Origin of the sequence: Streptomyces guryensis (assembly GCF_021261325.1) — a bacterium.
GTDB lineage: Bacteria > Actinomycetota > Actinomycetes > Streptomycetales > Streptomycetaceae > Streptomyces > Streptomyces guryensis.
The window spans coordinates 1-55,825 of the sequence record NZ_JAJSBI010000042.1; the positions used below are offsets into that span (position 1 = coordinate 1).

The 55,825-nt window shown below is 68.1% G+C and carries 53 protein-coding genes, 1 tRNA gene and 2 pseudogenes; 29 read left to right on the forward strand and 27 right to left on the reverse strand.

Annotation, left to right across the window (positions count from 1 at the left end):
- Positions 1-115 precede the first annotated feature (115 nt).
- Entirely contained in the window at positions 116-703 is a 588-nt protein-coding gene (locus tag LJ657_RS44815) for an ATP-binding protein (protein ID WP_232655488.1), read from the reverse strand.
- 154 nt (positions 704-857) lie between these two features.
- Here LJ657_RS44815 and LJ657_RS44820 point away from each other — a divergent pair, with 154 nt between their 5' ends.
- Both LJ657_RS44820 and LJ657_RS44825 read left to right on the forward strand, forming a co-directional pair.
- On the forward strand, positions 858-1,733 hold the full coding sequence (locus tag LJ657_RS44820; protein WP_232655489.1) for a helix-turn-helix domain-containing protein: 876 nt from the start codon (positions 858-860) through the stop codon (positions 1,731-1,733).
- Positions 1,730-2,002 carry a DUF397 domain-containing protein gene (locus tag LJ657_RS44825; RefSeq protein WP_232655490.1) on the forward strand — a complete coding sequence of 91 codons (273 nt, stop codon included), beginning with the start codon at positions 1,730-1,732 and terminating at the stop codon, positions 2,000-2,002. The genes LJ657_RS44820 and LJ657_RS44825 overlap by 4 nt, the downstream gene beginning before the upstream one ends.
- A 47-nt stretch (positions 2,003-2,049) precedes the next feature.
- On the opposite strand, the pseudogene LJ657_RS44830 reads toward LJ657_RS44825, so the two are convergent.
- The 3 genes and pseudogenes from LJ657_RS44830 to LJ657_RS44840 all read right to left on the reverse strand — a co-directional run.
- Positions 2,050-2,841 (reverse strand): annotated as a pseudogene (locus tag LJ657_RS44830) (MFS transporter); the annotation flags it as partial.
- Complete coding sequence (locus LJ657_RS44835) at positions 2,778-3,632, reverse strand: M48 family metallopeptidase (RefSeq protein ID WP_232655491.1); 855 nt, start codon at positions 3,630-3,632, stop codon at positions 2,778-2,780. The gene LJ657_RS44835 and the pseudogene LJ657_RS44830, both read right to left, overlap by 64 nt.
- A gap of 14 nt (positions 3,633-3,646) precedes the next feature.
- On the reverse strand, positions 3,647-7,330 hold the full coding sequence (locus tag LJ657_RS44840) for a type I restriction endonuclease subunit R (protein ID WP_232655538.1): 3,684 nt from the start codon (positions 7,328-7,330) through the stop codon (positions 3,647-3,649).
- Between the two features lie 695 nt (positions 7,331-8,025).
- Between LJ657_RS44840 and LJ657_RS44850 the strand changes: the two genes are divergently transcribed.
- On the forward strand, positions 8,026-10,023 hold the full coding sequence (locus LJ657_RS44850) for an AIPR family protein (protein ID WP_232655492.1): 1,998 nt from the start codon (positions 8,026-8,028) through the stop codon (positions 10,021-10,023).
- A gap of 76 nt (positions 10,024-10,099) precedes the next feature.
- On the opposite strand, the gene LJ657_RS44855 is transcribed toward LJ657_RS44850, so the two are convergent.
- The 5 genes from LJ657_RS44855 to LJ657_RS44875 form a co-directional block, all read right to left on the reverse strand.
- The gene (locus tag LJ657_RS44855; protein WP_232655493.1) at positions 10,100-11,314 is read right to left on the reverse strand and encodes a restriction endonuclease subunit S; all 1,215 of its coding nucleotides are present in this window, start codon (positions 11,312-11,314) and stop codon (positions 10,100-10,102) included.
- Positions 11,304-14,000, reverse strand: a complete 2,697-nt coding sequence (locus LJ657_RS44860; protein ID WP_232655494.1) for a type I restriction-modification system subunit M — start codon at positions 13,998-14,000, stop codon at positions 11,304-11,306. Before LJ657_RS44860 ends, LJ657_RS44855 begins: the two co-directional genes overlap by 11 nt.
- Positions 14,001-14,133: 133 nt before the next feature.
- On the reverse strand, positions 14,134-14,862 hold the full coding sequence (locus LJ657_RS44865; protein WP_232655495.1) for an RloB family protein: 729 nt from the start codon (positions 14,860-14,862) through the stop codon (positions 14,134-14,136).
- On the reverse strand, positions 14,862-16,109 hold the full coding sequence (locus tag LJ657_RS44870; RefSeq protein WP_232655496.1) for an AAA family ATPase: 1,248 nt from the start codon (positions 16,107-16,109) through the stop codon (positions 14,862-14,864). Before LJ657_RS44870 ends, LJ657_RS44865 begins: the two co-directional genes overlap by 1 nt.
- 67 nt (positions 16,110-16,176) lie before the next feature.
- Positions 16,177-17,448 carry an MDR family MFS transporter gene (locus LJ657_RS44875; protein ID WP_232655497.1) on the reverse strand — a complete coding sequence of 424 codons (1,272 nt, stop codon included), beginning with the start codon at positions 17,446-17,448 and terminating at the stop codon, positions 16,177-16,179.
- A gap of 151 nt (positions 17,449-17,599) precedes the next feature.
- Between LJ657_RS44875 and LJ657_RS44880 the strand changes: the two genes are divergently transcribed.
- From LJ657_RS44880 to LJ657_RS44890, 3 genes are all read left to right on the forward strand, one after another.
- Positions 17,600-18,361, forward strand: coding sequence for a phosphoglyceromutase (locus LJ657_RS44880; protein ID WP_030941433.1), 762 nt, complete (start codon positions 17,600-17,602; stop codon positions 18,359-18,361).
- Between the two features lie 489 nt (positions 18,362-18,850).
- On the forward strand, positions 18,851-19,942 hold the full coding sequence (locus tag LJ657_RS44885) for an SGNH/GDSL hydrolase family protein (RefSeq protein ID WP_232655498.1): 1,092 nt from the start codon (positions 18,851-18,853) through the stop codon (positions 19,940-19,942).
- A 395-nt stretch (positions 19,943-20,337) separates the two neighbouring features.
- A complete protein-coding gene (locus LJ657_RS44890; RefSeq protein ID WP_232655499.1) occupies positions 20,338-21,048 on the forward strand; it encodes a DUF4232 domain-containing protein in 711 nt (236 codons plus the stop codon).
- A gap of 32 nt (positions 21,049-21,080) precedes the next feature.
- Here LJ657_RS44890 and LJ657_RS44895 read toward each other — a convergent pair whose 3' ends face one another.
- Positions 21,081-21,305: a hypothetical protein gene (locus LJ657_RS44895; RefSeq protein ID WP_232655500.1), complete on the reverse strand. Its 225-nt coding sequence runs from the start codon at positions 21,303-21,305 to the stop codon at positions 21,081-21,083.
- Positions 21,306-21,349: 44 nt separating this feature from the next.
- A complete protein-coding gene (locus LJ657_RS44900) occupies positions 21,350-21,583 on the reverse strand; it encodes a DUF8825 domain-containing protein (protein WP_232655501.1) in 234 nt (77 codons plus the stop codon).
- A 179-nt stretch (positions 21,584-21,762) separates the two neighbouring features.
- On the opposite strand from LJ657_RS44900, the gene LJ657_RS44905 reads away from it, so the two are divergent.
- Positions 21,763-22,893: an FAD-dependent oxidoreductase gene (locus LJ657_RS44905; protein ID WP_232655502.1), complete on the forward strand. Its 1,131-nt coding sequence runs from the start codon at positions 21,763-21,765 to the stop codon at positions 22,891-22,893.
- Positions 22,894-23,049: 156 nt separating this feature from the next.
- Here LJ657_RS44905 and LJ657_RS44910 read toward each other — a convergent pair whose 3' ends face one another.
- From LJ657_RS44910 to phoU, 3 genes are all read right to left on the reverse strand, one after another.
- Complete coding sequence (locus LJ657_RS44910) at positions 23,050-23,298, reverse strand: SCO4226 family nickel-binding protein (protein ID WP_232655503.1); 249 nt, start codon at positions 23,296-23,298, stop codon at positions 23,050-23,052.
- A 152-nt stretch (positions 23,299-23,450) separates the two neighbouring features.
- A complete protein-coding gene (locus tag LJ657_RS44915; RefSeq protein WP_185124092.1) occupies positions 23,451-23,603 on the reverse strand; it encodes a hypothetical protein in 153 nt (50 codons plus the stop codon).
- 190 nt (positions 23,604-23,793) lie between these two features.
- Entirely contained in the window at positions 23,794-24,495 is a 702-nt protein-coding gene (gene phoU / locus LJ657_RS44920) for a phosphate signaling complex protein PhoU (RefSeq protein ID WP_232655504.1), read from the reverse strand.
- Between the two features lie 247 nt (positions 24,496-24,742).
- Here phoU and phoR point away from each other — a divergent pair, with 247 nt between their 5' ends.
- Complete coding sequence (phoR, locus tag LJ657_RS44925; RefSeq protein WP_232655505.1) at positions 24,743-26,011, forward strand: two-component system sensor histidine kinase PhoR; 1,269 nt, start codon at positions 24,743-24,745, stop codon at positions 26,009-26,011.
- 5 nt (positions 26,012-26,016) lie between these two features.
- Positions 26,017-26,688 (forward strand): two-component system response regulator PhoP, encoded by a 672-nt coding sequence (gene phoP / locus LJ657_RS44930; RefSeq protein ID WP_004000192.1) that lies wholly within the window; start codon positions 26,017-26,019, stop codon positions 26,686-26,688.
- A 71-nt stretch (positions 26,689-26,759) separates the two neighbouring features.
- On the opposite strand, the gene LJ657_RS44935 is transcribed toward phoP, so the two are convergent.
- On the reverse strand, positions 26,760-27,431 hold the full coding sequence (locus tag LJ657_RS44935; RefSeq protein WP_232655506.1) for a copper chaperone PCu(A)C domain-containing protein: 672 nt from the start codon (positions 27,429-27,431) through the stop codon (positions 26,760-26,762).
- A 602-nt stretch (positions 27,432-28,033) separates the two neighbouring features.
- On the opposite strand from LJ657_RS44935, the gene LJ657_RS44940 reads away from it, so the two are divergent.
- From LJ657_RS44940 to LJ657_RS44965, 6 genes are all read left to right on the forward strand, one after another.
- Positions 28,034-28,516, forward strand: a complete 483-nt coding sequence (locus tag LJ657_RS44940) for a CarD family transcriptional regulator (RefSeq protein WP_003953493.1) — start codon at positions 28,034-28,036, stop codon at positions 28,514-28,516.
- A gap of 278 nt (positions 28,517-28,794) precedes the next feature.
- Positions 28,795-29,547: a 2-C-methyl-D-erythritol 4-phosphate cytidylyltransferase gene (gene ispD, locus LJ657_RS44945; RefSeq protein WP_232655507.1), complete on the forward strand. Its 753-nt coding sequence runs from the start codon at positions 28,795-28,797 to the stop codon at positions 29,545-29,547.
- Positions 29,537-30,052, forward strand: a complete 516-nt coding sequence (ispF, locus tag LJ657_RS44950) for a 2-C-methyl-D-erythritol 2,4-cyclodiphosphate synthase (protein ID WP_232655508.1) — start codon at positions 29,537-29,539, stop codon at positions 30,050-30,052. The genes ispD and ispF overlap by 11 nt, the downstream gene beginning before the upstream one ends.
- 124 nt (positions 30,053-30,176) lie before the next feature.
- On the forward strand, positions 30,177-31,577 hold the full coding sequence (cysS, locus tag LJ657_RS44955; RefSeq protein ID WP_232655509.1) for a cysteine--tRNA ligase: 1,401 nt from the start codon (positions 30,177-30,179) through the stop codon (positions 31,575-31,577).
- 107 nt (positions 31,578-31,684) lie between these two features.
- The gene (rlmB, locus tag LJ657_RS44960) at positions 31,685-32,626 is read left to right on the forward strand and encodes a 23S rRNA (guanosine(2251)-2'-O)-methyltransferase RlmB (protein WP_232655510.1); all 942 of its coding nucleotides are present in this window, start codon (positions 31,685-31,687) and stop codon (positions 32,624-32,626) included.
- A 245-nt stretch (positions 32,627-32,871) separates the two neighbouring features.
- The gene (locus LJ657_RS44965; protein ID WP_232655511.1) at positions 32,872-34,527 is read left to right on the forward strand and encodes a DoxX family membrane protein; all 1,656 of its coding nucleotides are present in this window, start codon (positions 32,872-32,874) and stop codon (positions 34,525-34,527) included.
- Positions 34,528-34,689: 162 nt separating this feature from the next.
- Here LJ657_RS44965 and LJ657_RS44970 read toward each other — a convergent pair whose 3' ends face one another.
- From LJ657_RS44970 to LJ657_RS44980, 3 genes are all read right to left on the reverse strand, one after another.
- Positions 34,690-35,421 (reverse strand): nucleotidyltransferase family protein, encoded by a 732-nt coding sequence (locus LJ657_RS44970; protein WP_232655512.1) that lies wholly within the window; start codon positions 35,419-35,421, stop codon positions 34,690-34,692.
- A gap of 118 nt (positions 35,422-35,539) precedes the next feature.
- A complete protein-coding gene (locus LJ657_RS44975) occupies positions 35,540-35,995 on the reverse strand; it encodes a hypothetical protein (protein ID WP_232655513.1) in 456 nt (151 codons plus the stop codon).
- A gap of 236 nt (positions 35,996-36,231) precedes the next feature.
- Positions 36,232-37,368, reverse strand: coding sequence for an ABC transporter ATP-binding protein (locus LJ657_RS44980; RefSeq protein WP_232655514.1), 1,137 nt, complete (start codon positions 37,366-37,368; stop codon positions 36,232-36,234).
- A 216-nt stretch (positions 37,369-37,584) separates the two neighbouring features.
- Here LJ657_RS44980 and LJ657_RS44985 point away from each other — a divergent pair.
- Positions 37,585-37,658, forward strand: a tRNA-Thr gene (locus LJ657_RS44985).
- A 46-nt stretch (positions 37,659-37,704) separates the two neighbouring features.
- On the opposite strand, the gene LJ657_RS44990 is transcribed toward LJ657_RS44985, so the two are convergent.
- Positions 37,705-39,129 carry a condensation domain-containing protein gene (locus tag LJ657_RS44990; RefSeq protein ID WP_232655515.1) on the reverse strand — a complete coding sequence of 475 codons (1,425 nt, stop codon included), beginning with the start codon at positions 39,127-39,129 and terminating at the stop codon, positions 37,705-37,707.
- 421 nt (positions 39,130-39,550) lie between these two features.
- Between LJ657_RS44990 and LJ657_RS44995 the strand changes: the two genes are divergently transcribed.
- The 4 genes from LJ657_RS44995 (at position 39,551) to LJ657_RS45010 (ending at position 41,737) form a co-directional block, all read left to right on the forward strand.
- Positions 39,551-39,808 (forward strand): hypothetical protein, encoded by a 258-nt coding sequence (locus LJ657_RS44995; protein ID WP_232655516.1) that lies wholly within the window; start codon positions 39,551-39,553, stop codon positions 39,806-39,808.
- 215 nt (positions 39,809-40,023) lie between these two features.
- Positions 40,024-40,380, forward strand: coding sequence for a hypothetical protein (locus LJ657_RS45000; protein WP_232655517.1), 357 nt, complete (start codon positions 40,024-40,026; stop codon positions 40,378-40,380).
- 373 nt (positions 40,381-40,753) lie between these two features.
- Complete coding sequence (locus tag LJ657_RS45005; RefSeq protein ID WP_232655518.1) at positions 40,754-41,206, forward strand: hypothetical protein; 453 nt, start codon at positions 40,754-40,756, stop codon at positions 41,204-41,206.
- 123 nt (positions 41,207-41,329) lie between these two features.
- Positions 41,330-41,737 carry a hypothetical protein gene (locus tag LJ657_RS45010; protein WP_232655519.1) on the forward strand — a complete coding sequence of 136 codons (408 nt, stop codon included), beginning with the start codon at positions 41,330-41,332 and terminating at the stop codon, positions 41,735-41,737.
- Positions 41,738-41,874: 137 nt separating this feature from the next.
- On the opposite strand, the gene LJ657_RS45015 is transcribed toward LJ657_RS45010, so the two are convergent.
- The 3 genes from LJ657_RS45015 to LJ657_RS45025 form a co-directional block, all read right to left on the reverse strand.
- Entirely contained in the window at positions 41,875-42,180 is a 306-nt protein-coding gene (locus tag LJ657_RS45015; protein WP_232655520.1) for a hypothetical protein, read from the reverse strand.
- A gap of 244 nt (positions 42,181-42,424) precedes the next feature.
- Positions 42,425-42,718, reverse strand: a complete 294-nt coding sequence (locus LJ657_RS45020; protein ID WP_232655521.1) for a hypothetical protein — start codon at positions 42,716-42,718, stop codon at positions 42,425-42,427.
- A gap of 150 nt (positions 42,719-42,868) precedes the next feature.
- Positions 42,869-43,333 (reverse strand): hypothetical protein, encoded by a 465-nt coding sequence (locus LJ657_RS45025; RefSeq protein ID WP_232655522.1) that lies wholly within the window; start codon positions 43,331-43,333, stop codon positions 42,869-42,871.
- Between the two features lie 417 nt (positions 43,334-43,750).
- Here LJ657_RS45025 and LJ657_RS45030 point away from each other — a divergent pair, with 417 nt between their 5' ends.
- Complete coding sequence (locus LJ657_RS45030; protein ID WP_232655523.1) at positions 43,751-44,497, forward strand: hypothetical protein; 747 nt, start codon at positions 43,751-43,753, stop codon at positions 44,495-44,497.
- A gap of 74 nt (positions 44,498-44,571) precedes the next feature.
- Positions 44,572-44,850, forward strand: coding sequence for a hypothetical protein (locus LJ657_RS45035; protein WP_232655524.1), 279 nt, complete (start codon positions 44,572-44,574; stop codon positions 44,848-44,850).
- A gap of 142 nt (positions 44,851-44,992) precedes the next feature.
- Here the strand turns inward: LJ657_RS45035 and LJ657_RS45040 are convergent, their stop codons facing one another.
- Positions 44,993-45,922: an aminoglycoside phosphotransferase family protein gene (locus LJ657_RS45040; RefSeq protein WP_269787663.1), complete on the reverse strand. Its 930-nt coding sequence runs from the start codon at positions 45,920-45,922 to the stop codon at positions 44,993-44,995.
- Between LJ657_RS45040 and LJ657_RS45045 the strand changes: the two genes are divergently transcribed.
- Entirely contained in the window at positions 45,921-46,592 is a 672-nt protein-coding gene (locus tag LJ657_RS45045) for a rhomboid-like protein (RefSeq protein WP_232655526.1), read from the forward strand. The genes LJ657_RS45040 and LJ657_RS45045 overlap by 2 nt on opposite strands.
- 10 nt (positions 46,593-46,602) lie before the next feature.
- Complete coding sequence (locus LJ657_RS45050; RefSeq protein WP_232655527.1) at positions 46,603-48,009, forward strand: NAD(P)/FAD-dependent oxidoreductase; 1,407 nt, start codon at positions 46,603-46,605, stop codon at positions 48,007-48,009.
- Positions 48,010-48,086: 77 nt separating this feature from the next.
- Here the strand turns inward: LJ657_RS45050 and LJ657_RS45055 are convergent, their stop codons facing one another.
- Positions 48,087-49,589, reverse strand: coding sequence for an MFS transporter (locus LJ657_RS45055; RefSeq protein ID WP_232655528.1), 1,503 nt, complete (start codon positions 49,587-49,589; stop codon positions 48,087-48,089).
- 268 nt (positions 49,590-49,857) lie between these two features.
- On the opposite strand from LJ657_RS45055, the gene LJ657_RS45060 reads away from it, so the two are divergent.
- A complete protein-coding gene (locus LJ657_RS45060; RefSeq protein ID WP_372488065.1) occupies positions 49,858-50,589 on the forward strand; it encodes a pentapeptide repeat-containing protein in 732 nt (243 codons plus the stop codon).
- 187 nt (positions 50,590-50,776) lie between these two features.
- Here LJ657_RS45060 and LJ657_RS45065 read toward each other — a convergent pair whose 3' ends face one another.
- The gene (locus LJ657_RS45065) at positions 50,777-51,277 is read right to left on the reverse strand and encodes a hypothetical protein (protein ID WP_232655529.1); all 501 of its coding nucleotides are present in this window, start codon (positions 51,275-51,277) and stop codon (positions 50,777-50,779) included.
- Positions 51,278-51,317: 40 nt separating this feature from the next.
- Here LJ657_RS45065 and LJ657_RS45070 point away from each other — a divergent pair, with 40 nt between their 5' ends.
- Entirely contained in the window at positions 51,318-52,775 is a 1,458-nt protein-coding gene (locus tag LJ657_RS45070) for a M1 family metallopeptidase (protein WP_372488066.1), read from the forward strand.
- A gap of 56 nt (positions 52,776-52,831) precedes the next feature.
- Complete coding sequence (locus LJ657_RS45075) at positions 52,832-53,284, forward strand: hypothetical protein (protein WP_232655531.1); 453 nt, start codon at positions 52,832-52,834, stop codon at positions 53,282-53,284.
- A gap of 81 nt (positions 53,285-53,365) precedes the next feature.
- Here LJ657_RS45075 and LJ657_RS45080 read toward each other — a convergent pair whose 3' ends face one another.
- Positions 53,366-53,941, reverse strand: a complete 576-nt coding sequence (locus LJ657_RS45080) for a TerD family protein (RefSeq protein WP_030941300.1) — start codon at positions 53,939-53,941, stop codon at positions 53,366-53,368.
- Positions 53,942-54,114: 173 nt separating this feature from the next.
- Here LJ657_RS45080 and arfB point away from each other — a divergent pair, with 173 nt between their 5' ends.
- Positions 54,115-54,552, forward strand: coding sequence for an alternative ribosome rescue aminoacyl-tRNA hydrolase ArfB (gene arfB / locus LJ657_RS45085; RefSeq protein ID WP_232655532.1), 438 nt, complete (start codon positions 54,115-54,117; stop codon positions 54,550-54,552).
- 109 nt (positions 54,553-54,661) lie between these two features.
- Positions 54,662-55,561 carry a sigma-70 family RNA polymerase sigma factor gene (locus LJ657_RS45090; protein ID WP_232655533.1) on the forward strand — a complete coding sequence of 300 codons (900 nt, stop codon included), beginning with the start codon at positions 54,662-54,664 and terminating at the stop codon, positions 55,559-55,561.
- Here the strand turns inward: LJ657_RS45090 and LJ657_RS45095 are convergent.
- A pseudogene (locus tag LJ657_RS45095) lies at positions 55,558-55,787 on the reverse strand (N-acetyltransferase); the annotation flags it as partial. The gene LJ657_RS45090 and the pseudogene LJ657_RS45095 overlap by 4 nt on opposite strands.
- Positions 55,788-55,825: the final 38 nt, after the last annotated feature.

Sequence of the window (55,825 nt, forward strand, 5' to 3'; positions counted from 1 at the left end):
AGTGAGGTTGGAGGGACACATCGGGCTCCTGGGGAACGAGGGCGGGACGTTCCAACGAGCCTGACGCAACATCACGATCGTTAACTGCCGTCCTCAAGATTCCCGACAGAGTCGCTCATTGGGATTGCCGTCCCGGCGGGGGCCGTTGCATGTGTGCGGTTGTGTTGCGCCGACTGTAGGGCAGGCAACCAGCCCGAAATCCAGCTGAGTTGGCGATGTTCACTCGCGAGGGTGAGCCTTGGAAAAGACCGCCCGTCGCACCGCAGCACGGGCGGCCGGGTTCCGGTACCGATGCCGGTTCCGGGAGGGCGACTTCGGCCCAGACGGTCTTGCGCGGATACGGTCCCGGTGCGGCGCCCCAGCGGTCGGCCAGCGCGTCGACGAGGACGAGCCCCCGGCCGGACTCGGCGTCGGGAGCGGGGAGTTGGGCGCACGGCGGCCGGTCACCGCGCGTGTCGGTGACCTCGATACGAAGGGTGCCGCCGACCACGTAGAGAGTGAGCCGGAAGTCGCGTCCCGGTACGCGGCCGTGGGTCGCCGCATTTGCCGCCAACTCCGCCACGATGTGCGCCGCCGGGTCCAACGGGAGCCCCCAGGAGCGGAGTTGCTCGGTGGCCAGGAGGCGGGCGAGGCGGGCTCCGCGGGGCGTCGGGGAGAGGAGGACGCTGAAGTTGCGGATGGAGGCGGCGGTTTCTTGATTCACGTCACTCAGCGTGGCGGCGTCTGCCTACTGTGAACAGTGACGACGCGGTTGCGTAGAGCGACTGTCCAGGGCTTGTCCAGGCGTGTCCAAGCTGTCGGGACAGTGCGTACGGGTAGGGGCGTCGCGGCACGGTCGTGCGACGGAGGGGTGCGGGATGTCGGTGGATGGCGAGGCGGTACGGCTCAGGACCGAGGCGGATGAGCCGGGTTGGGAGGTGGACCCGGACGACGAGTGGGGTGTGGCCGTCATCGCCACCGTGGGGCGGCAGTTGAGGCTGCGGCGGGAGGCGGTGGGGATGCGGGTACCCGAGTTCGGGGCGGCGGTCGGGTACGGCGACGACATGGTCTACAAGATCGAGGCGGGGAAGCGGATTCCGCGCCAGCAGTATTTGGACACGGCGGACGAGGTGCTGGGGGCGGGCGGGCTCATCTCGGCTACGTGGGAGGACGTGAAGAAGGTCCGGTACCCGAAGAAGGTGCGGGAGCTGGGGAAGCTGGAGGAGAAGGCGGCCGAGATCGGCGTGTATGAGTGCAACAGCGTCCATGGGCTGTTGCAGACGCCAGACCATGCGAGGGCCCTGTTCGAGGCAGCGCAGCCGCCGTACTCCCAAGACGACGTGGAACGCATGGTGACTGCACGTCTGTCCCGGCAGTCGGTCTTCGAGCGTGACCCTGCCCCGTCCATCCACTTCGTGCTGGAAGAAGCAGTGGTACGCCGACAGGTCGGGGGCACAATGGTGTGGCGACAGCAGCTCGAACATCTGCTGGAGGTAGGGAGGTTGCGAAGCGTCACGCTTCAGGTCATGCCGACGAACAGCGATGCCCACCCGGGCCTGGATGGCAAGATCGAGTTGCTCAAGTTCCCGGACGGCACAGCGGTGGGGCGCTCGGACAGCGCCTTCAACGGCCGCCCCATCACCGATCCAAAACAGCTCCGCATCCTTGATCTGCGGTATGGCACCATCCGGGCTCAGGCTCTCCCGCCCCGAGAGTCGCTGGCCTTCATCGAGCAACTGCTGGGAGAAACATGATCCGCAAGACCGCTGCCGGGGACGCCTCCGAACTGGTGTGGTTCAAGAGCAGCTACAGCAGCGGCACCGATGGCAACTCCTGCGTCGAAGTCGCGCTGGGCTGGTCCAAGAGCAGCTACAGCAGTAGCAGCGAGGGTGACTCCTGCGTCGAGGTGGCCACCACCCCCGGCGCAATCCACGTCCGCGACTCCAAGCACACCGCAGGCCCCCAGCTCGCCCTGGCCCCCCAGGCATGGTCAGACTTCGTAACGTACGCCTCCGAAGCCTGACCACCCTGCCCAGGCGGCAGGCACCGCACCCTCACCCCGCCGCACCCTCACCCCGCCGCGACCTCCGCCCCGGCGGCGACCGGCACCGTAGCCGCCCCCGCCGTCGTCGGAATCCGCCGCATAAGAGCGCCGTACCCCACGGCGGCAACCGTGCCGACGACCGCGCACACCCCCCACAACCACTCCGCCCCGAACCGGTCGATCACCACCCCGGACATCAGCGGAGCGACAAGCGCGGCGAGGGACCAGGACAAGGTGTACACGCCCTGGTAGCGCCCCCGCCCGTGCACGGGCGACAGCCGAACGACCAGTCCCGTCTGCGTGGGCGCGTTGACCATCTCGCCCAGAGTCCACACGCACACGGTGAGAGCGAAGACGCCGACCGACCCGGCGAAGGCGGTGAGTCCGAGGCCGTACCCGGCCAGCAGGGACGAGACGACGAGCAGCCGCCGGGGATCCCGACGCTCGATGAACCGGGTGACGGGGATCTGCAGCGCGACGATCAGAACGCCGTTGACGGCGATGGCCATGCCGTAGTCGGCGGGCGTGAATCCGGCCTGGCCCATGGCGACGGGCAATCCGACGGACCCCTGCTGAAAGACGAGGGCGACCAGGAACGACAGCCCGACGACCCCCATGTACCGCTTGTCGCGGAGGACGGCACCGAGACCGACGACGTCCTCCCGCGCCCCCTGGGAGACGGCGACAGCCGGCCGTGACTCGGGCAGCTTCAGAAAGACGACGACCGCACAGACGGCGGTCATCCCGGCCTCGATCAGAAACCCGGCGCGATAGCTGAACTCGGCGATGAACCCGGCGACCATGGAGGAGACGGCGAACCGTCGCCGAGCCAGACTCGGCGCCCCATCTCATCCAGCTCGACCTTGAGACGCTGGCACTCTGGGATGGCTCTGCGTAGCAGTCGCCAGTAGTCGGCACCATGGCCCGGGATCCGGATGTGCGCCAGTTCATGGGCGATCACATAGTCCACGAGGCGTATCGGAAGCTGGAAGACCGCCCAGTGCAGCGCCATGCGCCCAGTAGAGACTCCTCTGCCGCTGTCAGGGATGTACGCCCCCCATCGGAGACCCAAGTCCCGTACCTCCACTCGCGGCTCAGTCACGTCCATGCGGGCTGCCCACGGCTGAAGCCTGCCTAGGGACCAGGCCGCTCCGGTCTGCTGGTACCAATCGACTAGAGCCTTGCGCCCAGCAGCCTGATCTGAGGCGAAGGCTCGATCCAACCGTAGACGTCCGGCCTGCAGTCGAACTGGTTCGGCGTCCGCGTCCACCAACAGCAGGCGACAATCGCGCCCCAGGTAGCGGAACACGGTGCCGTCGATCAGGTCGACCGAGGCGTGGGCTGGCCGGAAGCGGTCGCGCAGCCGGGCTTTGTCCGCGATCCAGTCCTCGTGGGCCCGCACGAACGCTCGTGCACGCTCTTCGTCGCAGTCCGGCGGCGTGCGTAGGATGACGGACCCGTCCCGCTCGACAGTCAGGCCGAGCCGAGTGCGGCGGCCACTGACGCGGATGTGCAGTTGCAGCTCTCCGACGTGCAAGAGCTGGCCGTCGGAGAGGTTTCCGGCGACCGGATCCCCTGGCGACGGGAGCGGCGAGGATGAGGGTGGCACGTTAACAATTGTGCCTACCGCTCTTCCCGAAACTCCTGAACGTGCTCCTGTACGTGGTTCACGATGTGTCGGGCTACTGCACGCACCTCATCGGTGCCGCCCGACTCGGCCTCCAGGCCATCGGCACGCAGCCGCTCGGTCACGTGGGCGGTCAGCCGGGTCACATGCTTGCCCTGGGCCCGGTAACCGACACTGCGGACCTGTTCACGTACCACTTCGTACACACTAGCCGACAGAGCGCGCAGCTTGGCAGGTTCCGGCGGCCTGATGGCCGTACGGCTGTCGATACCGCTTTTCAGCCAGCCGTGCAGACGGCGTTCCATCAGAGTCGCCCCGGACAGGAGCGGGTCGTCGTCCTGTTCCTGGCGCACCTGGGTGATCAGACCAGCCAGCTGGTCGATCTGCCATCGGGCGTCCATGTTCTCCAGCACTTCCTTGAGTGCCTTGGACAGCTGTTTGTACTTCGCCTCGTCCTCCCTGCGAACGCGCTCCTCCAGGTGGTAGCGCAGGGCGTGTTCCATCTCCGCGGCGGCTTCCCGGGGATCTTCGATGGACTGGACGGCATCGTCGAAGGCCTCGGAGAGGATCGACACAGGCGGGATGACCTGGATGATCTCGGGCGCCTCCAGATGCTCGGCGATCAGCGCCCGCACCTTGCGGCCGTATCCGCGCAGGCTGAAGAGCCCGCCCGGCGCGTCCCGGTAGTGGCGGCGCACGCGCTGCTGGAGCAGGGCCCAGCGCTTCGCGTCGCGAAGGAAGCCCAGTGCGTCCTCGTGCGGCAGCACTCGCTCCAGCGTGCCCAGAAACTCCCCGAGCTCCTTGTCGAACAGAGCCCGGTCATCCTCGTGGCACAGGGCGAGCATGGCGCGCGCCCGGCCGCCGCGCGTGTCGAGGTCGTTCCCGCTGATGTTCTTGTCGGCGAGGAAAGCCTGCACCTTCTTGGCGGCCTCCCCGGTATCCGCGACGGCGGACTCGACATCCCGCAGGCTCGCGCGCACGGCGGGAGCCTCCTTGCCGTAACCGGACAAGGCGTCGCTGAGCGGGGCTAGTACGCCGTAATAGTCGACGACCGTGCCGCCCTCCTTGCCCGATGCTGGGCGGTTGACGCGGGCGATGGCCTGGAGCAGCTCCGCGTCCCGGATGGGCCGGTCCAGGTACAGCACCTGCTCACCTGGCGCGTCGAAGCCGGTCAGCAGCATCGACTTGACGATGAGGAAGGTGACCGGCGCCTCCTCCGGGATGCTGGACGTTTGCACAGGAGCAGGGGCGCTCCACGGCTGCTTGGCGATCATTCCCATGCGCGGCAGGATCGGCTGCGGCGTGTAGGTCACGCCCCACGGGTTGTCCCTGGGAAGCTGCGGCAGGTCTTCGAGAAAGCGCTCGATGTGCTGCTTCTGCTGGTTCTCCTCGGTCCACTCCCGCCAGAGGCCGTTCTTCCGCTCACCGCCGGCGGAGATCACCGGCACGAACTCCATACGCCGGATGATCTCCTGGAACCTCCAGGCCCAGTACAGAACCCGGTCCTTCTCCGCGAAGTCCCTGGGCTCGGCTCCGCGAAGCCGCTCGGGAAGCCGGCCCTGCGGCGCGAACTCGGCGACTTCCTCCAGGAGTTCGGCCCGTACGTCCCGCAAGGCGTGCCGGTACTCCACGGTGGCACGGCGGCTGACCACGGCCACCTGAGCCTTGAAACCGCCCGATAGCACGTGCGCGACATAGTGCCGCAGCATGTCGTCGGCCTTCGCCCGGATCATCGTCACGGACTCGGCGACATCACGCTCGGTGAGCTGGCTGTACTTCTTCCTGAGGACCTTGCGTTGTTCCTCGGTGCGGTCGGCGATGAGGTTCTCGAACTTGGCGTCGAGGTCCTCGCCTTGGCGTACGTCGGCGGGACCGGTGCGCCCTTCATAGCGGATGGGAACGACGACCTTGTCGTGCTCGGCCTCCGCCATCATGTACTTGTCGATGAAGGGGCCGAAGATCCGCTCGGTGTCCCGGAGCTTGCCTTCCATGATCGGGGTTCCGGTGAAGCCGATCCGGGCCGCGTTCGGTGCGGCCTGGCGAAGGCAGGTATGGAGCATGGACGTGTGGGAGCGGTGCGCCTCGTCGATGAGGACGAGGACTTTGGTGGACTCGGTACACCGAGGAAACCGGAGCGGTTCGGTGTCCGGTACGGGATCGGTGGCCTCGGCGGATTCCACGCCCGCTGCGATCCGTTGCCGTACGGCCTTGTACTCGTCGGCGAGCGACCGGTCGTCGCCGCCTCCGCCCGTGCTCGTGAACCCGGCAACGCCGAACTTCTGGATCATGGCGAAGACGACATGCCGCCCGCCGACCCGTAGCATGCCCTCGATGTCAGCCTGCCGCTCGGCGGTCTTGATGGAACGGCCGCCCCTCCTGATGGCCGCGTCGAGCTGGTCCTGCAGCTGAGTGCGGTCGGTGACCACGAGAAGGGTGTACGTGTTCAGCGCCTCGTCGCGGCTCATGTGCAGCCGCCGGGCGAGGAAAGCCATCGTCAGGCTCTTGCCGGAACCCTGGGTATGCCAGATGACACCGCCACGTTCGTCCTCGGTGGCACCCGGGTCCAGCCTGGTACGCCGGTTGCGCAGCCGGTGGACGATTTTCTCGACGGCACGGTACTGCTGGTGCCGGCAGACGGCCTTGGTCTTCGGGGCGCCGTGGGAAGCGTCTGCAGTCTGCTTCCTCCCGCCGCTCTTTCCCGGCTGCCGCTTCTTCTCCTTGAGGGGCATGGCGAAGACGTAGTGCCGCAGGATGTTGAGTAGGTTGACGGGCTTGAGGACGGCGGCGACGAGCTGTTGCTGCTCGGTCGGCTCCTCGCCTGCCTCCAACAGTTTGGGCGTGACGTCGACCTGCCGTAGGGCGTCTCTGAGCTCGTCTGTGTTCTTGTAGTCGGGCTCGACGCTGCGCCACGGGGCGAAGTCGCGCAGCCGGGAGGTGATCGTGCCGAGCTGGGCGGTGGTGCCCGCGGCGGCGATCAGCAGCTGGACGGTCTTGAAGAGCGCGGGGATTCCGCGGGGCCTCTCGCGCGGATCACGCTCGTCGGCGTCGCACTCGACGGGGTTTCCGGTGTACGCACGCAGGTCCCGGATCGCGAGCCCGACCGGATCCTGGAGATCCGGGCTCTTGCACTCGACGACGGCGACAGGGATTCCGTTCACGAAGAGGACGAGGTCGGGGATCTCCTCGTATCCGGCGGGGGTGCGCACCCTCAATTGCGAGACAACGAGAAAGTCGTTTCGCTCCTTGATCTGCTCTTCGTTCTCGATCTCCCAGTCGATGTACTGGACGATGACGTCGTGGCCCTTGTGGTGGACGGCGTGCCCGCGCATCGGAGGCGCACCGTGCAGCAGGAGGTCGGTGGCCTGGAAGTTGGCATCGTGGAGATTTCGTCCCTGCGGGCCGATGGATACGCTCTCCAGCGTGGCTATGGCCCGGGTCGCGTGCCCGTCCTGGTCTTCGGTGTCGATCCACTCGGCATTGCTGTCGTGAAGCCGATTGACCCGTCGGATAGCCTTGGTGAGACGGTTCTTCAGGAGTACGTCGGTGTAGTCGCGCTCCTTGCCATCGGCGAGGTCCTTGCCGGTGACGTGGGTCCAGCCCAGGGACTCCAGCTGCCGGATGAACGGGGTTTCCACCTCGTCCCGCTCAATCTCACTGCGCGCCCCGCCCCGCACCGCCACTCCGCACCCCTCCTCGCCTTCAAGGAGCCGACGCGCTGTGTGATGACGGCCGCTCGGTCGGCCTCCCCGGTTGCCTATCGGTCCATTGTGCGGCAGGGAGAGCGGGGGATGTGCGTGATCACGCCAAAGGCGTGGAGTGCGGCTCCTTGCTGGAGGGGCTGTGTCTGGGGCCTTTGAGCCGCCGTCAGGTACAGGCAGCCGAGCCCCGCGACTCTCGGCGACGCGCAGGGCCTCGGTCAGCAGGGCGGACAGGTTCCGGAGCTCACCCGGGCCGGCCTTGGGGTCGTCAAGCAACCCCTCCGCATGGCCCAGCAGTTCACTTCCCATGTCGAGCTGAACGGACTCAATGTTGTTGGCAAGCCGGGACAGGTAGCCGCCCTCGTTGTCGTAGGCGAGGAGGCGGGTGGTGGTGCGGTCGGATGGCTCATTCCGCAGCCACCCCCACACCGTGGATCCCCGGCGTGTGCCGATGTCGATGCCATGAGTGGCCAGCCAGGGGGCGCGGCCTCCTACTCTACGGCGGATCCCTGAAACCCTTCAGCAGGCAACCGGTCCCGTTGGCCATTCGCCATCCGTGCTGCTGAGATGGCCATTGTGTACGCGCGGCGCTACTTCTAGAAGGGCATGAAGTGAAAGATCTCCAGGTACGGCGGCTCGCATCGACCCTAACTAGCAAGTTCAGTAAATTTCTGGACATGTCGGACCTGGATGGAAGGCCTGAGGAGATACGTCGGCAAGCCTTCCTTAGCCGCGGCCTCGCCGCACTAGCGGTCCATGAGCTCACCGGGCTGGATCTGGAGCACTCATCCCTCTGTGTCATTGATGGATTCGATGACGAAGGAATCGATGCTGTGGCCGTCGACACGGATGGTGAATTTCCGCGTCTTTGGCTTGTGCAAGCCAAATGGAGCAGCAAGGGAAATGCCACATTCGATAGCGATGCATTTCGCGCCCTCAAAGACGGCTTGGACAAGCTGGTGAAAGGGCAGTATGAGCGCTTTAATGGAAAACTTCAGGCTATGGTGCCCGATATTAATCGAGCGCTCGATAATGCTCGGTCTCAGATCATACTGGTACCTGCCCTTGCTGGAGAGCAGAAGATTTCCCCGAGGGTTCGGCTGGAATTCCTTGATCTGCAAAAAGAGCACGGCGAAGAAAATATGAAAATTCAGCCGCTTCTACTGTCTGACTTCGTCGCATCGATCCGCTCTGGGCTTGAGGATCCGCAGATTAATCTGAAGGTCCGCATGGCTGATCCACGTTATGAAGGTGAGCCATACCTGGCTTATTATGGAAATGTTTCGGCGGACCAGATTGCGCAATGGTATGCGGATGAGCGCCACCGCCTCTTCAAGCGCAATGTTCGCTACCCTCTCGGGTTGACGAGGGTGAACTCGGATCTCGTAGAGACGCTTCTGCGTAATCCGGAAAATTTCTGGTACTTTCACAACGGAATTACTGTTCTCTGTGACCGTCTGGATGCAGGTGTAAGGGGGCATCTCGAACTAATCGGAGCCAGTGTCGTGAATGGCGCGCAGACGGTGGCCTCAATCCATGAGGCTTATAGCCAGGATCCCGCCGCCGTGGCTAGAGCTCGGATTGGCGTGCGGATAATTTCGCTGGAGGACGCGCCCCGGAATTTCGGCCAACAGGTAACGATGTCGACCAACACGCAGAACGGCATGGCTCCTCAGGACTTCAGGGCTCAAGATAAAATTCAGGAGCGGCTCCGGCTCGATTTTGATGTCACCGTTGGTAAGAGATATGTGACGAAGCGCGGAGAGGCGGCGCCGGCACGCGATGAAGGCTGCAGCATGCTGGAGGCAGCAGTTGCTATGGCCTGCTGCAATGATGATGCGGAAATGTCATTTCGTGTTGAGTCCGGAGAGCGGAGACTCTGGAACGATGACACGTACTTTCCGATATTTCGGAACGCGAGTGCGACCAAGGTGTGGCGTGCAGTTCAGGTAGTTCGTGAGATTAAGCGAGTTTTGGATGAAACTCAGAGTGATAGAGAGGGAAAGGGGGCCCAACTGGGCGAGCGAGGAGAATTCCTGATCTCTCATCTTGTTTTTCAGGTGAATGAAGGTTGGGCTACTCGCGTTGATGAAGATTGGGATGAGATTGTTGACAAAATTCCCGCATGTGTTGATAGCTCTCTTCGATGGGTAATGCGGCACATCGATTCTGGGGTTGCTGGAACCGTGCAGATAGGCGGGATTTTTAGGCTCGCCGAGCGGTACACGCAAATTGCGGCCCTTGCTTTGCAGGGGCTTAAGTCTGGCCGCATGGCTCCAGATCTAGCCGACGAATATCGTGCAGCAGAGCGTGAGAAGCGTGCCAGGCAGGCTAATGCGGTCCATGTCATCGTGGACGCGGGGATCCTGGAGGAGGGAACACTGCTCGAATTCCGTCCGGTGACTGGGCCGGAGCGGAAAGCGCTGGCGGCGTGGGTTGCTGCGGATTCGCGCAGGTCTCGCGCCACATGGGTGGAGAGTAAGAACTCTCCACTGCTCTGGCAATGGGATGGGAAGAGGTACTCGCCGAGCAAGCTTGTTCAAGTTATGTTCGAAAATGCCCAGAAAAGTGGCCCTAAAGCCGTCCAGGGTACGCGCCGCTGGTTCGTTCCGGAACAGGGATCCCTGGTTGATATCGCAGATAGGATTCGAGGTGAACTGGGCGATCAAGAATAGTCACTGAGACCTGTTAGTTAGATGAGGGGCGATCGCCAGAAAACGTCTCAGTGGGGCGACATTTGCTGGTGCAGCATCACGTCTGGACTTTATCAACTAGCAGGTTGTCTGCCAGTCCCAGGGCGAGCTGCCGGAGCTTCGCTAGCTCGGCCTGTTCGTGACGGATCTGTTCGTCGCAGGCCGCGAGCGCTTGCACGATCCGGGCCTGTTCACCCAATGAGACGGGTAGGTCGATCTCCAGCTCGCGCAGGCGGGTTGGATTAACGTTGACCTGCTGGACAGCGACGGTTGAAATGGCCTTTACGCGCTGGCGGATGAGCGGATGCTGAAGCCACTCGACTAGATACTCGGGCAGGAGTCGGTTCTTGTCCGGGTTCAGGCGAACCAGGTAGGAGGCGAATGTTGCCTTCGGTAGCTCTCCGCCCCAGAGAGCGGCTTTACCGACATGCTCGATACTGTTCGTTCGATTGAATAGGACGTCACGGTGGCGAAGTTGTAGTCGTTCGGGGACGGTGACAGGGGAGTAGCGGAGGTCGGCGATGTCAGGCTGGCCTTCGTTGATGTTATTCATGCGCAAGACGGGCATGCCGCCGGGGTCGTTAACCAGTGCTTCCGAGATGCCGTATTCAGCGAATGGAACAATTTCCTTGAGTGGAATGCGGGCCCATCCTGTGGGACTCGATGTCTGGGTGATCGGCTTCATAGCTGCGAGCAAGATGCCCAGGCGAATGTGTCGATTCTTTGCGATGGATTCCTCGACAGAGCGTTCCAGGTCTGACTCGGCAGTTAGGATGTTGACGATCCGCTGCTGGTCTGTGAGTGGTAGCACTGGGAATTGAAGTGCGGCAAACCGGCTCCCACCCAAGTGAGAGATGCTTGTTTTCTCTGCAATATTTGCGAAGACACCCTGGCGGCGCCAGTTCACGAAGACCGCCTGAGCATACTGGGGTAGGATTTCCGGCCCAGGGCGAAAACGAATCAGTGTGTTCTGGAAGTAGTATGTGTCAGGGGCGCCTTCGTAGATGGCGCTTCGGCCGACCATCCCCAGGTTTTCCTGCCCCTCATTCAGCAGGATGTCCCCGGGGCGCAATGCGTAAGTGACCTGTTCCGAGGCAGAGAATCCCATGTACTTCACATCGGCATACGTGATTCGTCCTTCGTAGACATTCGCGACGCGGAGGTAGGGCAGTTGAGTCCCTGAGTTGCGGCTGGCCGGCGAGAGCTGCTTCCCCATGCGGACCTCGCCCAGCTCTCCCACCGGCACCCAGCGGATTTCGGCCTCACGCCCCATAGCCGAGCTCCTTCAGGAAACCTTCAAGCTTCGCTGCCGTCGCAGTTCGCCGCGCCTCAACGTCATGCAAAGACACTGCGTACTTGCCCTCCCAAGTTCCATACGCCGAAACCAGCTCCCGCCGCCTCCGGACTACGTGCGCCTCCAGCTTGGCCGCAAGGTCGTCCCGCAGAATGCCCAGTACGGTGTCTCGCTCCTTGTGCGCCTTCTTGAGGGCATCACATGCTTGGTATAGACCGGATTCGGCCGGTCGCTCAGACGATGCGTCCACTCCGACGTCGAGCAGAGTCTGCTGCCCCTCACCCTGCGCGGCCGAAGTCCGCCCTGACGTCTTTGGCTTCGACTGCTTCACCTTCCGCGCAGAATCCAGTGGCCAGAAGTCGTCCTCCAGTTTCTTCACCGCGGCATTCGCCTTCGCGCGGTCACGCTTCAGCTTGGCCAATTCCTCGGCGGTGAGAGGTTGCTGGGCTGTGGATTCGGCGTCGGGCTCGTCGGAGTCGTCGGCAAGGCCCGCCGCCGAAGCAGCCGTGTCCGCCTCCTGCGCCGCCTTCCACTTCCCGTCCAGCTCCGCCTTCAGCGCGTCCGCCTCAGCCAGCCTCCGCAGGAAACCGGGAGCGATGGCGGCGACCACCTTGTGGTCGTAAGCTTGCCGCCGCTCCGCCCCTGACCGCTTCCGCGTACCGCCCGTGCGCGGATCCCGGTCCGGTTCGAGCATCGTCTCGACCGTCTCCACCCAGCCGTCTACGACGCCAACAAAGCCGTTCCCAGCGAGGGCCATCAACTCGTACTTGGCCTCGTGCCACCAGCCGGCGACCGCGCCGGCCAGCGCGTACCGGTCCAGGAGACCCACCTTGCCGAGCCGAGTGGTGAACGTGTCGATCAAGCTGGCGCGCAGACGAGCGAGTTGGCGCCTGCGCTCGCTCTCGGTGCGATCATCCTCGCCGTCCTCAGGCGGTGCCAAATCCGCGATCGCCTCGGACTCGGCACCCCACCACTCATCGAACGCCGCTCGCAGCTCCGCTTCCCGGGGTGCCGCCAACTCGACGAGCCTGTTTGCGTCGGGGCGACCCGCCTCCACAGGCAGGAAGGCGACGTAAGCCTCATCCCCGTCTCGCCTTGCGAACAGGTCGTCGATCCCGATTCCGTACGCGTCGAGCAGGTCCCGCCGCGCTTCGACCTCCGCGACCGGCACTCCGCCCCGCAGATGTGCCCGCACGTCCTGCGGCTCCGGCGGCGGTGTGTTGTCCACGTACCGGCGGATGTTGAGGTTGTAGTCCTTGTTGCGGATCTCATCGCGGTCGACCAGCCGAGCGAAGTCGGCCCCCACATCGTCAACCTTCGTTGCGTGCTCTGTCGCATGGAACGTCGAGACGATCTTCTCCACATGCTCAGGTAGCAGCACATTCTGCGCGCGCTCGGCGTGGAACTCACGGTCCGCGTTGATGAAGAGCACCTTGCCACGTCGGTCGCCGAGCTTCTCGCCTCCGGAGCGCAGCACCAGTACGCAGGCCGGGATGCCCGTCCCGTAGAAGAGGTTCGGGGCGAGGCCGATGACCGCCTCGATCAGGTCGTCCTCGACCAGCTTCGCGCGGATCTCCTTCTCCGTGCTTCCGCGGAACAGGACACCGTGCGGCATGACCGTGAAGACCGATCCGCCCGCGTCCTTCACCATCGCCAGCATGTGCTGGAGGAACATCAGGTCCGCCTTGCCGCGCTCGGACGTCTGCCCGTACGGCATACGGTCCTCGACGTCGTTGATGGCCGACTTGTTGTAGTCCATGGAGAAGGGTGGATTGCTCAGGACCAGGTCGAAGTTGCGCTCGACGTGCAGCGGATTGCTGAGGGTGTCGCCGGTGTGCAGTTCGAAGTTGTGGGCACCGTGGAAGAGCATGTTCATGGTGGCCATGACCCAGGAGCCGCTGTTGGCGTCCTGCCCTGCCAGGAACAGGTTCTCCGAGTTTCCGCCGTGCTCGTCGATGTACTCCTTGGCATGGATGAGCATGCCGCCGGAACCGACGCACGGGTCGTAGACGCGCAGGGGAGCGCTTGGCCGGGCAAGCTCCACCATCATGCGCACCACCGCACGTGGGGTGTAGAACTCGCCGCCCTTGCTGCCGGCCGAGTCGGCGAACTCCTTGATCAGGTATTCGTACGCCGCGCCGATCATGTCCGGGAACTCGAAGTCCTCGCCGCGCAGCCGCAGGGTGCCGAAATGCTGGATCAAAGCCTCTAGCCGCTGGTCGGCAAGTCGTGCGGCGGCCGAACCGCTTCCAGATCCGCCGCCGATCCGGTTGAAGTTGATGTGGCTGAAAAGGTTCTCGAGATCCTCGTTGCCCTCCTGAGCCTCAAGCGCATCGAGCGCAGGCAGCAGGAATCGCGTGGCGACATCGTCGGTGGCACCCATCAGCACGTCCCAGCGCGCTTTCTTCGGGACATAGAGGACGCGTCGTACGACGTACTTGTCGACGTTCTCGGCTTCCGCCTCGGCCTCGGCCTGGGACCTTCCCTTGGCCACTTCCTCCGTGATGATCAGGTCGCGCGTGGCCTCGAACTCGTCGTTGACCCGCTTCAGGAAGAGCAGGACGAAGATGTAGTCCTTGTATTCGGCGGCGTCCATCGTGCCGCGCAGAATGTCCGCCGCCGCGAAGAGGTGGCGTTCGAGCTGCGCGAGCGTGAGCTTGGCCACGGAAACGGCTCCCTGTGCTCTTGTGCGGGTCTGGGTACGGCCTGAAGCGTACGGCGCACAAGGAGATTCGTGAAAACCCGCAGTGGGGCACGCTGTGTACTGCTACGCGCACAGGGTGAAGCTGCCGAGCGAGCTAGTAGTCGGTGACTTGCAGACCCTCCTCCACAAAGCGCCAAACATCCGTGTACGGGTCGCGACAGCTGTGGAGTACGTGCTCGGGGTGCTGGAAGTTGATCCGCTGGGCGCGCGCCTTGGCCTTGGAGAATCCGTCCACGTCACTCTTGAGGATTTGTGAAGGCAGCACGACCTTCGCCTCCTCCTTGGACATGCGCGGTATGACGAAGGGCAGCCGCCTGGTCGCGTCGTCGCATACCCCGCCGAACGTACTCGTGTAGTCCTTGCAGTGCAGCAGCCGCCACAGCTCGAAGCAGGGGTGGGAGAAGGCGACCTCCAGTCCGTCCGTTTCCCTGGCCGTGTCGATCACCTTGTCGACACCCTGGTGCTGGTCGCGGTCGATAAGGCACCAGACCGTGGTCCAGCGCGTGCCCCTCGGAGGGGCGGGCCACTTCTCCCGCTTGGCTTTCCTGTTCTCCTCGCGGAGCTTGCCGAGGGCCCGGTCGAGTAGGTCCAGAGGCTTGCGACCGTAGGTCGGATTCCGAGGGCCCTTCGTACCGCCGTGGGTGCGCTCGTCGTTGGCGATGTGCACGGAGAGTCGGATCCGCGGGTCGCGCAGCCCCTTGACGATGTCAATGTACTGGGGCTCGGTGAGTGTGCCCTCGGTGAAGACCCACACGGTGGGCTGACGTTTGGAAGCGCGCTGAGTCCGCTCCGTCGAGTCCTTGCCTCGTGTCCGACTCGTCATCAGGCCCGCCCAGCCTCCATCTCTGTGAAACGTGCCGCCAGCAGGCGGCGTGCGATCTGCCCCTCGGTGATATCCGGTACGGCCCCGAACACCCCGGCCAGATAGGAATTCGTCAGGTCCTCCAGCTCGCCGGGCTCGGCCGCCGTCAGCGGATAGAGCTCGGTGGCGCCGGTCTCGTCCTTCTCTGTCAGCCAGACCTGGCCCGGGTCCATCAGCCTGCCGTCGCTGGGTGTGCGCAGCAGTGAGGGGTCGTGGGAGGTGAACACCAGTTGTGCACCACGGGTGTTGACGAGAGGGTCGTGGAAGAGGCGTACGACTTCTGCTGCGAAGCGGGGATGCAGGCTTGAGTCCAGCTCGTCGACGAGGAGTACAGCGCCCTCGTCCAGGGCGAGCAGCAGCGGGCCGAGCAGGGCGAACCACGAGCGGGTGCCGAGGGATTCCTGGTCCCATTCGAGCAGGGTGCCGGAGACGTGGGTCAGGCGGACGCTGGGGGGCTGGCCGGGCTGCTGGTCGATCTCGGCGCCGGTGATTCCGAGATCCGCGACTCGGAGCAGTTCTTCGATGCGCTGTCGCGACTCCTCTTCCTGGAGCCGTTGAATGGTGAACGCCTCGCGTTCGTGCCGGTCGTCCTCCGGGTCGATCCACCAGAGGTTCCGGTCGAACCAGTGGAAGATCGGGGTCAACTGTGGATGGTTGTCGGTGCCCGCGTGTGAGAGGAAGAGCGCGTTCGCGCGGGTCGTGCGGGCCAGGCGTGCCCGGTCCTGGATCCGACCGCCGGGGAATTCGTACTCCTCGTCGCGGGAGGCGTCCCGGTCGAGCCAGACCTGGCGTCGTCCCCGCGGATAGGCGTGCAGCCATTCGGCTTCCACCCGGCTCGCGCTGAGTTCGTAGCCGTAGGTCCAGCGGATGCCGTCCTCGGCGACGAAGTCGACCTCATAGAAGGACGTGTCCTGCGCGGACTTGTCGTCCAGGGCGAACGGCTGGCGGCGAAGGCCGCCGTAGGTGGTCCACCTCGCGTACGAGTTGATCACCGCGTTGCGCATGTGGGCCAGCGCAGCCAGGACGTTGGACTTCCCCGAGGCGTTGGCGCCGAAGATGCCGAGCAGGGGGTAGACCTCGACGTTCTTGCCTCCTGCAAGCTCCACGGTTCGGGCAGGGCCGGGATCGTGCCCAGCGGGGACGGTGAAGGACAGCTCCTGCTCGTCGCGCAGTGATCGTACGTTCGCCACTCGGAATCTCAGCAGCACGCCAGCCTCCTCTCGTCGCGCACAGAGTAATGCCGTGATCACATGTGCGCCTACCGGACTGGGGAGGTCAAGCCGCCTGTTCAGGCATGTGCTTTGACCCGGAGGTCTCCAGCTGCCTCGGGGAGACTGCTTCCTCCGCCGCCGGAAGCCGCCGCATAAGGGCGCCGTACCCAACGGCGGCCACCGTGCCGACGACCGCGCACACCCCCCACAGCCACTCCGCCCCGAACCGGTCGATGACGACACCGGACATCAGCGGAGCGACAAGCGCGGCGAGGGACCAGGACAAGGTGTACACGCCCTGGTAGCGCCCCCGCCCGTGCACGGGCGACAGCCGAACGACCAGTCCCGTCTGCGTGGGCGCGTTGACCATCTCGCCCAGAGTCCACACGCACACGGTGAGAGCGAAGACGCCGACCGACCCGGCGAAGGCGGTGAGTCCGAGGCCGTACCCGGCCAGCAGGGACGAGACGACGAGCAGCCGCCGGGGATCCCGACGCTCGATGAACCGGGTGACGGGGATCTGCAGCGCGACGATCAGAACGCCGTTGACGGCGATGGCCATGCCGTAGTCGGCGGGCGTGAATCCGGCCTGGCCCATGGCGACGGGCAATCCGACGGACCCCTGCTGAAAGACGAGGGCGACCAGGAACGACAGCCCGACGACCCCCATGTACCGCTTGTCGCGGAGGACGGCACCGAGACCGACGACGTCCTCCCGCGCCCCCTGGGAGACGGCGACAGCCGGCCGTGACTCGGGCAGCTTCAGAAAGACGACGACCGCACAGACGGCGGTCATCCCGGCCTCGATCAGAAACCCGGCGCGATAGCTGAACTCGGCGATGAACCCGGCGGCCATGGAGGAGACGGCGAACCCGAGGTTGATGGCCCAGTAGTTGAGGGAGAACGCCCGCACCCGGTCCTCGGGCCGCACGATGTCGGCCATCATCGCCTGGACGGCGGGCCGGGAGGCGTTGGACGCCATGCCCACCAGGAACGCGACGGCGGCGATGGCGACGGGGTCGTGCACGAACCCGAGGAGGGCGACGGAGACGGCGGTCGACGACTGGGCGATCAGCAGGGTGGGCCGCCGCCCGAGCCGGTCGGCCATGACTCCGCCCCCAAGAGAGGAGACAACCCCGCCGAGGCCGTGCAGGGAGGCGACGAGACCGGCGTAGGAGGCGGAGTACCCGCGGTCGATCGTCAGGTACAGAGCCATGAAGGTGGCGACGAACGCACCGAGCCGGTTGACGAGGGTGCTGGTCCACAGCCACCAGAACTCGCGGGGCAGCCCGGAGACGGTCTCCCGGGCGGCACGTCTCAGACTGGCGACTGACATCGAGATCCCCCACGGAAGTAAGTGGCCCAAGCGGCATGCACAACTTACGCACGGGTCAACGGGCCGGGCCACTCAATTAACAGATGCCGTCAACTGTCCGTCTGCTGGGCGGGCCTCCTGTGGCCCGAATGCGTGGATTACGCTCTGGGACATGGCCGACGCACCGTACAAGCTGATCCTCCTCCGCCACGGCGAGAGCGAGTGGAACGCGAAGAACCTGTTCACCGGCTGGGTGGACGTCAACCTGAACGAGAAGGGCGAGAAGGAGGCAGTCCGCGGTGGCGAGCTCCTGAAGGACGCCGATCTTCTCCCCGACGTGGTCCACACGTCCCTCCAGAAGCGCGCGATCCGCACGGCGCAGCTCGCGCTGGAGTCCGCGGACCGCCACTGGATCCCGGTCCACCGCAGCTGGCGCCTGAACGAGCGCCACTACGGCGCCCTCCAGGGCAAGGACAAGGCGCAGACCCTCGCGGAGTTCGGCGAGGAGCAGTTCATGCTGTGGCGCCGCTCGTACGACACCCCGCCCCCGCCCCTTGAGGACGGCACGGAGTTCTCCCAGTCGGACGACCCGCGCTACGCGTCCATCCCCCCGGAGCTGCGCCCCCGCACGGAGTGCCTCAAGGACGTCGTCGTCCGCATGCTCCCGTACTGGTACGACGGCATCGTCCCGGACCTCCTCGCCGGCCGCACGGTCCTGGTCGCCGCCCACGGCAACAGCCTCCGCGCCCTGGTCAAGCACCTGGACGGCATCTCGGACGCGGACATCGCGGGCCTGAACATCCCGACCGGCATCCCGCTCTCCTACGAGCTCGACGCCGACTTCAAGCCGGTCACCCCCGGCGGCAAGTACCTCGACCCGGAGGCGGCCGCGGCGGCGATCGAGGCGGTCAAGAACCAGGGCAAGAAGAAGTAACCGCCCACGAGTAAGCCCCCTGCCTGCGGTTTCTCCGCGGGGAGGGGGCTCTTCTCTTGCCCTGGGCCGTCTCTGGGCCGTCAGCCGGGGGGCACGATCGCGATCCGGAGTTCTTCGCGGGTGGCCCAGACACGGCGGTCGAGGACGTTTCACCACTCAGTCGATCACTCAGCGAATGGCTACCGACGGGTCCGGTCACCAAGCCTGATTCATGGGACCTTTCTGAAGATTGCAGTGTCATAGCGATCGCCGGTTTGGTCGGCCTCCCCTACCCAAGACGCTGGAAATCCCGCTAGATTGACGCTCACGCCTCCGAGCGAAGTCGGGCAGATCCCGTATCTCGTGATGGCAGTAATCCCATCTATGCCTTAACAGAGGCGTTCTTCGGGGTGCCCGGAAAACCGCAGCGGCTGAGTTTGCCGCTTCCCCACTCTCCTGCCATGTCTTCCTGCACCCACCCCCCCAACAACTGGAAAGCACACGCAAGTGATGAGCTCCCTTCAGCGTTTCGGCCCCCCTCTGGCCATCTCCGCTCTGACGATCGTGTTGAGCACGCCCGGGCTGGCGACCGCCGGCGAGGCGGCCAACGGCAAGGACACGACGTACTACATCTCGCTCGGCGACTCCCTGGCCACCGGCTACCAGCCGGACGTCGACAAGGACACCCACGTCGCCTACCCCGACCAGCTCTACGCGCAGCTCAAGCAGCGCGACCCCGGACTGAAGCACATTCGCCTCGGCTGCACCGGTGAGACCACCGAGTCCATGCTCAAGGGCGGAAAGTGCGACTACCCGCACGCCAAGTCCCAACTGGACGCCGCCTTGCAGGCCATGGCCCAGCACCACGGCAAGGTCGCCTACGTCACCCTCAGCGTGGGCGCCGACGACATCCTGCTCAACTGCGTCAGCCCGGCCGGCACCCTCGACGCGGCATGCCTGAACGGCGCGAGCCAGACCATGGTGAAGAACCTCGCCCAGATCGCGGGCACGCTCCGCAAGGCGGGCGCGAACAACACCCAGTTCGTGGGCTCGACGTACCACAACCCGTTCCTGGGGGCCTGGCTGCAGGGCGCCGCGGGGCAGCAGGCCGCCAAGGAGTCGGCACCCCTGGTCAAGGCCGCCAACACCGGGATCGCCCAGGTGTACAAGTCCACCGGCTTCAAGGTGGCGGACGTGGCCGGGGCGTTCTCCTCGGACGACTTCACCACCCAGGTGAACGTGCCCGGCGCGGGCGAGGTGCCGGCGAACGTGGCCAAGATCTGTCAGCTGACGTGGGCGTGCACGAAGAAGGACCCCCACCCCAACGCCGACGGCCACAAGGTGATCGCAGGCGCCTTCGCGGCCGTGCTCGCCAAGAACGACGCGCCCGCGCCCGGTGCGTCCCCGACCCCCAGCGGGTCGACCACGCCCGCGCCCGGCAAGGGCACGGGGGCGAACCACCCGACCACGAACGGAGGTCTCGCCGAGACCGGCGCGTCGAGCAGCACTCCCGTCGTCGCGGGTGCCGGTGTCGCGGTCGTGGTGGCCGGTACCGCCGCGGTGTACTTCGCGCGCAGGCGCCGTGTGAGCCAGGAGAGCTGACGGACAGCCAGTAGATCCAGCAAGGCGGCAGGCCGCTCGCGGTATCGCGGGCGGCCTGCCCGGCTCGGCTACGGACGGCCTGGCGACCGGCTTGGTGGCCACTGGTACCACCCTGGTGGCGCGCCGACGTGAATCGTCACGGCGCCCCGACTCGGACACAGTGCCCGGTCCGCGGTCGTGACACGTACCGGACTGAGCCGGAGACACGGATCGCGCCGACAGCCTGGAACCTCTGTGGAACCTCCGAGGTCAACCACCAGCGACCAACAACGAGCCTTGTCACGTCCTGTTACGCCTTGTTACCGAATGCGGACAGACCCGGGTGAACGGCGCTCGCCGGGGCGTCATCTCATGGGGTGCAGCCAAACAGCCATGACCATGGGGGAGCTTTCATCATGACCACGCACCGTACGCGCCGTACCGCCCGTTCCGCCGCCCTGGCCGCCGTCACCGCCGCGCTGGCGCTGGGCCTGACCGCCTGTGGCGGCGCCGACGGCGGCTCGAAGGCGGCGGGCGGCGACCATGCCGCTGCCACCGGGCAGAGCGGGTCCGCGTCCAGCGGGGACGGCAAGGGCAGCGCGGAGCAGGCCACCAGCGCCGGCAACACCAAGAAGGGGGCCCGTCCGGCGACCGCCTCGGGCGGGACGGGCGAGGCCGCGGGCAAGGGCACGACGGCCGGCGCCCAGCAGTGCCGCGGAGACGAGATGCTGGTCACCGCGGTACACCGGTTCGCCGGTCAGCAGGGCGACCACCTGCTGGTCACCGCGTCGAACGAGGGCACCAAGCCCTGCTGGGTCATCTCGTACCCGGCCGTGAAGCTCGACGGGAACGTCGACAGTGCCGCACTGCCGCACTCGAAGAAGGACAACCCGGGCGGCGACAAGCGCATCACGCTCCAGCCCGGAGGCAAGGCGTACAGCGCGGTGAACCTCTTCGACTACGGCTCGAAGCACCACACGGCGCAGTCGTTCGCCATCGCGCTGCGCGGCGCGGACGGTCACACCGGCCCCTTCTACTCCGTCGACAGCAAGGGCCAGAAGCCGCAGTTCAGCTGGAACGAGGCCGACGTGCTGAACTGGAGCACCAGGAAGCCGTACGACTTCTGACGGAGCGTCGGCGGGGGCGCGTCGCCGGTGTCTCAGCCGCCCGGCTCCGGCCCCCACCGCTCCGGCCCCGCCCCCCGCCACTCGATCCACGGTGACGTCGCCACGTCCGCCGGGTCGATCTCCAGCCCGGCCCGGCGGAGGAACTCCGCGACATCGGCCACGTTGTGCGCCAGCCCGAGGATCTCACCGTCCACGCGCACGCGTCGGCCGCCCGTGGGTGACGGTGGATGGACGATCACGCGAATCGGTCCGGACATGTCTTCAGGATCATCCGGTATGTGCGTGCCTGCATTCCAGCCCGTCATCGAGGAAGCCGCTCACTGCCGGGCGCATCCGGTCGTCCCAGGTCACGGAGTTCCCACCAGGCCGCGGGGCTGGGGCGTCGCTGCTGCCAATAGGGGTGGAAGTACAGCTGGGCCGACAGCCGGTGCAGGCGCCGGCGCAGCTCGGTACGGCCGGGCTGCTCGGCGAGCCGGCGGTAGGTGGCACGCCAGTCCTGCTGGGCCCGGGCGAGGTCGTCGGGAAACGGTCGCATGGCCGAATTCAAGCATGTGTTCGATTTTGGAGGCCACTGCATGTCGGGGTGTCGGTCGGATGTCGGCGACCGCCAGGGGCTGTCGGGCGGATGTAGGCGGCCCGTCGGCGGCGGCTGACACCTTCCAGGGACGGGGCCGGCCGGAGCTCGCCGGGCGGCCCGATCCCTGAGGAGTCACCATGAACACACCCGTCACGATCATCGGCGCCGGACTCGGCGGACTCACCCTCGCCCGCGTTCTGCACGTCCACGGCATCCCGGCCACCGTCTACGAGGCGGAGGCCTCCGCGTCGGCGCGCGCACAGGGCGGGATGCTCGACATCCACGACTACAACGGGCAGCTCGCCCTCAAGGCGGCCGGCCTGATGGACGAGTTCCGCGCCATCGTCCTGGAGGGCCGCGAGGCGATGCGGGTCCTCGACCCGGACGGGACCGTCCTGCTCGACAAGGCCGACGACGGCAACGGCGGACGCCCCGAGGCGATGCGCGGTGAACTGCGGCGGATACTGATCGACTCGCTCCCGGCGGGCACCGTCCGGTGGGGCCACAAGGTCAGCGGCACACGTGCCCTCGGTGACGGCCGCCATGAGGTGGTCTTCGCCGACGGCACCACGCTCCTCACGAGCCTGCTGGTCGGTGCGGACGGCGCCTGGTCACGGGTCCGGCCACTGCTCTCCGACGCCACACCCGCGTACACCGGCACGTCGTTCGTCGAGACCTATCTGCACGAGGCCGACATCCGGCACCCCGCCGCCGCGAAGGCGGTCGGCGGCGGGCTGATGATCGCGCCCTCGCCGGGCAGGGAGATCTTCGCCCACCGGGAGAGCGGCGACACCCTGCACATGTACGTGGGGCTGTTCAAGCCGCTGGACTGGTTCGCCGCCATCGACTTCACCGATGCCGAAGCGGCGACCGCGCGGATCGCGGCGGAGTTCGAGGGCTGGGCGCCGGAACTCACCGGGCTGATCACCGACAGCGACACCGCGCCGGTGCTGCGTTCCCTGCACGCCCTGCCCACCCGGCACCGGTGGGACCGGGTGCCGGGCGTGACCCTGCTCGGCGACGCCGCCCACCTCCAGGCCCCCAACGGGGAAGGCGCCAACCTCGCCATGCTCGACGGCGCCGAACTCGGCGAAGCCATCGCCGCGCACCGGGACGACACCGAGGCCGCCCTCGCCGAGTACGAGCAGGCCATGTTCCCCCGTAGCGCCGAGGCCGCCACTTTCGAAGGCGCGGAGATGCCCGCGATCGACTCCGAGGCCAACACCGCCCGCGGCCTGATCGACATGTTCACCGAGAAGGCGGAATGAGCCGCACTTTCTGCTGGTGCCGGCTGCTTCTCCCCGCTGTTCCGGCCCCCTGCCCGCGTACTCCCGCAGGCAGGGGGCCGACCGCAGCCGACGGACCGACTCAGACCGACCGCAGCCGACGGACCGCCTCAGACCGACCGCAGCCGACGGACCGCCTCAGACCGACAGCGGCACCGCGTGCACCTCGTCCGCCTTGTGACCCGACCGCTCGTGGATGCGCTGGACCGCCTCCGCCGAGGGGGCCTCCGAGAGGCAGTAGACCGTGCCGGACTCGGGGTCCGCCCAGGCCTGCTGGAAATGCACGCCCTCGTCCTTCTCTATGGCGAGGTCGGCCTGGTGGGCCTGTTGCAGCTGGTCGGCCGTGATGCCCTTCATCCCGTGGTGTACGTCCATGAACTGCGCCATGGCATCGCACCTCCTTCCGACGCCGACTTCTTCGCTTCCCTGCTTCCATGCTGCGCTCGTACGGGCTCCGGGGCGACCCACGACGAAGGGCCCCGGCACGGTCACCGGGGCCCTTCACCGTCGTACGAGTCGTACGAAATCAACCGGAGCGGTCAGCCGCACTGACAGGGATTGCCCGACTGGCACCCGCAGCCGCAGCCCGAGCCGCAGCCGCACGCGCCGAAGAGCGGGAGGCTCTTGATCTCGGCGGGCTGGTCCGTCTCGCGCTCCTGCGTGGGGTCGGGCGTGGTGGGGGCTTCGGCCATGGGTCCTCCTGGAGGCCTAGAGGCTGGTGCCTGTGCTCATTGCATGCCCGCTCGGCTGGGCGCATCAACGGCGCACGGTGGCGCCCACACGCCCCGCCCTCAGGGTTTACGCCCCTCGGCATCCCTTGGCCTGACGCCCCCCGGGGCCCCTGGGCCCTACGCTCCGTCGCCCCCGGGGGCCCCTGGGACCCTATGCTCCGTCGCCCCCGGACACCGGCTGGATCTCCGGCTGGACGTCTCCCTGCAGCTCGTCCGCGTGCTCACCCGTCACCAGGAACACCACGCGCTTGGCGACGGCCACCGCGTGGTCCGCGTACCGCTCGTAGTAGCGGCCGAGGAGGGTGACGTCCACCGCCGTCTCGATGCCGTGCTGCCAGCGGTCGTCCAGCAGGTGCTGGAAGAGGGTGCGGTGCAGCAGGTCCATCTCGTCGTCGTCCTGCTCCAGCTGCATCGCCAGGTCGACGTCCTTGGTGATGATCACCTCGGCCGCCTTGGCCATCAGGCGCTGCGCGAGCTGGCCCATCTCCAGGATGGTCGCGTGCAGGTCGTGCGGGATCGCGCGCTCCGGGAAGCGGAGGCGGGCCAGCTTCGCGACGTGCTGCGCCAGGTCGCCCGAACGCTCCAGGTCGGCCGACATACGGAGCGAGGTGACGACGATACGGAGATCCGTGGCCACCGGCTGCTGGCGGGCCAGCAGGGCTATCGCCCGGGCCTCCAGGTCGTGCTGCAGCTCGTCGACCTTCTTGTCGCCCTCGATGACGCTCTCGGCCAGCTTGAGGTCGGAGTCGAGGATGGCGGTCGTGGCGCGCCCGATCGCCGACCCGACCAGCCGGGCCATCTCCACCAGACCGTCGCCGATCGAATCCAGTTCCTCGTGGTACGCGTCCCGCATCAGGGGTCCCTCTCTTACGTGTCCTTCGGGGCTGCCGGGGCAGGGGCTCGTAGGTCCGTCGGCCGAAAACCGGCAGTTCAAAAACGGCGCTTCGCACCCCACGCTCCCACGTTCCGGCCCGCACGCGTCCGTTTCCGGCATCCCAAATGAACCATCACTGGCTCCAAGGTGAACTCTGGGCGACGAGTGTTCGAGCTCGCACCTCGACGGCTGTGGGGATGTCGTACCCCATGCCTAACCTGTTTGCATGGACGTGAACGCGGCGGTCGCCGCAGCGGCAGCGATCGCCGGGGTGCTCACCGGCGTGATCGCCATGCTGGCGTTCCGCTGGAGCGAGCGGGAGCAGAAGCGCCCCACCCGCACCTCCCTGCACACGGACCCGGTACTTCCGCCGGGCGTGGACACCGTCCTGTCCGTGCTCCGCTCCTCGGCCGTCGTCCTCGACGAGGCCGACGCGGTCGTCAAGGCCAGCTCCGCGGCGTACGCCCTGGGCCTGGTCCGCGGCGGCAGGCTCTCCGTGGAACCGATGCTCCAGATGGCCCGGGACACACGGCGGGACGGGGAGATACGCCAGGTGGAGCTGGATCTGCCGCGGCGGGGCACAGGACGGGGCGGCGACGCGCTCGCCGTCTCCGCCCGCGTGGCCCCGCTCGGCTCCCGGCTGGTGCTCCTGCTGGTGGAGGACCTCACCGAGGCCCGCCGCATCGAGGCGGTACGGCGCGACTTCGTCGCGAACGTGAGCCATGAGCTGAAGACCCCCGTCGGCGCTCTCTCCCTCCTCTCCGAAGCCGTCATGGACGCCTCGGACGACCCGGAGGCCGTGCAGCGCTTCGCCGGCCGGATGCAGATCGAGGCCACCCGGCTCACCAGCCTGGTGCAGGAGCTCATCGACCTGTCCCGGGTGCAGAACGACGACCCCCTCGAGGACGCCGAACCCGTCCGCGTGGACGAACTGGTCGCCGAGGCCATCGACCGCTGCCGCCACCAGGCAGGCGCCAAGCAGATCACCATGGCCGCCGGCGGCACCGCCGACCTGCACGTCTGGGGGAACCGGGGTCAGCTGGCCGCCGCCCTGGGCAACCTTGTCGAGAACGCCGTCAACTACTCGCCTGCCCGCACCCGTGTGGGCATAGCGGCTCGCCGGGTGACCGCGCCCGGCGGTGAGCACATCGAGGTCGCCGTGACCGATCAGGGCATCGGCATCTCCGAAAAGGACAAGGAGCGCATCTTCGAGCGCTTCTACCGCGTCGACCCCGCCCGCTCCCGTGCCACCGGCGGTACGGGCCTGGGGCTGGCGATCGTCAAGCACGTGGCCGCCTCGCACGGCGGGGAGGTCACGGTGTGGAGCTCCGAGGGTCAGGGCTCCACGTTCACCCTGAGGCTGCCGGAGGCGGGGGCTGCCCGCGACCGCGCGAACCAACACCCAGACCCGGACGATCTCGACGACGAGGCCGACCGACAACCCCCGCAGTCATCCCCGTACGAACCGCTTCCCGCCCCGGAGGTCCTTCCGTGACCCGAGTGCTTGTCGTCGAGGACGAGGAGTCCTTCTCCGACGCCCTGTCGTACATGCTCCGCAAGGAGGGCTTCGAGGTCGCAGTGGCGACCACGGGCCCCGACGGACTCGACGAGTTCGAGCGCAACGGCGCCGACCTCGTCCTCCTCGACCTGATGCTGCCCGGCCTGCCCGGCACCGAGGTCTGCCGCCAGCTGCGCGGTCGCTCCAACGTCCCCGTCATCATGGTGACCGCCAAGGACAGCGAGATCGACAAGGTCGTCGGCCTGGAAATAGGAGCCGATGACTATGTCACCAAGCCGTTCTCCTCGCGTGAGCTGGTCGCCCGCATCCGCGCCGTCCTGCGCCGCCGCGGCGAGCCCGAGGAGGTCACCCCGGCCGCCCTGGAGGCCGGCCCGGTCCGTATGGACGTGGACCGCCATGTGGTCACGGTCTCCGGCTCCAAGGTCGACCTGCCCCTCAAGGAGTTCGACCTGCTGGAGATGCTCCTGCGCAACGCCGGCCGCGTACTGACCCGTATGCAGCTCATCGACCGCGTCTGGGGCGCCGACTACGTCGGCGACACCAAGACCCTCGACGTCCACGTCAAGCGACTGCGCGCGAAGATCGAACCGGACCCGGGCGCGCCGCGGTACCTGGTGACGGTCCGCGGGCTCGGGTACAAGTTCGAGCCGTAGGCCGACCAGCGGGCCTTACGACGAAGGGCGGGACCTCCTGGAGAGGTCCCGCCCTTCGTCGTAAGGGTGCTTCAGTGGCCGGCGGCCGGCTTCGACGCCGACGCACTCGCGGAGGCCGCGTCGGTCGGGGTGGCCGAAGTGGCCGGCTTCGAGGCCGAGGTGGACGGGTTCGGGGACGCCGTCGTGCCCTTGGTCGGCGTGGGGCTGGTGCTGGGGGCGCCCGTCGGAACCTCGCTCGGACCCCACTTCGTGAAGTAGCTGTCGGAGGGGACCACGAAGCCGCGCAGGGTCACCGCGCCGGTCTGGCTGAAGGTGAAGGTGATCTGCTGCGCGTTGCCGTCCTGGACGGCCTCGCGGCTGCTGGGCAGGGATGCGGACGCGTTGCCCTTGCCGCCGATCACGAGAGAGCCGTGGGCCGGGACGGTCAGCGGGCCCCTGCCCTTGGCGGGCTTGAGCTCGGCGGTCTTGCCGGTGCCGGGCAGCGTGATGGAGTCCAGCGTCTGCGCGGTACCACCGTTGTTGAAGAGGGTCGCGGCGATCGCGGCGGGACCCGTCGACTGCAGGTCGGGCTGCGTGATGATCAGGACGTTCTGGACCTTGAGGTTCCCGACCTGGGCCGCCGCGTTGTCCGGCTTGACCTGCAGCGTCTGGGCGTCGCCGCCCGCGCCGCACGCGGCGAGCGAGGCGATCGAGAACGCGATGGCGGCCGCGGCGAGGGCGCCGCGTCGAAGGCTGCTGCTCACGGCGGCGGCAACTCCTTGACTTGAGCGTGGCGACCGATAAAGCCGCCCTAAGTGTCTGTCAGCGGCCTTAGGTTACCGAGCCGTTCCCGGGTCGCCGCACCCGACCCTCCCTCTGGCCCCGGCATGGCTCACCAGGGAGTAGTCCACAGGGGGTAGCCCACGCCCGTCCGTCATTCACATAAGTCGCTCCGGCATACCCCGTCCGGCGGGGCGCAAAATCTCCGTGAAGGAATGCGCGGCGGCCCTCGGAATTGATCACGCCGCCGAACAACAGGCCACGTAGGCAGGTGCCTGTGATCAATTCCGGAATCGACGCGGAAGCGACTCCTGACGCCGAACGGAGTAGCGGAAGTCGCACACTTGGAACCGGACATATGTGGATGTTCGTCCCCTTGGAGGAGCCTCCGGATGTGTGTAACGTACGCGTTTCACCTCCCCCGGAGAGCCGCTCCGACCTGCGAATACCTTCTTCCGATCGGGCCGCGCAGCACGTTCCTGTTGCAGTTGTCAAGCCCCGAGATATGCCCTGACCTGCGAAAACGCCATTCAGAACCCGCGGTTTCCGTGTTACCCTGGATAGCCACGGAAGGGGTACCTGTCACATGACGTTCAAGGTTGGCGACACCGTGGTCTATCCCCATCACGGGGCCGCGCTGATCGAGGCCATCGAAACTCGCCAGATCAAAGGCGTGGACAAGACCTACTTGGTGCTGAAGGTCGCCCAGGGTGACCTGACGGTACGTGTGCCAGCGGACAATGCGGAGTTCGTCGGCGTACGTGATGTGGTCGGTCAGGACGGGCTGGACCGGGTCTTCGAGGTGCTGCGCGCGCCGTATGCCGAGGAGCCCACGAACTGGTCGCGTCGATACAAGGCAAATCTGGAGAAGCTCGCCTCCGGCGATGTCATCAAGGTCGCGGAAGTGGTGCGTGACCTGTGGCGTCGTGAGCGTGAGCGCGGACTGTCCGCGGGTGAGAAGCGGATGCTCGCCAAGGCCCGCCAGATCCTGGTGAGCGAACTCGCCCTCGCGGAGAACACGAACGAGGACAAGGCCGAGGCGCTGCTCGACGAGGTCCTCGCGTCCTGAACCTGACAGCAGGCGCAAGCCCGCTTCAGCACTCAGTACATTGAAATGCCGCGGTGCCCGATGACTTTTTTCTGTCGCCGGGCGCTGCGGCATGTTCATACCCAGGCACGCCTTTGCGTACGTCGTCACTGTCGGGGAGGTTCCCCCGAGATACTTGGCGTGCCGGGCCCGGGCAGCTGGCTCGACCGGTGTCACGGAAGGGTCCGGTCAAGGCGTCGCGCCCGGCACTTCCCAGGCCATACCCACGCAAGGCCAGCACACAAACCTGACAGGAACCGATGTCTGACGATTCGCGCCCTTCGCCCGCCGGAACCCGCACGGCGGCGGTGATTCCGGCCGCCGGACGGGGCGTACGCCTAGGTCCGGGCGCCCCCAAGGCGCTCCGCGCGCTGGGCGGCACCCCCATGCTCATCCATGCGGTGCGGGCGATGGCCGCGTCCCGCGCGGTCTCGCTGGTCGTCGTCGTGGCACCGCCCGACGGCGCGCCCGAGGTCAAGTCGCTGCTCGACGCGCACGCACTGCCCGAGCGGACCGACTTCGTCGTCGTCCCGGGCGGCGACTCGCGCCAGGAGTCCGTGAGACTCGGCCTCGACGCCCTGCCCCCCGACTACGACATCGTGCTGGTGCACGACGCGGCACGGCCGCTGGTGCCGGTGGACACGGTCGACGCGGTGATCGAGGCGGTACGGGAGGGAGCGCCGGCCGTCGTGCCCGCGCTGCCCCTCGCCGACACCGTCAAGGAGGTCGAGCCGGCCGCGGCGCCGGGCGAGCCGGAGCCGGTGGTGGCCACCCCGGAGCGGTCCCGCCTGCGTGCCGTGCAGACCCCCCAGGGCTTCGAACGGGCCGCCCTCGTCCAGGCCCACGAGACCGTGACCGACGACGTCACCGACGACGCCAGCATGATCGAGCAGCTGGGCCTGCGGGTCGTGGTCGTACCCGGCCACGAGGAGGCCTTCAAGGTCACGCGCCCGCTGGACCTGGTCCTGGCGGAGGCGGTCCTGGCCCGCAGGAGGCTGAACGATGGCTTCTGACTCCTTTGGCGGGCTGCTGCCCCAGGTCGGCATCGGCACCGACATCCACGCCTTCGAGGAGGGTCGCGAGCTGTGGTGCGCGGGCCTGAGGTGGGAGGGCGAGGGCCCCGGCCTGGCCGGCCACTCCGACGCGGACGTCGTCGCGCACGCGGCGTGCAACGCGCTCTTCTCCGCCGCCGGCCTCGGCGACCTGGGGCAGCACTTCGGCACCGGCCGCCCCGAGTGGTCGGGCGCGTCCGGCGTCACCCTCCTCACGGAGGCCGCCCGCATCGTCCGCGAGTCGGGCTTCCGCATCGGCAACATCGCCGTCCAGGTGGTGGGCCCCCGCCCGAAGATCGGCAAACGCCGCGACGAGGCCCAGAAGCTCCTGTCGGAGGCGGCGGGAGCGCCGGTGTCGGTGTCGGGCGCGACGACGGACGGCCTCGGCTTCCCGGGCAGAGAAGAGGGCTTGATGGCGATCGCGACGGCACTGGTGGTGCGGGCTGCCGGCCCGTCCGGCGTCTGAGGACGAGGCCGTTCGGGCCGAAAGCGGGGGTCGGGGGGCCCAGCCCCCAGTCCACGGCAGCCACGACGACACCTTTTGAGGGGAAGGTCGCTGGGCACTACCCTGCGCCCACTACCCTGGAGTGGTGACCATTCGCCTGTACGACACCAACGCCCGGCAGATCCGTGACTTCGTCCCGCTCACAGCGGGCTGTGTCTCGATCTACCTCTGTGGTGCCACCGTGCAGGCGGCCCCGCACATCGGGCACATCCGCTCGGGCCTCAACTTCGACATCATGCGCCGCTGGTTCGAGTACCGCGGCTACGACGTGACGTTCATCAGGAACGTCACGGACATCGACGACAAGATCATCGCGAAGGCGGCCGAGCGGAACCGCCCGTGGTGGTCGATCGGCTACGACAACGAGCGGGCGTTCAACGACGGTTACACCGCGCTGGGCTGCCTCCCGCCGACGTACGAGCCGCGGGCGACCGGCCATGTGACCGAGATGGTCGAGATGATGCAGGGCCTCATCGAGCGCGGCCACGCGTACGAGGCCGAGGGCAACGTCTACTTCGACGTGCGCTCCTTCCCGGGCTACCTGGAGCTGTCGCGGCAGGAACTCGACAACCTCCAGCAGCCCTCGGGTGTCGGCGAGACCGGCAAGCGCGACCCGCGCGACTTCGCCATGTGGAAGTCCGCCAAGCCGGGCGAGCCGACCTGGGCGACGCCGTGGGGCCGCGGCCGTCCCGGCTGGCACCTGGAGTGCTCGGCGATGGCGCACAAGTACCTGGGCACCGCCTTCGACATCCACGGCGGCGGCCTCGACCTGATCTTCCCGCACCACGAGAACGAGATCGCCCAGGCCAAGGCCTACGGCGACGACTTCGCGCGGTACTGGGTGCACAACGCCTGGGTGACCATGGCGGGCGACAAGATGTCGAAGTCGCTGGGCAACAGCGTGCTCGTGAGCGAGATGGTCAAGACCTGGCGGCCGATCGTGCTGCGCTACTACCTCGGCACCCCGCACTACCGCTCGATGATCGAGTACAGCGAGGAGTCGCTGCGCGAGGCCGAGTCGGCGTTCGCGCGCATCGAGGGCTTCATCCAGCGTGTCGTCGAGAAGGCCGGGGGAGCCGTCGAACCGGCCACCGACGTCCCGCCCGCCTTCGCCGAGGCGATGGACGACGACCTGGGTGTGCCACAGGCCCTCGCCATCGTGCACACCACGGTCCGGCAGGGGAACTCCGCCCTCGCCGCCGACGACAAGGAAGCCGCCGTGGCCCGCCTCGCCGAGGTGCGCGCCATGCTCGGCGTCCTCGGCCTCGACCCCCTCGACCCGCACTGGGTCGGCGAGACCGACCGCGGCGAGGATCTGCACGGCGTGGTCGACAGCCTCGTACGCCTGGTCCTCGACCAGCGTGAGGCGGCCCGCGGCCGCAAGGACTGGGCCACCGCGGACGCCATCCGCGACCAGCTGGGCCAGTCGGGTCTGGCCATCGAGGACGGCCCGCAGGGGCCGCGCTGGAGCCTCGGCCCGCGCTGAGCCCAGCAGCTGATCAGAAGATCGATTGTGCCGCCCGGCCGTCCGGGCGGCACACTTCACAGACGTACGAACGCACACTTCACCTTTTGAGAGCAGACAGGTAGGTCATGGCAGCCAACAACCGCCGCATGTCCGGCAAGAAGGGCGCGCAGGTCGGCAGTGGCGGCCAGCGGCGCAAGGGCCTGGAGGGCAAGGGCCCGACCCCGCCCGCCGAGATGCGCAAGAAGCACAAGGCGAACCGCATCGCGAACGCCAAGGCGAAGCAGGCGGCGCGTCGTCCGGCGCCGCGCGGCCGCGGCGGCAAGTCGTCGTCCGAACTGGTCGTCGGCCGCAACCCGGTGGTCGAGGCGCTGCGCGAGGGCGTGCCGGCCTCGACGCTCTACGTCCAGCAGTTCATCGACAACGACGAGCGCGTCCGCGAGGCCCTCCAGCTCGCGGCCGAGCGCGGCGGGATCAACCTCATGGAGGCGCCCCGCCCCGAGCTCGACCGCATGACCAACGGCCTCAACCACCAGGGCCTCGTCCTCCAGGTCCCGCCGTACGAGTACGCCCACCCCGAGGACCTGGCGAGCGCCGCCTACGACGACGGCGAGGACCCGCTGATCGTCGCCCTCGACGGCGTGACCGACCCGCGCAACCTCGGCGCCGTCGTCCGCTCCGTCTCCGCCTTCGGCGGCCACGGCGTCGTCGTCCCCGAGCGGCGTGCGGCCGGCATGACCGCCGGCGCCTGGAAGACGTCCGCCGGCACCGCGGCGCGTACTCCCGTCGCCCGCGCCACCAACCTGACGCGCGCCCTGGAGGGGTACAAGAAGCAGGGCATCGTGGTCGTCGGCCTCGCCGCCGACGGCGAGCACGAGATCGGCGACCTGGAAGCCCTGCAGGGCCCCGTCGTGATCGTGGTCGGCAGCGAGGGCAAGGGCCTGTCCCGGCTCGTCGGCGAGACGTGCGACTTCCGGGTGCGGATTCCGATGCCGGGTGGTGCCGAGTCGTTGAACGCCGGTGTGGCTGCGGGGGTTGTCCTGTATGAGGCGGCTCGTCGGAGGGCCTGACCGCGGTCGGCGTGGGCAGGCGGAGCCGGCCGGTCGGAGGCCGGCGCGGCCGCTCGATGCCGCGCCGGTTGCGAGGGTGGCGGTCGGTAAAGGTCGTGCCTTACGAGGCGGCACGGCGGCGCGACTGAACATGCGTCCGTATCGACACTCGTACGGGTCAATCTGGGCGTCCCGGTCAACGTTGACGCGATCCGGACACATCCGGCGGGTCAAAGCAGTGTCCTAACCACACGTCACTCGGTTAGATGAGTGTGGACACCAGAACACCCCGCACACCCACGGGGGACGGCCCGTCGGGATTCGATGACGCTCCCGCGCTGAGCATGGTGAAGGTGCCGAGCGATCCCGCGCAGGTCATCGTCAATCATGCGAGCTTCCGTGTGCAGCTCGGCGCCTCGGCCCGCACCCGATCGCCGCGGATCGCACGGCACTTGACCGCCTCCCAGGACGCCGCCCGCACGCCCGTCGCCGGTACCGCCGCGGGCAGAGCGGGCGCGGGCGCCCGCCGCCGGCCCGTCGTCTGGAGTGGCAGGTCGGCCCCCGACGACACCGGCGCGCACCGTCTGCTCCAGGCCGTCCGCGGCGGCAGCGTCCGGCACGGTGACGACCCGTCCGTCGACGCGGGAGCCACCCAGGTCATCCCGCGCGTGGAGGTCGGCGGCTACGACGAGGCCTACGACGAGCTGGAACAGACCGTCGAGACCCCGATCGTCGGCGCCCAGCGCGGCCGCCCCGTCGACGACGTCGTCGGCACCCGCTTCCTCCCCAACATGCGCACCCCCGGCAGCGCATACGACGAGGAACACGCCTACGGCGCCCAGGAGTTCGAGGACTTCGACGAGACGGACGAGTTCGACGACTCCGGCGAGTTCGACGAGTTCGACGAGGCGGACGACAGCGACCGGCCCGCCAAGCGCCACGGCGTCGACCCGGCCCGGCACGCCTACTACCCGGGCCGCCGCATGAACCTCGGCGTCGTCCTGCTCCCCCTGCGCATCTTCCTCGGCTTCATCTCCATCTACGCCGGCATGGGCAAGCTCTGCGACCCCGTCTACTTCGACGGCGGCAAACGCGGCTCCATGGTCAAGTGGCTCAACACCCTGCACCCCTGGGAAGTCGCCGAGCCGCTGCGCCAGTTCGCCCTCCAGCACCCTGTCGGCTCCGGCCTCGTCATCGCCTTCGCACAGGTCGTCGTGGGCGTCCTGACGGTCCTGGGCTGCTGGCAGCGCGTGGCCGCCGTCTTCGGCGCCCTGCTCTCCGCCGCGCTGATCGTCACGGTCAGCTGGAAGACCGTTCCCGCCTACGACGCCCCCGACATCATCTACCTCGCCGCCTGGTCCCCGCTGATCATCGCCGGCGCCCCGGTCTACTCCATCGACGGCCGCCTCGCCGGCAGCGCCTGGCGGCGCCTGGGCCCCTGCTCCGACATCTGGGACCTGCGCGCCTACGTCCTGCGCCGCGGCGCCCTCATCACGGCGATCGTGACCGGTCTCACCCTGCTCGTCGGCTCGCTGCTCGGCGGCGCAGTACGCGACGCCGACCGCGTGATCGTCCCCGGGCCCGGCGAGGCCCCGCGCAACGAACTGCCGGGATCCCCGCTCCCGCAGGAGCCGCACAAGCGGAACAGCCAGTCGCCCTCGGCGTCGAACGCCCCCACCCATGGCGCCACCGCCGGTTCCACGCCTTCCGGCGCGGCGACCACGCCGGGCGCCACCGCGACCGGCGGCACGCCCAGCCACACCCAGGGCACCGCGGGCCACACCCCGCACCAGCAGTCCTCGCCGTCCGGCGGCGCCCCCAGCACCAGCTCCGGCCCCACCTCCGGCGGCGGAGACGGCGGCACCGGCTCCTCAGGCTCGTCCTCCGGCGACCAGGGCCTGGTGGGCGGCCTGCTGGGCTGACCGAACCGGTGGGCACCGGGTCCATACAAAGGGGCCCCGCACGAAAACGTGCGGGGCCTCTTTGGCGTACGGGACCGGAGCGGCCTTTATAAGGGGCGCGGGGAACGCCGCGACGAGCCCCCACTCACCCGCGGACGCAAAACAACCTTCGGGGCCGGGCCCTCACCGCCCCAGAGCGGCCAGCTCCTTCGCCGCCTCGGTCAGATCCTTCGCCGTGTCGATGGCGCGCCAGTACGCCCCCTGCGGGATCGTGAACCCGGCCAGCCGCCGCTCACGGGCCAGATGAGGGAACGTCGTACGCTCGTGATCGCCGCGTTCCGGCAGCAGTCCGGCGAACTCGGACGAGAAGACGTAGACACCCGCGTTGATCTCGAACGTCGACGGCGGCGCCTCGATGAAGTCCGTGATGTGCCCGAAGCCGTCCGTCTTCACCGCGCCCCAGGGGATGCGGGGGCGGGCCAGGGCCAGCGTCGCGACCGCGTCGCGCTCCGTGTGGAAGTCCGCCATGTCGCGCAGCGAGAAGCGGGTCCAGATGTCGCCGTTGGTGGCGTACCAGGGCCGGTCCGGGTGCGGGAGGTGGGCGGCGGCGTACTTCAGTCCGCCACCGCGCCCGAGCGGCTCCGTCTCGACGACCGTCGTCACCCGCACCGGCAGGTCGGCCGTCTTCAGCCAGTCCTGCAGCACCTCGGCGAGATGGCCGCAGCTGATCACCACGTCCGTCACGCCCTCCTCGGCCAGCCAGACAAGCTGATGGCCGATGATCGGAGTCCCCGTACCGGGGATCTCGACCATCGGCTTGGGCCGGTCGTCGGTGTAGGGACGCAGCCGGGAGCCCTGGCCACCGGCCAGGATGACGGCTTGAACGGGGCGGGACGCGGCGTTCGGATCGCTCATGCCCGAACTGTACGGCGCGTCCCACCCGGGTCCGGAGTCGGCAACCGTTCCTTAATCAGCCGTTACCCTCCTCCGAACTGTCCGTGGTGTCCGCGCCGGAGGAGGGACGGGTCCGGGGTCAGGTGAGCGCGCCCGCGACGCCCGAGGCGAAGGACGTGTCGCAGACCGGGCGGGCATAGGACTGGGCGCGCGTGGGGCCGTACATGCGGACCGCGGCGCGGCCCAGGGACCGGGCGATGGACACGCAGTGCTTGGCGAGCGACGGGCGCTCGTTCACGGCCTGCTGGAGGTGGGTGAGGACCGTGCCCGGGTCCTCCTGCTGGAGCTCGCCCAGGAGCTTGTCGCGCAGCACGTCCTGCGGGGCGCGGTGGGCGGCCCTGGCGTCCGAGGTGATGTCGGACGCGTCCGAGGCGGTGAGGACCGAGTTCGAGGGGTTTCCCGTCCAGTTGACTCGGGTGACCGCGAGGGTCCCGGAAAGCACCAGGACGACCGGCAGGACAAGGGCGAGCGTGCGGCCGATCCGGCGGGCGGGGCCCCGGCCGCTTCGCGTCTGTTGGTTAGTGGAGTGCTTCACGCGAGTGAGAGTAGCGCCAGGTGATGATTTGGCGACATTTAGTAATCAGTTCGGGTGACGAAGGGCCGTCTCGAACCGGGTGCGAAGTTGACGCACGCTGCTCGAAATGACCGGTGTGCCGGGGTAAATGTCGACAACGAGAAAGGCCCCGCAGGGGTCTGCGGGGCCTTTCTTCGTCAACCTGGGTGAATTACCCGGGATGGGCGTTTCGGGAGTTGCCGGTCGGCCGAGTGGCCTCAGTCGGTGAGACGCTCACCCGTGGAGGTCGAGAACACGTGGGTCTCGCCCGGACGCGGCACCACGTGCAGCGTGGAGCCCTTCTCCGGCACCCGGCGGCCCTCGACACGGACGACGAGGTCCTTGGTCTCGCCGCCGACCTCGGCGGTGCCGTAGACGTAGCCGTCGGCGCCGAGCTCCTCGACGACGTTCACGGAGACCGCGAGACCGGCCGGCTTGTCCTCGGTGGTCTTGGACAGGGCCGCGGCGGCGCCGCCGTTCTCCTCGACGATGTCGAAGTGCTCGGGACGGACACCGACGGTGACCGTGCGGTCGCCCTTGTCGGAGGCGGCCTTGAGGGCGTCACGGTTGACCGGGACGACACTGTTGCCGAACTTCACACCGCCGTCGGTGATCGGCACCTCGACCAGGTTCATGGCGGGGGAGCCGATGAAGCCGGCGACGAAGAGGTTGGCGGGCTTGTCGTACATGTTGCGCGGCGAGTCGACCTGCTGGAGCAGACCGTCCTTGAGGACCGCCACGCGGTCGCCCATCGTCATGGCCTCGACCTGGTCGTGGGTGACGTAGACGGTGGTGATGCCGAGACGGCGCTGCAGCGACGCGATCTGCGTACGCGTCGACACACGGAGCTTGGCGTCGAGGTTGGACAGCGGCTCGTCCATGAGGAACACCTGCGGCTCACGCACGATGGCGCGGCCCATGGCGACACGCTGGCGCTGACCACCGGAGAGGGCCTTCGGCTTGCGGTCCAGGTACTCGCTCAGGTCCAGGATCTTCGCGGCTTCCTCGACCTTGCTGCGGATCTCCGCCTTGTTGACGCCGGCGATCTTGAGCGCGAAGCCCATGTTGTCGGCGACGGTCATGTGCGGGTACAGCGCGTAGTTCTGGAACACCATGGCGATGTCCCGGTCCTTGGGCGGCAGGTGCGTGACGTCGCGGTCACCGATGCGGATGGCGCCGCCGTTCACGTCCTCGAGCCCCGCGAGCATGCGGAGCGAGGTGGACTTGCCGCAGCCGGACGGACCGACGAGGACGAGGAACTCGCCGTCCCCGACTTCGATCTCCAGACCGTCGACGGCGGGCTTCTCGGTGCCCGGGTAGATCCGGGTCGCCTTGTCGAACGTAACAGTGGCCATGGTGATGGGCCCCCTTCTACCGGCAGGAACGTGCCGGACGATCCGTTGTAGGAAGGTGGTGGTGTAGTCCACGAGGGTGAACTGGCTCAGGACGCTACCTGGCGTTCGCCTGATCTGTCAGTACCCCAGGGGCTGTGAACTTCGCGGAAATTTTCGACAGGGGGCGGCCGGGACCTGGGTACACTGCACGGGCACGCACGCGAAGCTCGTGTGCAGGCCTCCTTAGCTCAGCTGGTCAGAGCGCCGCTCTTGTAAAGCGAAGGTCGTCGGTTCGAATCCGACAGGGGGCTCGCTGAACAGGGGCGGTCCCGCGCGGGGCCGCCCCTGTCCGTGCGTTCACCCGGCAAGCTCGTGCGGTGCGAGTTCGCTGGCGCGCTGCTCGCCGGCCACGGTGAGGATGACGTCCCGCAGCCGCTCGACGTACAGCCGCATGTTCTTGTACGCGATGTCGGTGTCCGGGTAGCGGCAGGTGAACCACAGGCCCTCGTGGAGCCGGTTCAGCCAGATGCACACCTGGTCGCCGTAGGACACCCGCACCAGTCCGTAGGCCGCCAGCTCGTCCCAGCGCTCGGCCCCGGGGATGCCTCGTGCGTCGACGAACGAGACGATCGAGTACAGGTCGGGCGAGGTCGGACGGAAGTCCTCGCCGAGCAGGCGCAGCACGCGGGCGAGGGGCATGCGGGCCAGCGACCTGTTGGCCTGCAGTTCGGCGCGCACGGCGGTCAGGGCGGTGGGGAAGTCGGGTGCCTGGTCGTATGCGACCTCGATCGGGGCGCCGCCGACGTACCAGCCCACGGAGTTGGACCACTTGGACTTCACCCGGGTGTGGAACGGAACGACCGCGCGGTAGACGGGCTGTCCGCCGATCTCGTGCACGATGAGGCTGGTCGCGGCCAGGATGCCGACGAGGCTGCCGCCGAAGGGCCGGCAGTACGACTCGAACGCCGCGGCGGCGTCCGCGTCGACGAGCATCTCGCGCATCAGCTTCTGCCTGGGCAGGTCGCCGCCGGGCTCCAGCCCCAGATCGACGGGGAAGTTGGGCAGCTTTCCGCTGCACCGCCGGATGAAGTCCCGCCAGCGGCCGACGATGGCGTGGGTGCCGTCGATCCGGTCCGCGTCCGCGCGCTCGATCTCGCAGAAGTCGACGTAGCTGCCGACCGGTGACTCCTCGACGGGGCGCCCCTCGGCCGCCGCCGTGTAGAGCTCGTTGATCTCGGCGGGCATGCGCTGGATGGAGTAGGAGTCGACATTGCTGTGGTCGAACGCGATGTACAGGCTCGTGCTGTCGTCCCTGAGGACCGCAGCGTAGAGGAAGTTGGGCCAGCTCAGCGCGCTCGCGGAGGTGTCGAAGCGGTCCTGGAGGTGCTGGACGAGCCGCGTCGCGTCGGTGAAGTCGCCGATGTCCTCGCGCTGGAGGGACACGTCCTCGGTGTCGAGCGTGAAACGGCGCATCTCGTCGCCGTCCCAGCGGAATCCGCTGCGCAGCGTCTCGTGCCGGAGCGTCCAGCTGCGCAGTGCGTCCTGCAGCGCGTCCAGGTCGGCCCTGCCCGGGATGTCGAACGCCGCACCGACCCAGGTCGGCACGAACAGGCCGTCCTCGTGCACCGATCGGGCGGTCCTGATGTGCGACTCCTGGACGTACGCCGGCGGTCGGGGGTCATCCGGAAGGCCCGCCGCCAACGTGACGGTCGCCGGACTGAGCGCCCACTCGACGAGCCGTCCGGGCCGGACTTCGCAACGCTGGATGTCGGTGATTCGCACGGGCGTCTCCTGTCGCAGTTGGAGCCCGAATCGGGCGGACCCGATCAAGGGAATGCCGCGACCGCGAAAGGAGATACCCGGAACATGGGGTGTTCCCACTTTTGAGTGGATTGAGTGATCGGCGGATGTGCGCCAATCGGTCTGCGGGACACCGGTATTCGCCGGTCCGGGCATTTCAACATACGAACAAGTCGCGTTCGAGGAACCGGAGTTCATCCGGTACCGGGGCGAGCTGCCCCAATTCTCGTACGTGGAGAATACGCCCTGCTTCGAACGGACTTTGCGCAAGCCGGAGTTACCGCGCGTCGAGTGGACACGGGATATCCGGCAGTGTGGAATGCCTAGTTGTTACTGCTAGTGTTCATCCAGTCACAGTAGGCAATCTGCCTCGACATCACGGCAATGAAGGACCGAGGGTTTCATGCGCAAGCTTCAACAGGCCATGATCGCAGCAGCAGTGGCGGCTGGCGGTCTCTCCGTCATCGGTGCCGGCGCCGGCACCGCCTACGCCCACGGCCACGGGCACGACGCCAAGCCGAAGGTGACCGAGCACTACCGCCCGTACCAGGAGTGCAGCCCGCAGACGGTGGCTGACGGTGACCTCCCGATCGGCGTTCTCGGTCTCTCCGAGACGTTCGACACCACCTGCGGTCAGTTCAACAACGCCTTCACTGCGTAATCGTGCGCGACGCTTTCCGCGAGCCCCTCGGGGTCACCCCCCGCAGGGGCCCGTTCACGTGTGGCCGCCCGGAGCGCGAGGCCGCTCCCGTGGCCCGCATGCGTTCGTGATGGCTCTGGAAGTTCCTTCAGCAGGTCAGTCCTTCACTTCGTAGGCGAAACGGGCCGGCCCGTGGCGCACGCGCCCGGGTGCCCCTCACAAAGGAAACGGATCACATGCTCAGTAGGAAGAAGATCGCGGCCGTCTCGGGGCTTCTGTGCGGCCTCGCCGTGACCTGCGCCGGAGCCACCCAGGCGTATGCCGCAGCGGGCCCGGGCGCCTGCGCCGTGAGCGCGTCCGGCGACGTCACCTGTGTCCAGCGGTTCGCCGGCAAGACGTCCGACGGTGAGGACTTCATCGTCCGCCGGGCCAACACCTGCACGCCGCAGACGCCCATGGAGCTGCCCGTCATCCCCCTGCTGAACAGTGGGAGCACGAAGATCGGGCCCGAGGTGACCTGTTCCCCCAACAATGATTCGGGCCCGCAGGACAACGACCACCCCTCGGAACTGCCTGGTGGCCTGCTGGGCTGAGGCCCGCACCTCTCAGTCGGCGGATGGCCGGACCGGGGCGACCCGGTCCGGCCATCCGCCTTTTCCGTGCCGGTGTTTCTCTGTACGCGGCAGATGGGTGACTGCCGCCCACTGCCCGTGACTTGGGGCCGGGGATTCGTCGTTTTACGGGAGAGCGCCGAGTGCGCCGACCGAACGGCATCATCAACTCCCCATCTCACCAATACTCCTTTCCTCTCCGAGTCCGCGGCCGAGCGGGCGGAAGGTTGCTTTGGCATAAGCCGACACGGTGCACAGAAGGGCCCAAGATCCCAAATGACTACGTTTCGTGTGTATATGCTCACATTAAGTAGTCAAGCCAGGGCTTCCCGCCCAGCTAGGAAAGGGTCTAATCATGCGCAAGTTTCAGCGGGCCGCGGCAGTAGTTGCTGCGGTCGCGGGGCTCTCCGCCCTCGGGGCCGGCGTCAGCAGCGCCACCGACGGCTGGGGCGGCGGGGCCACCGCGGTGGCTTCCTCGCAGGCCAACGCCGTGGCCTACGGGGGTGGCGGGGGATGGGCTCCGCACGACGCCCCGCAGGCGGCTCCGTACGGGGCCCCGCAGGCGGCTCCGCAGGCGGCTCCGTACTTCGCGCCGATGAACGTCAACTTCGCGCCGCCGGCTGCGCCGCAGGCCGCCCCGATGGCCGCACCTCAGCCCGCGCCCCAGTACATCGCCCCCCAGTACATCGCCGCGCCGCAGTACGCGCCCCAGTACGCCGCGCCGCAGTACGCCGCGCCCCAGTACGGCGCTCCTCAGTCCGCGCCGCAGTACGCGCCGCAGTACGCCGCCCCGTACGGCTCCAACTAAAGAAGCCCCCGGCGCAACGACCTGAACAGAACCCTCAACGCCAAAGGCAGCCCGGACGCGCGGCAAACCCATCAGGGTGCGCGTCCGGGCTGTACCGATATCTCGACCAAAGGAACACAGCGCATGTTCAGTCGGCAGAAAATCGCGACCGTCACGGGGATCATCGGAAGTATCGCCGTGATCTGCGCCGGAGCCGCGCACGCGCAGGCGGATGAAATCCCGCGTGGCTGCAAGACCAACGCCGCAGGGGAAATCATCTGCGTGCACAAGACCCAGACCGTCCACAAGGACAAGCGCGGCACGTTCGTCGTCAACCAGACGCAGAGCTGCTCGACGACGTCCCGGCCGCGCCTGGTGCTGCCCGAGGACGGCATGCTGAACAACGGGTCCACGCACGTCGGGCCGGTGGTGAACTGCTCCAACACGGCACCGACTCCCAAGGGGTTCAAGCGCCCCCACGTCAAGGCGCTCCACATCAAGGCGCCCCACGTCACGACACCCCACGTCACGACACCTCACTTCGATTTCTGAGGTGCGATCGGCGAGTGCCGGACCGGGCTTGCTCCCGATCCGGCATTTCGGCTTTCCGGCCGTACGGCCGTATGAAAGGCCTGGTGCCCCGGCCGACCGGCCGGGGCACCAAGGGCGGTTCTGATTGACTGACCTACCTACTTGCCGACGTTGTTGTTGCAGCCCATGTCCGAGCCGAGGTGGGTGTCCTGGGAGCCCGGGTTGCCCTCGCCGTTCAGCAGGTTGCCCGCGACGCCGTTGAGGATGCCGACCTGGCCGAGGACGTCGACGTTCGCGTCGTGCGAACGACAGGTGGTGCTCTGCAGGATGTTGACGCCACCGCCGCGATGGCCGCCTTCACCCGAGCCGAAACCGCCCTGATCGGCGTGGGCGGCGCCGGCGCTCAGGAACCCGACGCTGCTGAGGGCAGCGACCAGGACGGCAGCCTTGCGAAGCTTGTGCATGACATCTCCGGTGGAGTGAAGTGGATGCGATCCGTCACGGATCGACTTCGTGCAGTTACGGAGGCTAATAAGAAATACCCGTAAAAGACTGTGCGGCACGCCGAATTCAGGGGAATCCTCACTGCCCTGGTCGACGCCCGGAAATACCCCACCGTGACAAAAAAGGCGGCCCCGGCACCGAGTCTGGAGCTCGGTGCCGGGACCTGCTTCCCGCTCTTCGGCCGTCTAAGTGGCCGTCATTCGGCTAGAAGGCGCTGTTGTTGCAGCCCATGCTCGAGCCGATGTGGGTGTCCTGGCCGCCGGCGTTGCCCTCGCCGTTGAGCGCGTTGCCGAGCAGGCCGTTGAGGACGCCGACCTGGCCGAGGACGTCGACGTTCAGGTCGTGCGACTTGCAGTTGGAGCTCTGCAGCACGTTGAACTTGTCGCCACCCTTGCCGCCCTTGCCCCCGTCGTCGTGAGCCTGAGCGGTGCCGGCACCGAGGAGTCCGACGGTGCTGAGGGCGGCGACCAGGACGGCAGCCTTGCGAAGCTGGTGCATGTCATCTCCGGTGGAGTGAGTGGGTGCGATCTGTAACAGATCGACTGCTTACAGTTACGGAGAATAATAGGAAATAACCGACAATCACCTAGCGACGCGCCGTGTCCTGTGATCTTGTCGCGGCAGCTCCCCGGAGTGGTGTGGTGGGCCTCAGTGGGCCTTGGCGAGGGCGTTCGCCTGGCTGTTGGCCTGGGTGCAGGCGACGCCCTTGGTCTCGGCGGCGGCGAGCACGGCGACCGGGAGGTTCGCGTTGAGAACGGACTGCGGACTGCACTCCTGGGCCGGGCGGAAGAGGTTGAACTGGTCGGCCGAACCGCTGGACTGCGCCGGAGCCGGCTGGGGGGAGATGTGCGGGCTGAGCTGCGGGTTGATCTGCGGGTTGACCTGCGGGGCAACCTCGGCGGGCTGCGCCGGGGCCGCCTGTCGCGGTGCGGGCGAGCCCGACGTGTGGGCGGTGGCCTGGGTGGCGGTGAAGGCGCCGGCCATGGCGGGGCCCGGGGGCGGAGCGGAATTGCCGTAGGCGACAGGAGCGTCGGCGACACTGGGGCCGACGCCGATGGCGGACAGACCGCCTGCCGCTGCTACGACGAGCGCGACGTGCTGGAACTTGCGCATGGAACCTTCGGCCCTTCATTGACCTGGCATGGAACGTACTGAAATAGCAGATGAGCCAGTGGAGTTGTGGCTGTTCTTGCTGATCTGGGCGGCTGAGGTGGGTGATGGATCATCGCTCTGTCCCCGTGGGGAACGAAGTAAGTCCTGGGCCGGTCACGGCAGTCGGGGAACGGTCACCCATTCGCCCCCGGTGGACCGTTAATCCGATCAATGCCAAATGGGTGACGGAATTCTGGATCCCGTGACCGCGTACAAGGAAATGTCGTTGCCAGCAGGGAGAGGGCAGCGACCATGAACCGGTGAGAGGGGTAAGGGGATCCGCTGTCGGCTCCGGCGTGAACATCAGACTGAGCGCACGCAACACAGCACTGAATACAACGGATTTCCCTGCACAGGTATTGAAGGGCCGAGGGTTCCATGCGAAAGATTCACAAGGCCGCGCTCGTCGTAGCAGCGGCCGGCGGTCTGTCCGCCATCGGCGCCGGCGTCAGCCATGCCGACGCTTACCCCGGGTACAGCGGTGGCGCGCCGGCTGCTCCCTACTACCCGGCCCCGGCGCCTCAGTACTACCCGGCGCCCCAGTACGCGGCCCCGGCGCCCGCCTACTACCCGGCCCCCGCTCCGCCCCCGCAGTACTACGCGGCTCCGGCTCCGGCTCCGGCTCCCCAGTACTACCCGGCGCCCCCGCAGAGCGCTCCGGCGCGGGCCGTTGCCGCGTCCACCGCGGACAGCACCGCGCAGTCCGGTGGCCCGCAGTCGTACTCCCAGCCGGCGCCTCAGTACGTACCCCCGGCGCCTGCCCCGCAGGCCGCCCCGCAGCCGAGCCAGGCCACCGCCGTCGCCTCGTCGATGGGTGGTGCGCAGGCCGGCGCCCCGCAGTCCGCTCCTCAGCAGCAGCCGCTGGTCCAGCCGCAGGTCGCCCCGCAGTCGTCGCCCGAGGTGATGCCGAAGGTCGCCCCGCAGGTCGCCATGCCCCAGGTCTTCAACCCGGAGCCCGCGCCGCACGTGGCCCCGCAGGTGAACCCGCAGGTGAACCCCCAGGTGAACCCGCTCATCGACCCGCTGGTCTCACCCGCCAGCGCGGCGCCGCAGGTGCCCGGGCTCGGACTCGGACAGGTCGCGGCGCCTCCCGTGGGGAACCTGGGTCTGCCCCGACTCGGCTGATGGCCTGCCCGTAGTTGTCCACCGTCCCAACTCGATCTGCTGCAGATCACTTCCGCTCGATCAATGGAGAAGAAATGCGCAAGCTTCAGAAGGTCGCCATCGTGGGCGCCGCTGTCCTCGGCAGCATCGGCGCCTTCGGGGTCGGCCCGGCCTTCGCACACGGCGAGCCGGGGCACGACATCGACGTCACGCAGGACATCGAGTGCCGCTCGCACGACATGAACGTCGACGTCATCGGCAGCCTCGGCGCCCTCAACGGGCTGCTGGGCGGCGCGCTGAACGGCGAGGGCAACCCGGGCGCTCAGGACGCCCACCTGGGTTCGGACATGGGCTGCAACAGCAAGGCTCTCTGAGCTGCCGCGCCACTCGCTTCTCGCCCAGGTCAGGAGCAATCCGGCCTGGGCTTTCGCACTTCCTGGTGGACGGCACGGGCGACCTCGGGGCGGGAGGCGTCCCGGCGGTGCAGGAACAGCTGGAAGCGCGGGCCGGTGCGGATCACGTCCGTGAGGAGTGGTTGCGCAAGCGCCGGGCGATTTCCAGCCGGCGGGGTTCTGGGGAGCGGCCGTCCTCCACGTCCCAGAGGGTGTTCTGGAGGAGTCTGCCCAGGGTCCAGGCGCGGGCTCGTGCGCGGTCCAGGGCCAGTACGTCCGTCATGGCGTCGAAGCGCCAGCGGATCTCGTCGGTGGTGAAGCGGTTGACGATCGCCGGCCAGAGTTCGAAGCCCGGGTCGCCGGCCAGGGGTTTGGGGTCGATGGCCAGCCAGGGGGCGCGGTCGGAGGCCAGCACGTTCTCGTCGTGCAGGTCCCAGTGGAGGAGGCGGTCGCCGGGTTCGTCCACGACTTCTCGTACGGCGGCCGCGCAGTCCGCGATCAGGCTGCGGGTTTCGGGGTCCGGGATGCGCTTCAGCGCCCAGGAGGTCCGGTCCAACATGGCCCGGGCGATGTCGCCCAGGCGGCGCATGCCTTCCGGGGCGGGGGTCGCGGTCAGGTGGGCGAGCAGGCGGGCGATGACCAGGACGGCCTCGCGGGTGCCGGGGAGCTGCGAGAGCATGCGGGTGTGGTCGAGGCGTTCCAGGAGCATGGTGTGGGTCGTCTCGTCGTGGTCGAGGAGACGGACCGCGCCGTCGCCGTCCCACCGGCGCAGGGCGACGGGCTCGCCCTCGCTCTCCTCGTCCGGCAGTTGCAGCTTCAGCGCGGCCGGGGTGCCGTCGGACCGCAGGACCGGGAGGACGAGGGCGGTGACTCCGTGCATGGGGCGGCCGTCGAGCCGTAGCTGCCAGCGCTGAAGGAACTCCTCCGCCAGGTGGGGCAGCCCCGCGATGAAGGCCCGGCCCGCCGCGCCGTTGAACTTCTCCTGCGCCGCCGCCAACTCGCCGGGAATGTCGATCACCCTTGCGACGATACTGGCGTGCGTGAATCGCCTCATGCGAATTGACCGGGGGATCGGGAAGTGGATCTGGGCTTACGTCTGCAGCGCCCCGGGCACGTATGTCTGGCTGGCCGTCCTGTTCGTCACCACCGTCGCGCTGCACCACATGCCGCCGGCGTTCGAGCAGGAGTTCCTGCGGCAGCGGTCCACGAACATCCATGAGCTGTCGAACGACCCGGGGCGGGTCCTCGTGCAGAGCGCGATGTGGATCGACGGTGGTGACTGGTTTCCGTATGCCTTCCTCTACACCGCCTTCCAGTACACCGTCTTCCACGCGCAGGCCGAGCGGTGGCTGGGGACGCTGCGGTGGCTGATGGTGTGCGTGGCCGCGCATGTGCTGGCCACGCTGATCAGCGAGGGCGCGTTGCTGAAGGCGGTGCGGGACGGGATGGTGTCGCACTCGGCCGTGAACTCCCTTGATATCGGGGTGAGTTACGCGCTCGCGGGAGTGGTGGGGGTGCTGGCATACCGGATCGTGGCGCCCTGGCGGTATCTGTATCTGGCGGGCGTGTTCTTCGTGTACGGGGCGCCGCTCGCGGACTCGCCGACCTTCACCGACTTCGGGCACTTCGTGTCGGTGCTGATCGGGCTCGCCTGTTATCCGCTGGTCCGAGGGCGGGGGGAGGCGTGGGATCCGAGGGAGACAGTCTCGGCCCTGAGGGGTTAGCTTTCCGGCCATGAGCAGCTCGGTGAGCAGTGTCGTGAACGGCGGTATCTCCCACTGGTACGCGGACGACGGTTTCCCGGCGGTGCGGGAGCCGCTCGGCGGTGACGCGTCCGCCGACGTCGTGATCGTCGGGGGCGGGTACACGGGGCTGTGGACCGCGTACTACCTGAAGAAGGCGGCGCCCTTCCTCCGTATCACCGTCCTGGAGCAGAAGTTCTGTGGGTACGGGGCGTCGGGGCGCAACGGCGGCTGGCTGTACAACGGGATCGCGGGGCGCGACCGGTATGCGAAGCTGCACGGACGCGAGGCCGCCGTACGGCTGCAGAAGGCCATGAACGAGACCGTGGACGAGGTCGTCCGGGCGGCGGGCGAGGAAGGCATCGAGGCCGGCATCCACAAGGGTGGGGTGCTCGAGGTCGCCACCACGCCCGCCCAGTTGGCGCGGCTCAAGGCCTTCCACGAGCTGGAGCTGTCGTACGGGGAGAAGGACCGTGAGCTGTACGGCGCCGGGGAGACCGCCGAGCGGATCCGGGTCGCGGACGCGGTCGGGTCGAGCTGGACCCCGCACGGGGCGCGGCTGCACCCGGTGAAGCTGGTGAAGGGGCTGGCGGCCGCCGTCGAGGCGCTCGGGGTGACGATCCACGAGCTGACGCCGGTGGCGGAGATCCGGCCGAAGCACGCGGTGACGCCGTACGGGACGGTCCGGGCGCCGTACATCCTGCGCTGCACGGAGGGGTTCACCGCGAGTCTGAAGGGGCAGCGGCGCACCTGGCTGCCCATGAACTCCTCGATGATCGCGACCGAGCCGCTCACCGCCGGGCAGTGGGAATCGGTGGGGTGGGACGGGCTGGAGACGCTCGGGGACATGGCGCACGCGTACATGTACGCGCAGCGGACCGCCGACGGGCGGATCGCGCTCGGCGGGCGCGGCGCGCCGTACCGCTTCGGGTCGAAGACCGACAACGACGGGCGGACGCAGGCGGCGACGGTCGAGGCGCTGCGGGAGATCCTGGTCCGGTTCTTCCCCTCGCTGGCCGGGGTGGGTGTCGAGCATGCCTGGTCGGGGGTGCTCGGGGTGCCCCGGGACTGGTGCGCGACGGTGACCCTGGACCGGTCGACGGGGCTCGGCTGGGCGGGCGGCTATGTCGGGTCGGGGGTGGCCACGACGAATCTCGCGGCGCGGACGCTCAGGGACCTGGTGCAGTTCGACTCCGGGCAGGGCGGCCGGACCGAGCTGACGGATCTGCCGTGGGTCGGGCACAAGGTGCGCAAGTGGGAGCCGGAGCCGCTGCGGTGGCTCGGGGTGCAGGGGATGTACGCCACCTACCGGGCGGCGGACCGGCGGGAACGCGCCACCTACAGTGCCGAGTCGTCGAAGCTGGCGCAGTTCGCCGATCGGGTGGCGGGGCGGCACTGACGATTTTCTGAAAAGGGAAAGGGGAGGGGCCCGCGGTCCGTGCGGCCCCTCCCCGTCCTTGTGCCCCCTTGTGCCCCCTATACGACCGGCTCCGGCACCGGCGTCTCGGCGGTCGCCCCGTGCTTCGGGGCCTTCGCCGTCACCATCAGGCCCGCGACCAGGCCGGCCAGCAGCATGATCCCGGCGGCCCACCAGATGGCGACCGTGTAGCCGTGGACGACGCCCTCCTTGGCGATCAGGGCCTTCTGGGCGGGGTTGTGGAGGTGGGCGGCGATGTAGGCCGCGCTGCTGGTGGTGGCGATGGTGTTCAGCAGGGCCGTACCGATCGATCCGCCCACCTGCTGCGAGGTGTTGACGGTCGCCGAGGTCACGCCGGAGTCGTGCGCGGCGACGCCCGCGGTCGCGGTGGCGAAGACCGGCATGAAGGTCAGGCCCATGCCGAGGCCCATCAGGATCAGTCCGGGCATGACCTCGGTCGCGTACGACGAGTGGGTGGTCATCCGGGTCAGCAGCATCATGCCGCCGGACGCGAGGACCATGCCGGGGACCATCAGCATGCGCGGCGCCACGTGCTGCAGCAGCCGGGCGGAGATCTGCGTGGAGCCGGTGATGATCGCGGCGGTCAGCGGCAGATAGGCCAGGCCGGTCTTCACCGGCGAGTAGTCCAGCACCACCTGCAGGTAGTAGGTCATGAACAGGAACAGCCCGAACATGCCGATGACGGCGAGCATCATGGTCAGGAAGCAGCCCGCACGGTTGCGGTCCCTGACGATGTGGAGCGGGAGCAGGGGCACCGGGGCCCGGTTCTGCCACCACACGAAGGCCACGAGGAGGACGACGCCGCCCGCGAACAGCGCCAGCACCACGGGGTCGGTCCAGCCCCGCGACTCGGCCTCGCTGAAGCCGTAGACGATCGCCACCAGTCCGCCGCAGCCCAGCACCGCACCCGGTACGTCGAGGCGGCCGCCCTTGTAGCCGGGGCGGTCGTGGAGCAGCGCGAAGGCGCCGAAGACGGCGATGATCGCGATGGGCACGTTGACGTACAGGCACCAGCGCCAGTTCAGGTACTCGGTGAGCAGCCCGCCGACGATGAAGCCGATCGCGGAACCGCTGCCGGCCAGGGCGCCGTAGATCCCGAAGGCCTTTCCGCGCTCCTTCGGGTCGGTGAAGGTCGTGGTGAGCAGGGAAAGGGCGGAGGGGGCCAGTAGGGCGGCGAAGGCTCCCTGGAGCGCGCGGGCGCCGAAGAGCATGCCGGAGCCGGTGGCGGCGCCGCCGAGCGCGGAGGCGGCGGCGAAGCCGATCAGCCCGAAGACGAACGTCCGCTTGCGGCCCACCAGGTCGGCGATGCGGCCGCCGAGCAGGAGCAGACCGCCGAAGGCCAGCGTGTAGGCGGTGATCACCCACTGCCGGTTGCCGTCGGACATGCCCAGGTCGCGCTGTGCGGAGGGGAGCGCGATGTTCACGATGGTCGCGTCGAGGACGACCATGAGCTGCGCGAGCGCGATGATCACCAGGCCCCACCAGCGGCGGGGGTCGGCGTCCACGGGAGGGGTGGCCTCGCCTGTACGGGTGACGCTCACTTGGCCAGAAGACCATGAATCGGGATGTATCGCATCCCCGGATGGGGATGGGGATCGGGATGTAGACGCGGGCGCGGATGCTTTGTGCCTGCTCATGGCTCCGATACCACCTTCCCTGTTGTCCCGCGCGTTTTGTGCATGATGTCGGTCCCCCTCGTTTCGCGTCCGCCTTTCTGCGCTTACGACGGATCGCGCTCGCGGAATGTGACAGGGGCTTGCGTTCTGCCTGGTCAGGCTCGTTGTCAGTGGCGGAGTGCACCATGGGGGCATGGCGAGGAGAGCGGCGGACGGGATGGGTGGTTCCGGTGGGACAGGTAGTTCCGGTGGTGCGAGCGGTTCCAGCGGTACGGCGGTGAAGGGGGCGCGGCGGCCGGAGCTGCGGCTGCCCGCGCTGGAGCCGTTCGGGGGCGGGGAGTTGGAGCCGGACGGGGACTACGACGGGCTGGAGTTCCGGGAGGCGGACCTCGCGGGGCAGGACGGCGGGGGCGCCCGTTTCATGGACTGCGCGCTCACGGGGTGCGCGCTGGACGAGACGAGGCTGCAGCACGCCCGGGTGCTCGACTCGGTCCTGACGGGGCTGCGCGGGGTCGGCACGAACCTCGCCGACGCCACCCTGCGCGACGTCGAGGTGGTCGACGCCCGCCTCGGCGGGCTGCAGCTGCACGGCGCGGTCCTGGAGCGGGTGGTCGTCCGCGGCGGCAAGATCGACTACCTGAACCTGCGCGCGGCCAGACTCAAGGACGTCGTCTTCGAGAGCTGCGTGCTGGTGGAGCCGGACTTCGGGGGTGCCCGGCTGGAGCGCGTGGAGTTCGTGGACTGCGTCCTGAAGCAGGTGGACCTCACCGCGGCGGTCCTGAAGGACGTGGACCTCAGAGCGGCGGCCGAGCTGGGCATCGGGCGCGGGGTGGACCGGCTGGCGGGGGCGGTGATCAGCCCGGGCCAACTGATTGATCTGGCGCCGGTGCTGGCGGCGGAGATGGGGATTCGGGTGGAGGGCTGAGGGGCGGGGACTTTTCGGGGTTCGCCGACTCGTTGTCGCCTTGCGAGGGCTTGATCTTCACCGGCGGGGGTTGATCTTCACCGGCAGGAGTTTGATCTTCCAGCCCGTCCGGCGTTTGAGGACGAGGCCGTTCAGGCCGACAGCGGGGGTCCGGGGGCGGCAGCCCACGGGGGACGGTGGCGCCGACTCACGGCAACCTGGGGAAGCGGGCCTGCAGTGTCCAGATCGCCGGGTTCTCGCCCAGAGACTCATGCAGGTCGACCAGGTCGGCAATCAGGTCATGCAGAAAGTCCCGTGCCTCACGGCGCAGATCACTGTGCGAGAAGGTGAGCGGCGGCTCCTCCGCCGACATCCAGTCGGCCTCCACATCCACCCACCCGAAGCGCCGCTCGAAGAGCATGCGGTCGGTCGACTCGGTGAAGTCGAGCTCCGCGTACTGGGGCCGGGAGGCGCGGGACCCCGCCGGATCGCGGTCGATGCGTTCCACGATGTCGCACAGCGCCCACGCGAAGTCGAGCACCGGCACCCATCCCCAGGCTGTGGACACCTCCCGGTCCGCCTTGGTGTCGGCGAGGTAGACGTCACCGCAGAACAGGTCGTGCCGCAGGGCATGGACGTCCGCGCGGCGGTAGTCCGTCTGCGGGGGGTCCGGGAAGCGGTTGGAGAGGGCGTAGCCGATGTCGAGCACGTACGAGATGGTGCCACGCCGCCGCCATAGGATCACCGGCGTGCCCAGACCCGTGCCCGCCCGCCCCCCAGCCCTCCGCGCTCCCGCAGCCTTCCGCGCTCCCGCGGTCCGCCGAGCCCCCGCGGTTCTCTGCGCCCTCGCCGTTCTCCTGGCCCCCGCCCTGACCGCGTGCGGCGGCGGTGTCCACGGCACACCGGGCGGCTCCGGCCTCCGTGACCCGTACTTCCCGAAGGCGGGCAATGGCGGGTACGACGTCAGCCACTACGACCTGAAGCTCGCCTACGACCCGAGCGGCGCCCACCGCCTCACCGGCACCGTGACCATCACCGCCCGCGCCACCCAGAACCTCTCCGCCTTCGACCTCGACCTCAAGGGGCTGAACGTCGACGAGGTCACCGTCGAGGGGGAGCGCGCCCGCTGGAACCACACCGGGCAGGAGCTCGTCGTCCGCCCGCACGAGGACCTCCGCGACGAGGAGACCTTCCGCGTCACGGTCCGCTACTCCGGCAGCCCGGTGACCATCACCGACCCCGACGACTCCGAGGAGGGCTGGCTGCGCACCGCCGACGGCGCGCTCGCGCTCGGCGAACCCACCGGCTCCATGGCGTGGTTCCCCGGGAACGACCACCCCTCCGACAAGGCGTCGTACGACATCGCGGTCACCGTGCCGAAGGGCCTGCAGGCCGTGTCCAACGGGGAGCTGACGGGCGAGACGAGCAGCGGCGGCCGTACGACCTTCACCTGGCACACCGCCGAGCCGATGGCGACCTACCTGGCCACCCTCGCCGTCGGCCACTTCGACATCAGCCGGTACACCATCGGCAGCAAGCACCTGCCCGTGTACGTCGCCGTCGACCCGACCCAGACGGAGGCGAGCCGCAACGTGCTCGCGAAGCTCCCGGAGATCATCGAATGGGAGGAGACCAACTTCGGGCCGTACCCCTTCTCCTCCACCGGAGTGATCGTCGACCGTCCGGACGACGCCGGGTACGCCCTGGAGACCCAGAACCGGCCCGTCTTCCCCGGCGCCCCCGACACCGGGACCCTCGTCCACGAACTCGCCCACCAGTGGTACGGCGACTCCGTCACGCCGAAGAGCTGGCAGGACATGTGGCTCAACGAGGGCTTCGCGACGTACGCGGAGTGGCTGTGGGACGAGGACCACGGCGGCGACACCTGCCAGCAGACCTTCGAATCCCGCTACGAGGACGGCGGCAAGGACATCTGGGCCTACCCGCCGGCCAAACCGAGCGGCGCGGCGCACATCTCCGACAGCCCTGTGTACGAGCGCGGGGCGATGGTCCTGCACAAGATCCGGCAGACGGTCGGCGACGACACCTTCTACGACATCATCCAGGGCTGGGCCGCCGCCCACCGCCACGGGAGCGCGGACACCGGCGACTTCACGGCGTACGTCGAGAAGAAGGCCCCGGACAAGGACTTCAAGGAGATCTGGAAGGACTGGCTGTACGGGGAGGGGAAGCCGGACCACCCTTGAGGTGGGTCTGGGAAGATCTCCCGGGGGCCACACCACGATCCGGGGGACGGAAGACGATGACGACACCGCCGCAGCCGCCGTACGGCAATCAGCCCCAGTACGGTCAGCAGCCACCGCCCCCACCCGCCACGGCCCCGGCCGGCTTCGGCCCACCGCCACCCCAGTACGCAGCTCCGACTCCGGGCGCGTATGCCCCGGCCCCGGCCGCGCCCCAACCACCCGCCGAGGGACCGGAGTTCATGGCGGTGGACGTCCACAACTCGATCGTGGTCGACATCGCGGGCATCGCCTTCGAGGACCACGGCGCCGCCATCGAGTTCTCCTGGCAGGAGATCGGCAGCGTCCACTACAAGGCGAGCCCGAACGGCAAGGCGCTGATGGTGGCGGTGGTGCTGCCGAGCGGCCAGTTCTACGAGTGCGTGGTGCAGGCGAAGCCGAGGGCGCAGCTGGGGGACTGGTTTGCGCAGTTGGCGGCGGTGCTGGGTTACTACCGGCCGATGGGCTGGTGACGCGGCGGCCCGTCAGACAAGTGCGAAGGGCCCGGCACACTGCGCCGGGCCCTCGTCGATCCACGTATCTTGCGGCAGGCGTCAGACGTTCACGCCGAAGTCCTGCGCGATGCCCACCAGGCCCGAGGCGTAGCCCTGGCCGACTGCGCGGAACTTCCACTCCGCGCCGTTGCGGTAGAGCTCGCCGAAGACCATGGCCGTCTCCGTGGCCGCGTCCTCCGACAGGTCGTAGCGGGCGATCTCGGCGCCGCCGGCCTGGTTGATGATGCGGATGTAGGCGTTGCGGACCTGGCCGAAGTTCTGCGAGCGGTTCTCCGCGTCGTAGATGGAGACCGGGAAGACGATCTTGTCGATGTCGGCCGGGAGGCCTGCCAGGTTGACGTTGATCGCCTCGTCGTCGCCCTCGCCCTCGCCGGTGCGGTTGTCACCGGTGTGGACGATGGTGTTGTCCGGGGTCTGCTTGTTGTTGAAGAAGACGAAGTGGGCGTCCGAGAAGACCTTGCCCTGCGTGTTGACCGCGATCGCGGAGGCGTCGAGGTCGAAGTCCGTGCCCGTGGTGGTGCGGACGTCCCAGCCGAGGCCCACGGTGACGGCGGTCAGGCCCGGAGCCTCCTTGGTGAGCGAGACGTTGCCACCCTTGGACAGGCTTACAGCCATGGTTGGGAGTCCTTTCCCTCGTTTGCGTACGGCGGTACGACGTACGGGCTTGAAGCTACAGCTACCCCTACCAACGCCAAGAGGGGCACCGAAGGTTCCACGTGTCTTTACTTTCTTTACCGAACTTCGGGTGAACGATATTCGCGTGACGTGTGCCGGTCAGCTGCGGGACCATGGTGGGCATGTCCGGTCCCTACCTCATCCGCGGCTCCGTCTCGCTCCCCGAGGCCGAGCTCATGTGGCGTTTCTCGCGGTCGTCGGGGCCCGGCGGACAGCACGTCAACACCAGTGACTCCCAGGTGGAGCTGCGCTTCGACCTGGCGAGGACCGAGGCGCTGCCCGAGGTGTGGAAGGCGCGGGCGCTGGAGCGGCTTGCCGGACGGCTCGTGGACGGCGTCGTGGTCGTCCGTTCCTCCGAGCACCGGTCCCAGTGGCGCAACCGCGAGACCGCCGCCGTACGGCTCGCCTCCCTCCTCGCCGAGGCCAGCGCGCCGCCGCCGAAGCCGCGCCGGGCGACCCGTATTCCGCGCGGCATCAATGAGCGGCGGTTGCGGGAGAAGAAGCAGCGCTCGGACACCAAGCGGGGGCGGTCCGGCCGGGACTGGTCGTAAGGACGGGCGCGGAAAGGTATTCGTAGAACGTCCTTTGTCACGTCCCCGCCGCCCGGTCCGTCATGTCACTGAGAACCGGAAACGGACCTGTGAGCGGGGAGCTGTGGCGATGAGCGAAAGCGAAGTTCCGAACGACCTTCCGGCGGAGAAGGAATTCCTGGCCCGGCGATTCGAATCGCATCGGCCTCATCTGCGTGCCGTCGCCTACCGAATGCTCGGTTCGAGCGCCGAGGCTGATGACGCGGTGCAGGAGGCCTGGTTCCGGCTGAGCCGTACCGACGCCCGGCAGGTGGACAACCTGGGTGGCTGGCTGACGACTGTCGTCGGCCGGGTCTGTCTCGACATGCTGCGCTCCCGCAAATCGCGTGCGGAGGAACCGTTGGAGAGCGGTACGGCCACCGCGCGCGTGGAGGCCGTTTCCGGTGGTGCCGACCCCGAGCAGGATGCGCTGCTCGCCGACTCCGTGGGCGTCGCACTGCTCGTCGTACTGGAGACGCTGACCCCCGCCGAGCGGCTGGCGTTCGTGCTGCACGACCTGTTCGCGGTGTCGTACGAGGAGGTCGCTGAGATCGTGGGGCGGAGCCCTGTGGCGGCGCGGCAGTTGGCCAGCCGGGCGCGGCGTCGGGTGCAGGGGGCTGAGGCTCACGATGCCGATCTGGTGCGGCAGCGAGAGGTTGTGGACGCGTTTCTGGCGGCCGCGCGGGAGGGGGACTTCGAGGCGCTGGTCGAGCTGCTGGATCCCGATGTGGTTGCGCGCACGGAGGTTGGTGTGACGACGGGGGCGGAGGCCGTCGCCAAGGGGGCGTCGAGCTTCCGGCACATCGCGGCCGTGTCGCGGCCTGCGCTGGTCGACGGTGTCACGGGGCTTGCCGTGTTCATCGACGGGCGGCTGGACCGGACGCTGGCCTTCACCTTCGTGCGGGAGCGGATCGCTGTCATCGACATCGTGCTGGACGCCGCGCGGGTGGCGGAGCAGCGCGTCACCCTCGTCGACCAGGGCAGGCCCTAGGCCGGATCCAGCACCCCGACCGTCTGGCCGCCGCTCGTCTCCCCGGTCGTACGGAAGCCGAGGCCCAGGTAGAAGCCCTCGGGGCCGTCCGGGCCGGGGTGTCAGGTGACGTACAACTCCCTGCCGCCCCGGCGGCGGATCTCGGCGGCCACGGACGCGACCGCGAACCGGCCGTAGCCGCGGCCCTGTTCCCGGCTGCGATGTTCAGCCGCCACAGGCCGGAGCGGGGGTCGACGTCATCCGGGCACCGTAAGCCGGGTGATC

Bases quoted from the DNA above. Each gene is read 5' to 3' on its own strand.
- LJ657_RS44875 (WP_232655497.1), bottom strand. From the start codon at position 17,448: ATGTCAGTCGCCAGTCTGAGACGTGCCGCCCGGGAGACCGTCTCCGGG.
- LJ657_RS45020 (WP_232655521.1), bottom strand. From the start codon at position 42,718: ATGCACCAGCTTCGCAAGGCTGCCGTCCTGGTCGCCGCCCTCAGCACC.
- LJ657_RS45080 (WP_030941300.1), bottom strand. From the start codon at position 53,941: ATGGCTGTAAGCCTGTCCAAGGGTGGCAACGTCTCGCTCACCAAGGAG.
- LJ657_RS44850 (WP_232655492.1), top strand. From the start codon at position 8,026: ATGTCGGACCTGGATGGAAGGCCTGAGGAGATACGTCGGCAAGCCTTC.
- phoR (WP_232655505.1), top strand. From the start codon at position 24,743: ATGGACGTGAACGCGGCGGTCGCCGCAGCGGCAGCGATCGCCGGGGTG.
- LJ657_RS44910 (WP_232655503.1), bottom strand. From the start codon at position 23,298: ATGGCGCAGTTCATGGACGTACACCACGGGATGAAGGGCATCACGGCC.
- LJ657_RS44880 (WP_030941433.1), top strand. From the start codon at position 17,600: ATGGCCGACGCACCGTACAAGCTGATCCTCCTCCGCCACGGCGAGAGC.
- LJ657_RS45075 (WP_232655531.1), top strand. From the start codon at position 52,832: ATGACGACACCGCCGCAGCCGCCGTACGGCAATCAGCCCCAGTACGGT.
- LJ657_RS44965 (WP_232655511.1), top strand. From the start codon at position 32,872: ATGAGTGTGGACACCAGAACACCCCGCACACCCACGGGGGACGGCCCG.
- LJ657_RS44980 (WP_232655514.1), bottom strand. From the start codon at position 37,368: ATGGCCACTGTTACGTTCGACAAGGCGACCCGGATCTACCCGGGCACC.
- LJ657_RS45040 (WP_269787663.1), bottom strand. From the start codon at position 45,922: ATGAGGCGATTCACGCACGCCAGTATCGTCGCAAGGGTGATCGACATT.
- LJ657_RS44970 (WP_232655512.1), bottom strand. From the start codon at position 35,421: ATGAGCGATCCGAACGCCGCGTCCCGCCCCGTTCAAGCCGTCATCCTG.
- arfB (WP_232655532.1), top strand. From the start codon at position 54,115: ATGGTGGGCATGTCCGGTCCCTACCTCATCCGCGGCTCCGTCTCGCTC.
- LJ657_RS44995 (WP_232655516.1), top strand. From the start codon at position 39,551: ATGCGCAAGCTTCAACAGGCCATGATCGCAGCAGCAGTGGCGGCTGGC.
- LJ657_RS44820 (WP_232655489.1), top strand. From the start codon at position 858: ATGTCGGTGGATGGCGAGGCGGTACGGCTCAGGACCGAGGCGGATGAG.
- LJ657_RS44890 (WP_232655499.1), top strand. From the start codon at position 20,338: ATGACCACGCACCGTACGCGCCGTACCGCCCGTTCCGCCGCCCTGGCC.
- ispF (WP_232655508.1), top strand. From the start codon at position 29,537: ATGGCTTCTGACTCCTTTGGCGGGCTGCTGCCCCAGGTCGGCATCGGC.
- phoU (WP_232655504.1), bottom strand. From the start codon at position 24,495: ATGCGGGACGCGTACCACGAGGAACTGGATTCGATCGGCGACGGTCTG.
- LJ657_RS45025 (WP_232655522.1), bottom strand. From the start codon at position 43,333: ATGCGCAAGTTCCAGCACGTCGCGCTCGTCGTAGCAGCGGCAGGCGGT.
- LJ657_RS45015 (WP_232655520.1), bottom strand. From the start codon at position 42,180: ATGCACAAGCTTCGCAAGGCTGCCGTCCTGGTCGCTGCCCTCAGCAGC.
- LJ657_RS45000 (WP_232655517.1), top strand. From the start codon at position 40,024: ATGCTCAGTAGGAAGAAGATCGCGGCCGTCTCGGGGCTTCTGTGCGGC.
- rlmB (WP_232655510.1), top strand. From the start codon at position 31,685: ATGGCAGCCAACAACCGCCGCATGTCCGGCAAGAAGGGCGCGCAGGTC.
- LJ657_RS44855 (WP_232655493.1), bottom strand. From the start codon at position 11,314: ATGGGGCGTGAGGCCGAAATCCGCTGGGTGCCGGTGGGAGAGCTGGGC.
- LJ657_RS44915 (WP_185124092.1), bottom strand. From the start codon at position 23,603: ATGGCCGAAGCCCCCACCACGCCCGACCCCACGCAGGAGCGCGAGACG.
- LJ657_RS45030 (WP_232655523.1), top strand. From the start codon at position 43,751: ATGCGAAAGATTCACAAGGCCGCGCTCGTCGTAGCAGCGGCCGGCGGT.
- LJ657_RS45050 (WP_232655527.1), top strand. From the start codon at position 46,603: ATGAGCAGCTCGGTGAGCAGTGTCGTGAACGGCGGTATCTCCCACTGG.
- LJ657_RS44885 (WP_232655498.1), top strand. From the start codon at position 18,851: ATGAGCTCCCTTCAGCGTTTCGGCCCCCCTCTGGCCATCTCCGCTCTG.
- LJ657_RS44825 (WP_232655490.1), top strand. From the start codon at position 1,730: ATGATCCGCAAGACCGCTGCCGGGGACGCCTCCGAACTGGTGTGGTTC.
- LJ657_RS45060 (WP_372488065.1), top strand. From the start codon at position 49,858: ATGGCGAGGAGAGCGGCGGACGGGATGGGTGGTTCCGGTGGGACAGGT.
- LJ657_RS44905 (WP_232655502.1), top strand. From the start codon at position 21,763: ATGAACACACCCGTCACGATCATCGGCGCCGGACTCGGCGGACTCACC.
- LJ657_RS45090 (WP_232655533.1), top strand. From the start codon at position 54,662: ATGAGCGAAAGCGAAGTTCCGAACGACCTTCCGGCGGAGAAGGAATTC.
- ispD (WP_232655507.1), top strand. From the start codon at position 28,795: ATGTCTGACGATTCGCGCCCTTCGCCCGCCGGAACCCGCACGGCGGCG.
- LJ657_RS44940 (WP_003953493.1), top strand. From the start codon at position 28,034: ATGACGTTCAAGGTTGGCGACACCGTGGTCTATCCCCATCACGGGGCC.
- LJ657_RS44895 (WP_232655500.1), bottom strand. From the start codon at position 21,305: ATGTCCGGACCGATTCGCGTGATCGTCCATCCACCGTCACCCACGGGC.
- LJ657_RS45010 (WP_232655519.1), top strand. From the start codon at position 41,330: ATGTTCAGTCGGCAGAAAATCGCGACCGTCACGGGGATCATCGGAAGT.
- LJ657_RS45005 (WP_232655518.1), top strand. From the start codon at position 40,754: ATGCGCAAGTTTCAGCGGGCCGCGGCAGTAGTTGCTGCGGTCGCGGGG.
- LJ657_RS45045 (WP_232655526.1), top strand. From the start codon at position 45,921: ATGCGAATTGACCGGGGGATCGGGAAGTGGATCTGGGCTTACGTCTGC.
- LJ657_RS44865 (WP_232655495.1), bottom strand. From the start codon at position 14,862: ATGACGAGTCGGACACGAGGCAAGGACTCGACGGAGCGGACTCAGCGC.
- LJ657_RS44900 (WP_232655501.1), bottom strand. From the start codon at position 21,583: ATGCGACCGTTTCCCGACGACCTCGCCCGGGCCCAGCAGGACTGGCGT.
- LJ657_RS45035 (WP_232655524.1), top strand. From the start codon at position 44,572: ATGCGCAAGCTTCAGAAGGTCGCCATCGTGGGCGCCGCTGTCCTCGGC.